The 57,254-nt window shown below is 72.6% G+C and carries 54 protein-coding genes and 1 pseudogene (2 of these 55 cut by a window edge); 10 read left to right on the top strand and 45 right to left on the bottom strand.

Annotated elements, in window-relative coordinates; translation table 11 throughout:
• Positions 1-648: the final stretch of an AMP-dependent synthetase/ligase gene (locus tag ACLQ3B_RS02630; protein WP_425776983.1), read on the top strand. The gene continues 1,179 nt to the left of window position 1, outside the view; only the last 648 of its 1,827 coding nucleotides appear in the window; its start codon lies off the left edge, out of view; the stop codon is at positions 646-648.
• A gap of 65 nt (positions 649-713) precedes the next feature.
• Here ACLQ3B_RS02630 and ACLQ3B_RS02625 read toward each other — a convergent pair whose 3' ends face one another.
• Positions 714-2,171, bottom strand: coding sequence for a PLP-dependent aminotransferase family protein (locus tag ACLQ3B_RS02625; protein WP_425776981.1), 1,458 nt, complete (start codon positions 2,169-2,171; stop codon positions 714-716).
• 59 nt (positions 2,172-2,230) lie between these two features.
• Here ACLQ3B_RS02625 and ACLQ3B_RS02620 point away from each other — a divergent pair, with 59 nt between their 5' ends.
• Together ACLQ3B_RS02620 and ACLQ3B_RS02615 are read left to right on the top strand one after the other, a co-directional pair.
• Positions 2,231-2,923, top strand: a complete 693-nt coding sequence (locus tag ACLQ3B_RS02620; RefSeq protein ID WP_425776979.1) for a YczE/YyaS/YitT family protein — start codon at positions 2,231-2,233, stop codon at positions 2,921-2,923.
• Positions 2,924-3,024: 101 nt separating this feature from the next.
• A complete protein-coding gene (locus ACLQ3B_RS02615) occupies positions 3,025-3,486 on the top strand; it encodes a hypothetical protein (protein WP_357712758.1) in 462 nt (153 codons plus the stop codon).
• 5 nt (positions 3,487-3,491) lie between these two features.
• Here the strand turns inward: ACLQ3B_RS02615 and hisF are convergent, their stop codons facing one another.
• From hisF to hisD, 12 genes are all read right to left on the bottom strand, one after another.
• Positions 3,492-4,259 carry an imidazole glycerol phosphate synthase subunit HisF gene (gene hisF, locus ACLQ3B_RS02610; RefSeq protein ID WP_112582731.1) on the bottom strand — a complete coding sequence of 256 codons (768 nt, stop codon included), beginning with the start codon at positions 4,257-4,259 and terminating at the stop codon, positions 3,492-3,494.
• A 73-nt stretch (positions 4,260-4,332) separates the two neighbouring features.
• Entirely contained in the window at positions 4,333-5,328 is a 996-nt protein-coding gene (locus ACLQ3B_RS02605; RefSeq protein ID WP_425776976.1) for an NADP-dependent oxidoreductase, read from the bottom strand.
• 49 nt (positions 5,329-5,377) lie between these two features.
• Entirely contained in the window at positions 5,378-5,809 is a 432-nt protein-coding gene (locus tag ACLQ3B_RS02600; RefSeq protein WP_231396621.1) for an organic hydroperoxide resistance protein, read from the bottom strand.
• Between the two features lie 5 nt (positions 5,810-5,814).
• Positions 5,815-6,261, bottom strand: a complete 447-nt coding sequence (locus ACLQ3B_RS02595) for a MarR family winged helix-turn-helix transcriptional regulator (protein ID WP_425776974.1) — start codon at positions 6,259-6,261, stop codon at positions 5,815-5,817.
• Positions 6,262-6,341: 80 nt separating this feature from the next.
• Entirely contained in the window at positions 6,342-6,731 is a 390-nt protein-coding gene (locus ACLQ3B_RS02590) for a RidA family protein (RefSeq protein ID WP_425776972.1), read from the bottom strand.
• The gene (gene priA / locus ACLQ3B_RS02585; protein WP_091407754.1) at positions 6,728-7,453 is read right to left on the bottom strand and encodes a bifunctional 1-(5-phosphoribosyl)-5-((5-phosphoribosylamino)methylideneamino)imidazole-4-carboxamide isomerase/phosphoribosylanthranilate isomerase PriA; all 726 of its coding nucleotides are present in this window, start codon (positions 7,451-7,453) and stop codon (positions 6,728-6,730) included. Before priA ends, ACLQ3B_RS02590 begins: the two co-directional genes overlap by 4 nt.
• A gap of 14 nt (positions 7,454-7,467) precedes the next feature.
• Entirely contained in the window at positions 7,468-7,791 is a 324-nt protein-coding gene (locus ACLQ3B_RS02580) for a hypothetical protein (protein ID WP_425776970.1), read from the bottom strand.
• A gap of 36 nt (positions 7,792-7,827) precedes the next feature.
• Positions 7,828-8,460 (bottom strand): imidazole glycerol phosphate synthase subunit HisH, encoded by a 633-nt coding sequence (gene hisH, locus ACLQ3B_RS02575; RefSeq protein WP_425776968.1) that lies wholly within the window; start codon positions 8,458-8,460, stop codon positions 7,828-7,830.
• A gap of 13 nt (positions 8,461-8,473) precedes the next feature.
• Positions 8,474-8,644, bottom strand: coding sequence for a hypothetical protein (locus tag ACLQ3B_RS02570; protein ID WP_196925398.1), 171 nt, complete (start codon positions 8,642-8,644; stop codon positions 8,474-8,476).
• A gap of 58 nt (positions 8,645-8,702) precedes the next feature.
• Positions 8,703-9,314 carry an imidazoleglycerol-phosphate dehydratase HisB gene (hisB, locus tag ACLQ3B_RS02565; RefSeq protein WP_030334475.1) on the bottom strand — a complete coding sequence of 204 codons (612 nt, stop codon included), beginning with the start codon at positions 9,312-9,314 and terminating at the stop codon, positions 8,703-8,705.
• Positions 9,311-10,402 (bottom strand): histidinol-phosphate transaminase, encoded by a 1,092-nt coding sequence (locus ACLQ3B_RS02560; RefSeq protein WP_425776966.1) that lies wholly within the window; start codon positions 10,400-10,402, stop codon positions 9,311-9,313. The genes hisB and ACLQ3B_RS02560 overlap by 4 nt, the downstream gene beginning before the upstream one ends.
• Positions 10,399-11,721 carry a histidinol dehydrogenase gene (hisD, locus tag ACLQ3B_RS02555; RefSeq protein ID WP_425776965.1) on the bottom strand — a complete coding sequence of 441 codons (1,323 nt, stop codon included), beginning with the start codon at positions 11,719-11,721 and terminating at the stop codon, positions 10,399-10,401. The genes ACLQ3B_RS02560 and hisD overlap by 4 nt, the downstream gene beginning before the upstream one ends.
• Before the next feature lie 106 nt (positions 11,722-11,827).
• Between hisD and ACLQ3B_RS02550 the strand changes: the two genes are divergently transcribed.
• Positions 11,828-12,532, top strand: a complete 705-nt coding sequence (locus tag ACLQ3B_RS02550) for an LON peptidase substrate-binding domain-containing protein (RefSeq protein WP_425776963.1) — start codon at positions 11,828-11,830, stop codon at positions 12,530-12,532.
• Here ACLQ3B_RS02550 and ACLQ3B_RS02545 read toward each other — a convergent pair.
• The 25 genes and pseudogenes from ACLQ3B_RS02545 to mraZ form a co-directional block, all read right to left on the bottom strand.
• Complete coding sequence (locus tag ACLQ3B_RS02545; RefSeq protein ID WP_425776961.1) at positions 12,447-13,277, bottom strand: DUF2567 domain-containing protein; 831 nt, start codon at positions 13,275-13,277, stop codon at positions 12,447-12,449. The genes ACLQ3B_RS02550 and ACLQ3B_RS02545 overlap by 86 nt on opposite strands.
• Before the next feature lie 56 nt (positions 13,278-13,333).
• The gene (locus ACLQ3B_RS02540; RefSeq protein ID WP_425776959.1) at positions 13,334-15,037 is read right to left on the bottom strand and encodes an AAA family ATPase; all 1,704 of its coding nucleotides are present in this window, start codon (positions 15,035-15,037) and stop codon (positions 13,334-13,336) included.
• Between the two features lie 95 nt (positions 15,038-15,132).
• On the bottom strand, positions 15,133-16,164 hold the full coding sequence (locus ACLQ3B_RS02535) for a hypothetical protein (protein ID WP_425776957.1): 1,032 nt from the start codon (positions 16,162-16,164) through the stop codon (positions 15,133-15,135).
• A 42-nt stretch (positions 16,165-16,206) separates the two neighbouring features.
• On the bottom strand, positions 16,207-17,151 hold the full coding sequence (locus tag ACLQ3B_RS02530; RefSeq protein ID WP_354971130.1) for an RluA family pseudouridine synthase: 945 nt from the start codon (positions 17,149-17,151) through the stop codon (positions 16,207-16,209).
• The gene (gene lspA, locus ACLQ3B_RS02525) at positions 17,148-17,762 is read right to left on the bottom strand and encodes a signal peptidase II (RefSeq protein ID WP_425776954.1); all 615 of its coding nucleotides are present in this window, start codon (positions 17,760-17,762) and stop codon (positions 17,148-17,150) included. Before lspA ends, ACLQ3B_RS02530 begins: the two co-directional genes overlap by 4 nt.
• A gap of 64 nt (positions 17,763-17,826) precedes the next feature.
• Complete coding sequence (locus ACLQ3B_RS02520) at positions 17,827-18,258, bottom strand: TraR/DksA family transcriptional regulator (RefSeq protein ID WP_425776952.1); 432 nt, start codon at positions 18,256-18,258, stop codon at positions 17,827-17,829.
• Positions 18,259-18,484: 226 nt separating this feature from the next.
• Positions 18,485-19,984, bottom strand: a complete 1,500-nt coding sequence (locus ACLQ3B_RS02515; protein ID WP_425776950.1) for a potassium/proton antiporter — start codon at positions 19,982-19,984, stop codon at positions 18,485-18,487.
• 22 nt (positions 19,985-20,006) lie between these two features.
• A complete protein-coding gene (locus tag ACLQ3B_RS02510) occupies positions 20,007-20,312 on the bottom strand; it encodes a DUF167 domain-containing protein (protein WP_425776948.1) in 306 nt (101 codons plus the stop codon).
• Positions 20,313-20,322: 10 nt separating this feature from the next.
• Entirely contained in the window at positions 20,323-21,048 is a 726-nt protein-coding gene (locus ACLQ3B_RS02505) for a hypothetical protein (protein WP_425776946.1), read from the bottom strand.
• Between the two features lie 80 nt (positions 21,049-21,128).
• Positions 21,129-21,938 (bottom strand): DivIVA domain-containing protein, encoded by an 810-nt coding sequence (locus tag ACLQ3B_RS02500; protein WP_036411965.1) that lies wholly within the window; start codon positions 21,936-21,938, stop codon positions 21,129-21,131.
• Between the two features lie 44 nt (positions 21,939-21,982).
• Positions 21,983-22,288: a YggT family protein gene (locus tag ACLQ3B_RS02495; protein WP_030334503.1), complete on the bottom strand. Its 306-nt coding sequence runs from the start codon at positions 22,286-22,288 to the stop codon at positions 21,983-21,985.
• A 29-nt stretch (positions 22,289-22,317) separates the two neighbouring features.
• Positions 22,318-23,010, bottom strand: a complete 693-nt coding sequence (locus ACLQ3B_RS02490) for a cell division protein SepF (protein ID WP_425776944.1) — start codon at positions 23,008-23,010, stop codon at positions 22,318-22,320.
• A 192-nt stretch (positions 23,011-23,202) separates the two neighbouring features.
• Positions 23,203-23,946, bottom strand: coding sequence for a YggS family pyridoxal phosphate-dependent enzyme (locus tag ACLQ3B_RS02485; RefSeq protein WP_425776942.1), 744 nt, complete (start codon positions 23,944-23,946; stop codon positions 23,203-23,205).
• Between the two features lie 9 nt (positions 23,947-23,955).
• Positions 23,956-25,071, bottom strand: coding sequence for a cell division protein FtsZ (gene ftsZ / locus ACLQ3B_RS02480; protein WP_425776940.1), 1,116 nt, complete (start codon positions 25,069-25,071; stop codon positions 23,956-23,958).
• Positions 25,072-25,315: 244 nt separating this feature from the next.
• Positions 25,316-26,134 (bottom strand): cell division protein FtsQ/DivIB, encoded by an 819-nt coding sequence (locus ACLQ3B_RS02475; RefSeq protein WP_425776938.1) that lies wholly within the window; start codon positions 26,132-26,134, stop codon positions 25,316-25,318.
• Positions 26,131-27,696: a UDP-N-acetylmuramate--L-alanine ligase gene (murC, locus tag ACLQ3B_RS02470; RefSeq protein WP_425776936.1), complete on the bottom strand. Its 1,566-nt coding sequence runs from the start codon at positions 27,694-27,696 to the stop codon at positions 26,131-26,133. The genes ACLQ3B_RS02475 and murC overlap by 4 nt, the downstream gene beginning before the upstream one ends.
• Positions 27,693-28,799 (bottom strand): undecaprenyldiphospho-muramoylpentapeptide beta-N-acetylglucosaminyltransferase, encoded by a 1,107-nt coding sequence (murG, locus tag ACLQ3B_RS02465; RefSeq protein WP_425776934.1) that lies wholly within the window; start codon positions 28,797-28,799, stop codon positions 27,693-27,695. Before murG ends, murC begins: the two co-directional genes overlap by 4 nt.
• Positions 28,799-30,229, bottom strand: a complete 1,431-nt coding sequence (locus ACLQ3B_RS02460) for an FtsW/RodA/SpoVE family cell cycle protein (protein ID WP_425778010.1) — start codon at positions 30,227-30,229, stop codon at positions 28,799-28,801. Before ACLQ3B_RS02460 ends, murG begins: the two co-directional genes overlap by 1 nt.
• Before the next feature lie 235 nt (positions 30,230-30,464).
• Complete coding sequence (gene mraY / locus ACLQ3B_RS02455; RefSeq protein ID WP_425776933.1) at positions 30,465-31,589, bottom strand: phospho-N-acetylmuramoyl-pentapeptide-transferase; 1,125 nt, start codon at positions 31,587-31,589, stop codon at positions 30,465-30,467.
• Complete coding sequence (locus tag ACLQ3B_RS02450; RefSeq protein WP_425776931.1) at positions 31,586-32,983, bottom strand: UDP-N-acetylmuramoyl-tripeptide--D-alanyl-D-alanine ligase; 1,398 nt, start codon at positions 32,981-32,983, stop codon at positions 31,586-31,588. The genes mraY and ACLQ3B_RS02450 overlap by 4 nt, the downstream gene beginning before the upstream one ends.
• A complete protein-coding gene (locus ACLQ3B_RS02445; protein ID WP_425776929.1) occupies positions 32,980-34,542 on the bottom strand; it encodes a UDP-N-acetylmuramoyl-L-alanyl-D-glutamate--2,6-diaminopimelate ligase in 1,563 nt (520 codons plus the stop codon). Before ACLQ3B_RS02445 ends, ACLQ3B_RS02450 begins: the two co-directional genes overlap by 4 nt.
• A 52-nt stretch (positions 34,543-34,594) precedes the next feature.
• Entirely contained in the window at positions 34,595-36,802 is a 2,208-nt protein-coding gene (locus ACLQ3B_RS02440) for a penicillin-binding transpeptidase domain-containing protein (RefSeq protein ID WP_425776927.1), read from the bottom strand.
• 3 nt (positions 36,803-36,805) lie between these two features.
• Positions 36,806-37,411: a hypothetical protein gene (locus ACLQ3B_RS02435; RefSeq protein ID WP_425776925.1), complete on the bottom strand. Its 606-nt coding sequence runs from the start codon at positions 37,409-37,411 to the stop codon at positions 36,806-36,808.
• Positions 37,401-38,512: pseudogene (gene rsmH, locus ACLQ3B_RS02430) on the bottom strand (16S rRNA (cytosine(1402)-N(4))-methyltransferase RsmH). The gene ACLQ3B_RS02435 and the pseudogene rsmH overlap by 11 nt, the downstream one beginning before the upstream one ends.
• A gap of 206 nt (positions 38,513-38,718) precedes the next feature.
• Positions 38,719-39,150, bottom strand: a complete 432-nt coding sequence (gene mraZ / locus ACLQ3B_RS02425) for a division/cell wall cluster transcriptional repressor MraZ (RefSeq protein WP_030488958.1) — start codon at positions 39,148-39,150, stop codon at positions 38,719-38,721.
• Positions 39,151-39,505: 355 nt separating this feature from the next.
• Here mraZ and ACLQ3B_RS02420 point away from each other — a divergent pair, with 355 nt between their 5' ends.
• From ACLQ3B_RS02420 to ACLQ3B_RS02410, 3 genes are read left to right on the top strand one after another with little or no spacing between them, the layout of a single operon-like run.
• The gene (locus tag ACLQ3B_RS02420) at positions 39,506-40,753 is read left to right on the top strand and encodes a MurT ligase domain-containing protein (protein ID WP_425778009.1); all 1,248 of its coding nucleotides are present in this window, start codon (positions 39,506-39,508) and stop codon (positions 40,751-40,753) included.
• A complete protein-coding gene (locus ACLQ3B_RS02415; RefSeq protein WP_196925380.1) occupies positions 40,743-41,462 on the top strand; it encodes a type 1 glutamine amidotransferase in 720 nt (239 codons plus the stop codon). The genes ACLQ3B_RS02420 and ACLQ3B_RS02415 overlap by 11 nt, the downstream gene beginning before the upstream one ends.
• On the top strand, positions 41,459-42,142 hold the full coding sequence (locus ACLQ3B_RS02410; RefSeq protein ID WP_425776923.1) for a TVP38/TMEM64 family protein: 684 nt from the start codon (positions 41,459-41,461) through the stop codon (positions 42,140-42,142). Before ACLQ3B_RS02415 ends, ACLQ3B_RS02410 begins: the two co-directional genes overlap by 4 nt.
• A 339-nt stretch (positions 42,143-42,481) precedes the next feature.
• Here ACLQ3B_RS02410 and leuS read toward each other — a convergent pair whose 3' ends face one another.
• A complete protein-coding gene (gene leuS / locus ACLQ3B_RS02405) occupies positions 42,482-45,322 on the bottom strand; it encodes a leucine--tRNA ligase (protein ID WP_425776921.1) in 2,841 nt (946 codons plus the stop codon).
• A 402-nt stretch (positions 45,323-45,724) separates the two neighbouring features.
• On the opposite strand from leuS, the gene ACLQ3B_RS02400 reads away from it, so the two are divergent.
• Genes ACLQ3B_RS02400 through ACLQ3B_RS02390 form a run of 3 tightly spaced genes read left to right on the top strand, consistent with a single transcriptional unit; the run spans position 45,725 to position 50,568 of the window.
• Positions 45,725-46,780, top strand: coding sequence for an AAA family ATPase (locus tag ACLQ3B_RS02400; protein WP_091407670.1), 1,056 nt, complete (start codon positions 45,725-45,727; stop codon positions 46,778-46,780).
• Position 46,781: 1 nt separating this feature from the next.
• Positions 46,782-48,080 carry a DUF58 domain-containing protein gene (locus ACLQ3B_RS02395; protein ID WP_425776919.1) on the top strand — a complete coding sequence of 433 codons (1,299 nt, stop codon included), beginning with the start codon at positions 46,782-46,784 and terminating at the stop codon, positions 48,078-48,080.
• A 16-nt stretch (positions 48,081-48,096) separates the two neighbouring features.
• Complete coding sequence (locus tag ACLQ3B_RS02390; protein WP_425776917.1) at positions 48,097-50,568, top strand: transglutaminase TgpA family protein; 2,472 nt, start codon at positions 48,097-48,099, stop codon at positions 50,566-50,568.
• A 318-nt stretch (positions 50,569-50,886) separates the two neighbouring features.
• On the opposite strand, the gene ACLQ3B_RS02385 is transcribed toward ACLQ3B_RS02390, so the two are convergent.
• The 6 genes from ACLQ3B_RS02385 to ACLQ3B_RS02360 form a co-directional block, all read right to left on the bottom strand.
• Positions 50,887-51,285: a DUF3040 domain-containing protein gene (locus tag ACLQ3B_RS02385; protein WP_030334542.1), complete on the bottom strand. Its 399-nt coding sequence runs from the start codon at positions 51,283-51,285 to the stop codon at positions 50,887-50,889.
• A gap of 116 nt (positions 51,286-51,401) precedes the next feature.
• On the bottom strand, positions 51,402-52,661 hold the full coding sequence (locus ACLQ3B_RS02380) for a DNA polymerase IV (RefSeq protein WP_425776915.1): 1,260 nt from the start codon (positions 52,659-52,661) through the stop codon (positions 51,402-51,404).
• A gap of 62 nt (positions 52,662-52,723) precedes the next feature.
• Positions 52,724-53,890 (bottom strand): alkaline phosphatase family protein, encoded by a 1,167-nt coding sequence (locus ACLQ3B_RS02375; protein ID WP_425776913.1) that lies wholly within the window; start codon positions 53,888-53,890, stop codon positions 52,724-52,726.
• Positions 53,887-54,654 carry a methyltransferase domain-containing protein gene (locus ACLQ3B_RS02370; protein WP_425776911.1) on the bottom strand — a complete coding sequence of 256 codons (768 nt, stop codon included), beginning with the start codon at positions 54,652-54,654 and terminating at the stop codon, positions 53,887-53,889. Before ACLQ3B_RS02370 ends, ACLQ3B_RS02375 begins: the two co-directional genes overlap by 4 nt.
• 75 nt (positions 54,655-54,729) lie before the next feature.
• Complete coding sequence (locus ACLQ3B_RS02365; protein ID WP_167492956.1) at positions 54,730-54,906, bottom strand: hypothetical protein; 177 nt, start codon at positions 54,904-54,906, stop codon at positions 54,730-54,732.
• 93 nt (positions 54,907-54,999) lie between these two features.
• Positions 55,000-57,254, bottom strand: partial view of an error-prone DNA polymerase gene (locus tag ACLQ3B_RS02360; RefSeq protein WP_425776909.1) — the 3' portion only. 1,129 nt of this gene lie beyond the right edge of the window; the window shows 2,255 of its 3,384 coding nt (coding positions 1,130-3,384); the start codon falls outside the window, past its right edge; its stop codon occupies positions 55,000-55,002.

The raw sequence follows: 57,254 nt of genomic DNA, 5'->3' as shown, positions 1-57,254 counted from the left end.
GGGCTGCGGATCGGCACGGTGGGCCGGGCGATGGGCGACCTGGAGTGCAAGATCGACACGGACGGGGAGATCCTGCTGCGTGGTCGGCCGGTGATGCGTGGCTACCACAACCTGCCGGAGGAGACCGCCGCCGCGTTCACCGAGGACGGCTTCTTCCGCACCGGTGACATCGGCACCCTCGACGAGCAGGGCTACCTACGCATCACCGACCGCAAGAAGGACCTGGTCAAGACCTCGGGCGGCAAGTACATCGCGCCGTCGCACATCGAGGGGATGTTCAAGGCCATCTGCCCGTACACCTCCCAGGCGGTCGTCGTCGGTCAGGCCCGCAACTTCTGCACGATGCTCGTCACCCTGGACCCGGACGCGATCCGGGGCTGGGTCGCCGGTGGCCCGCTCGAGGGGCGCGACTACACCGAGATTGTCGCCTCGGCCGAGGCCCAGACGATGGTCGAGGAGTACGTCGCCCAGCTCAACGCCAAGCTCAACCGCTGGGAGACGATCAAGAAGGTGGCCATCCTGCCGCGCGACCTGACGATCGAGGACGGCGAGATCACCCCGTCGTTGAAGATCAAGCGGCGTGGTGTGGAGAGCAACTTCGCCACCGAGATCGACAAGATGTACGCCGGCACCCTCGCCGAGCTCTGACGCGGCGCCGGTGGCCCCGTACCCGTTGGGGTGCGGGGCCACCGGCGTTCGTGGCACCGGGACCCTCAGGCGATGACGGCCGGCTCGCGCCACCGCTGGCGGCCGGCCCGGTCCAGGTCGTAGCGGATCGCCGCGATCCGCCCGACGGCCTCCACGAGGTCCGCCGCGGGCAGGGTGAACGGCAGCCGCAGGAAGCGCTCCAGGGTGCCGTCCAGGCCGAACCGGGGGCCGGGCGCCAGCCGTACGCCGACCTCCTCCGCGGCCCGGGCCAGCGCGCTCGAGATCGGGCCGTCCAACTCGGCCCAGAGCGTCACGCCACCCCGCGGCACGGTGACCCGCCACTCCGGCAGTCGGTGCGCCAGCGCGCCGAGCAGGGCGTCACGTTGGACGGCCAACTGGACGCGACGGTCGGCGACGATGGCCTCGGCGTCGGCGAGTAGGTGGACGGCGACCAGTTGGTCCAACACCGGGCTGGCCATGTCGACCCCGACCCGCACGGCGGCCAGCCGCTGCACCTGCGGCGCGGACGCGCGCACCCAGCCGATCCGCAGGCCACCCCAGTAGGGCTTGCTCATCCCGCCGATGCTGACCACCCGGCTGTGCCTGTCGTAGGTGGCGACCGGGGGTGGCAGCTCGGTGCCGTCCATCGCCAGGTCCACGAAGGACTCGTCGACGATCAGGTCGGTGCCGACCGCGTGTGCGGCGGCCACCACGCGCTCGCGCAGCGAGGCGGGCATCAGGTGCCCGGTCGGGTTCTGGAACTCCGGGATCAGGTAGGCCAGCTTGGGCCGGGTCTGCCGGAGGCTGCCCAGCAGCAGGTCGGGCTCCCAACCCCCGGCGTCGGCGGCCAGACCGTGGGTGGTGATCCGGGCCCGGCGGCCGGCCAGCGCGGCAAGCGCGTTGGGATAGGTCGGGGACTCGACCAGGACGCTGCCGCCGGGGGCGAGAGCGAGTCGCAACACCAGGTCCAGCGCGTGCTGGGTGCCGCTGGTGACCATGATCTGGTCGGCCGAGGTGGGCAGACCCCGGGCGGTGTACGCGTCGGCCACCGCCTCGCGCAGCTCGATGATGCCGGTCGGGTGGTAGCCGGCACCGCTCAGATAGCGGGGCAGGTCCTCGGCGGCGGCCCGGGCGGCCGACAGCAGTTGCGGCGGGGCGGCCAGCGCCGCGACGCCCAGGTCGAGCATCTCCCGGTCGTCCAGGGGGGTCCACAGGCCGGTGCTGGCCACCCGGTGGTTGCCGGGCAGCATCGTCCAGCTGCCGGCGCCCCGACGGCTGGCCAGGTGCCCTGTCTCGCGCAGTTGCCGGTAGGCGGCGGTGACAGTGGTCCGGCTGATCCGCAGCGCCTCGGCCAGCTCCCGTTCGGCCGGAAGGCGGACGCCCAGCGGCAGCCGGCCGTCGGCGAGCAGCCCGCGCACCGAGCCGGCCAGAGCTGCATAGTCCGGGCTGCGGCGGCGGCCCGGCAGGGCATGCCACTGCCCGAGCAGACGGGCCAATTGGACGCCGCGTACCTGCCCGGTCATAGCCACTCCTCGGATATTGGCTTCTTCCTTGCGGAGGATTGGCACCTAGGGTGGCATGCATGGCACTGCTTGGCAATCTGCGGCACCGGCCAGTTCGACGGTTGGTCCAGCTCTACCTCGGGCTCGCGCTCTACGGCGTCAGCATGGCCCTGATGATCCGCTCCCACCTGGGCCTCGACCCGTGGGACGTGTTCCACCAGGGGCTCGCCGAGCTGACCGGGCTCTCCTTCGGCACGGTCACCATCGGCGTCGGCGCTCTGGTCCTGCTGCTCTGGATCCCGCTGCGGCAGCGACCCGGCCTCGGCACGGTCAGCAACGTCGTGGTGATCGGCCTGGTCGTGGATGCCACACTGGCCCTGCTGCCCGCCGGTGGCCCGCTCAGCGTCCGGATCGCCATGCTGATCAGCGGGATCGTCGCCAACGGCGCCGCCACCGCTCTCTACCTCGGCGCCCGGTTGGGGCCCGGCCCCCGCGACGGCCTGATGACCGGGTACGTGGCCCGTCGACCCGGCCGGTCGATCCGGCTGGTGCGCACCGTCATCGAGGTCACCGTGCTGGCGCTGGGCTGGCTGCTCGGCGGCACGGTCGGCCCGGGCACCGTCGTGTACGCGCTGGCCATCGGCCCGTTGGCCCAGTTCTTCATCCCGCTGTTCGCCGTGCCGGAGGACAGCGCACCCGACAGCGCCGCGCCCCCACCGGACAGCGCCGCGCCCCCGCCCGCCGCCGCCACGCCGGCCGCCCCCGCCGGCTGAACCCTCACCGACCGTCCGCGAACCGGTACGTGGTGGTGGTGCTGGGTACCGGTTGGAGGGTGGGTGTTCCCTTCCGCGACGCGCGCCGTCATCATCTCTGCATGGGGGAGAACGGTTGGCGCTGGACGGACGCCTGGATCTTCGTGTCGCTCGTCATCGCGAGCGGCGCCGGACGGCACCGTCGGTCGGCGACAAGTCGACGGCCGGAGGGCGTGCGCCTGACCGACGTGCTCTCCACCGCCGACCACCTCAATCACGCGATCCCGCAGCGACACGAGGTGGAGGCCGCGGTCCAGCGGCTGGTCGGCGCCGGGCTGGTCAGCGTCGCCGACGGCTGGTTCCGGATCACCGCCGAGGGTGAACAGCTGTGGCGTACCCGCCCACGCGCGGGTGTGGCGACCATGGTGGACACCGTGCAGGGTGTGTTGACCCGCCGGCACGCGCCCGGCAGCGCCGACTGGATCCTGGACGAGGCCGACCACGCGGCTGCCGTCCAGGAGTACGCGGTCCGTTCGATCCCCACCCCGCGTCGGTCACCGGAGGGGCACTCCGGCGAGCGCTGAGCGGCTCAGCGCACCGGATGACCGCCGAGGCGCAGCGCGTCCTTGACCTCGGCGACGGTCAGCTCACCGAAGTGGAAGACGCTGGCGGCGAGCACCGCGTCCGCGCCGGCGCCGATCGCGGGCGGAAAGTGGGCCACCTCGCCGGCGCCCCCGCTGGCCACCACCGGCACGTCCACGACCGCGCGCACCGCGGCGATCAACTCCAGGTCGAAGCCCGCCTTGGTGCCGTCGGCGTCCATCGAGTTGAGCAGGATCTCCCCCGCGCCCAACTCGGCGCCACGGTGCGCCCACCAGACGGCGTCGATGCCTGTGCCACGCCGACCGCCGTGCGTGGTGACCTCGAAGCCACTGGGCGTGCCGCCGTTCGGCGACCGTCGCACGTCGAGGGAGAGCACGAGCACCTGCCGGCCGAACCGGTCGGCGATCTCGGCGATCAGCTCCGGACGGGCGATGGCGGCGGTGTTCACGCCGACCTTGTCCGCTCCGGCGCGCAGCAACGTGTCGACGTCGGCGACCTGCCGGACCCCGCCGCCGACGGTCAGCGGGATGAACACCGACTCGGCGGTGCGGCGCACCACGTCGAGCATGGTGCCCCGGTCGCTGGAGGACGCGGTCACGTCGAGGAAGGTCAGCTCGTCCGCGCCGGCCCGGTCGTACGCGGCGGCCAGCTCCACCGGGTCGCCGGCGTCACGAAGGTCGAGGAAGTTGACCCCCTTGACCACCCGCCCGGCGTCCACGTCCAGACAGGGGATCACCCGTACCGCCACCGTCATGCCGTGAGCCTATCCTCCGCACCCGCGACGGCGGCCGACCCGATCGGGTCGGCCGCCGTGCACGAGGTCTACGTCACACCCGGACGAGCATCTTGCCGAGGTTGTCGCCGCGCAGCAGGCCGAGGAACGCGGCCGGGGCGTTCTCGATGCCGTCCACGATCGTCTCGTCGTAGGACAGCGTGCCCGCACGCAGCCAGCCCGCGACGTCGCGCACGAACGCCGTCCGCACGTCGTTGTGATCGTTGACCAGGAAGCCGCGCAGGGTGAGCCGCTTGCCGATGACCAGCGCCAGGTTGCGCGGCGCGGCCGACGGTTCGGTGGCGTTGTACTGCGCGATCATGCCGCAGATGGCGACCCGGCCGTGCAGGTTCATGGCCGAGATCGCCGCCTCCAGGTGGTCGCCGCCGACGTTGTCGAAATAGACGTCGACGCCGTCCGGGGCGGCCGCCCGCAGCGACTCGCGGACCCCGTCGTGGTAGTCGAAGGCCGCGTCGAAGCCCAGCGCCCGCAGCCGCTCGACCTTGGCCGGGGAGCCGGCGCTGCCGACCACCCGGCCGGCGCCCTTGAGCTTGGCGATCTGGCCGACCAGGCTGCCCACCGCGCCGGCCGCGGCGGAGACGAAGACCGTCTCGCCGGGCTTCATCGCGGCCACCTCCAGCAGCCCGGCGTACGCGGTCAAGCCGGTCATGCCGAGCACGCTCAGGTATGCGCTGACCGGGGCGATACTCGGGTCGACCGGACGGGCGGCGGTGGCGTCGAGCAGCGCGTACTCCCGCCAGCCCAGCCCGTGCTGGACGGTGGCCCCGACGGCGATGTCGGCCACCTCGCTGGCCACCACCTCGCCGATCGCGGCGCCGTCGAGCGGCGCGTCGAGCGCGAACGGCGCCACGTACGACTTGACGTCGTTCATCCGTCCGCGCATGTACGGGTCGACGGACATGTACTGGTTGCGGACCAGGATCTGGCCCGGCCCAGGCGTCGGAACGTCGGTCTCGACGAGCCGGAAGTCGTCAGCGGTGGGCCAGCCGACGGGGCGGCTGGCCAGGTGGATCTCGCGGTTGCTGGTCACGGGTTGGTCGTCCTCTCGTCCGCGGATGGTGGCCTGGGGGAAGGCGATGTCACGCGGGCAGGGTCTCGCGGACGGTAAGCGTGACGTCGACGTTGCCACGGGTGGCGTTGGAGTACGGGCAGACCTGGTGGGCCTGCTCGACAAGCTGCTCGGCGACCTCGCGGGGCGCGGCGGGCAGGTCGACGACGAGCTGCGCGGTGAGCCCGAAGCCGCCGCTGCCGTTCGGGCCGATGCCCACCTCGGCGGTGACCACGGAACCGGTCACGTCGGCCTTGGCCCGCCGGGCCACCACCCGCAGGGCGCTGTGGAAGCAGGCGGCGTAGCCGGCGGCGAAGAGTTGCTCGGGGTTGGCCGCGCTGCCGGCGCCGCCCATCTCCTTCGGCACGGCCAGGTCGAGCGCGAGCGTGCCGTCGGAGGTCTCGACGTGACCGTCCCGGCCCTCGCCGGTGGCGGTCGCGGACGCGGTGTAGAGAACCTGCATGATGGTCACTGCTCCTTCTGTCGGTGGATGGTGTCGGTGACCCGGGTGAGGGTGTCGCGCAGCGCGACGAGCTCGGCGAAGCCCAGCCCGGTGGCCTGCGCGATCCGCAGCGGGACGTCGCAGAGCTGCTCGCGTAGCGCCCGACCCTGCTCGGTGAGGCCCACCTCGACCCGCCGCTCGTCGCGGGCCGACCGCCGCCGCACCACCAGGCCCGCCCCCTCCAGCCGCTTGAGCAGCGGGGAGAGCGTGCCGGAGTCCAGCCGCAGCTCGGCGCCCAGCTCGGACACCGTGGGGGCGTCGTCGGGGCGCTCCCAGAGCACCAGCAGCACCAGGTACTGCGGGTAGGTCAGCCCGACCTCGTCGAGGATCGGCCGGTAGACGTCGGTGAGTGCGCGCGACGCGGCGTAGAGCGCGAAGCACACCTGCCGGCGCAGCACCAGGTCATCGGTCACCGCTGAACCGTAGCCCACAATTAAGTTGTGCACAACTTATCGGGCCGGAGGTCGACCAGCGAGCCGACCGAGCGCGTACCTCAGCGATCGCCGAGGTACGCCTCCAACTCCACCTCGACCAGGTGCTCCGGGTCCAACAGACCGGCCACCACCACCAGGGTCGCCGCCGGCCGGACCGCGCCGAAGACCGCGTTGTGCGCCCGGCCCACCTCGTCGGCGTGCAGCCGGTCCGTCACGTACATCCTGGTCCGGACCACGTCACCCGGCTCCGCACCCACCTCGGCGAGCGCGGCCAGCCCGATCCGCAGCGCCTGCGCGGTCTGCGCGGCCGCGTCACCGACATGCACCACCCGGCCATCCACCGTCGCCGTGCAACCGGCCGTGAACACCAGGTCACCGGCCCGGACCACCCGGGAGTACCCGTAACGCTGCTCCCACGGGCCACCCGAGCCGAGCCGGGTCGTCGTCACGCCTCAGCCAGGGTCCGGAGCGCCTCAGCCACCGTGAAGGCGCCCGCATAGAGCGCCTTGCCGGCGATGACGCCCTCCACCCCGGCCGACTCCAGGGTGGCCAACGCCCGCAGGTCGTCCAGGGTGGACACCCCACCGGAGGCGATCACCGGCCGGTCGGTACGGGCACACACCTCGCGCAGCAGATCCAGGTTCGGCCCGCGCATCGTGCCGTCCTTGGTGATGTCGGTGACCACGTACCGGCTCGCGCCCGCCTTGTCCAGCCGCTCCAGCACCTCGTACAGGTCACCGCCGTCCCGGGTCCAACCCCGCGCCGACAGGGTGTGACCCCGCACGTCCAGCCCGATGGCCACCCGGTCGCCGTACTCCGCGACCACCCGGTCACACCAGACCGGGTCCTCCAGGGCGGCGGTCCCGATGTTCACCCGGGCCGCCCCGGTGCCCAGCGCCGCGCGCAGCGACTCGTCGTCACGGATGCCCCCGGAGAGCTCCACCTTCACGTCCAACTGGCGCACCACCTCGGCGAGCAGGTGCGCGTTGGTGCCCCGACCGAACGCCGCGTCCAGGTCGACCAGGTGGATCCACTCGGCGCCGTCCTGCTGCCAGGCCAGCGCCGCGTCCAGCGGGTCACCGTAGATGCTCTCGCTTCCGACGGCGCCCTGCACGAGCCGGACGGCCCGGCCGTCAGCGACATCCACGGCGGGTAACAGGGTGAGGCTCAAGGTCTTCTCCTCGATCAGGTACGACGGTCCAGGGCGATCACGACGATCGCCGGCAGTACGAGCAGCAAGAGCACGATCAGCGCGATACGCAACGCCAGGTTGTCGACGAACGTCCAGATCAGGATCAACGCCGCGCCGGTGAGCAGCACGATCGCGGCCCGCTCACCCCGACTGTGCCGGGCCAGCCGCCCGGAGCGACCCCGCCGCAGGCGCGGCGTCAACCCGCGCACCACCGCGCGACGGCGCTGCCGGCGAGCGACCCGGCGCTGCCGGACCGCCCGCTCCCGGGCCTGCTCCGCCTCCCGCTCCGCCCGCCGACGGGCGCGCTCCCGGCTCACCGCGACGCCCCCCGGTCGGACGCCGTGCGACGACGCTCAGCCACCGCTGGGCAACGTGGCGAGCCAGTTGCGCAGCAGCGCGGCACCGGTGTCGGCGGACTTCTCCGGGTGGAACTGGGCCGCCGACAACGCGCCACGCTCCACCGCCGCGACGAAGTCCGTGTCGTGGTGGGCGGTGGTCACCGTGGCACCGGCAGCGGCCAACGCCGCCGGGTCACCCATGGCGTACGAGTGGACGAAATAGAACCGGCTCCGCTGCGTCAACCCGGCGAACAGCACCGACTCCCGGGGCGCCTGGACCGTGTTCCAGCCCATGTGCGGCAACCGGGCGGCGGCCAGCCGAGTCACCCCGCCGGGCAGCAGCCCCAGCCCCTTGGTGACCACGCCATGCTCGTCGCCGTGCTCGAAGAGCACCTGCATGCCCACACAGATGCCGAGCACCGGCCGGCCAGCAGCCACCCGTTCGGCGATCACCGGGCCGGCGCCCAGCGCCTCGATCCCCGCCATGCAGGCCGCGTACGCGCCCACACCCGGGACCACCAGACCGTCGGCGGCAGCCGCCGCGGCCAGGTCGTCGGTCACCCGGACGTCCGCTCCGGCGGCGGCCAGCGCCCGTTCCGCCGAACGCAGGTTGCCCGAGCCGTAGTCGAGCACCACGACGTCACTCACGTCGACACCCCGATCACCCGTTCTCCGGCAGCAGTCGCAGAACCCCGGCGACCGTGGCGAGCACCGCGAGCGCCGCGGTGACCAGCACGGCGGCCTTCGGCGCGCCCTGCCGGTAGAGCGACCAGGTGCCACCCACCAGCACCCCGGCCAGGATCAGCAACAACGTCGGCAACGCGCCACCCATCAGAGCCGCCTTCCATTCGCGACTGCGGGGCTCCGCTGCGCTGCACTCCTCGCGCTCATCAGAGCGCGCCCTTCGTGCTCGGGATCGCCCCGGCCGACCGCGGATCGATCGAGGTGGCCTCGCGCAACGCGCGGGAGACCGCCTTGAACTGCGCCTCCACCACGTGGTGCGCGTCCGGGTGACCACCCGGCCGGGCCGCCCGCAGCACGTCGACGTGCAGCGTGACCCGGGCCGCCTGCCCGAAGGACTCCCAGATGTGCCGGGTCATGCTTGTCGCGTAGACCGGCCCGATGTAGGGGGCGAGCACCGGCTCGTCGTGCACCACGTACGGCCGACCGGAGAGGTCCACCGCCGCTCGGACCAGCACCTCGTCCATCGGCACGGTCGCCGAGCCGTACCGCCGGATGCCGGCCTTGTCGCCCAGCGCCTGGTCGAACGCCGCGCCCAGGGCGAGCGCGGTGTCCTCGATCGTGTGGTGCGCGTCGATCTCCAGGTCACCCACGGTGCGCACGGTCAGGTCGAAGCCGCCGTGCCGGGCGATCTGGTGCAGCATGTGGTCGTAGAAGCCGACCCCGGTGCTGATCTCGGCGGCGCCGGTGCCGTCGAGATCGATCTCGACGAGGACCTTGGTCTCCTTGGTGATCCGTTCCACCCGGGCGGTCCGACTCATTGCGAAGTCTCCATTGCAGAAAGAAAGGCGTCGGTCTCGGCGGCGGTGCCAGCGGTCACCCGCAGCCAGCCGGGCAGGCCGACGTCACGGACCAGCACCCCCTGCGCCAGCAGGGCGTTCCAGACGATTGTCTGGTCGCCGCCCACCTCGAAGAGCACGAAGTTGGCGTCGCTGTCGGCGACCCGCAACCCCCGCTCGCGCAGCGTCGCCACGATCCGGTCCCGCTGCGCCATGATCGCGCTCACCGTACCGAGAAGGGCATCGCGGTGGGCCACCGCCGCGCGTGCGGCGGCCTGGGTGAGTGCGGAGAGATGGTACGGCAAACGGACCAGCTGCACCGCCCGCACCACCGCCGGGTCGGCGGCCAGGTAACCCAGCCGGCCGCCGGCGAAGCCGAACGCCTTGCTCATCGTCCGGGTGACCACCAGCCGCGGGTGGCCGGGCAACACCGCGAGGGCGCTGACCGTCCCGGGGCGGGCGAACTCGGCGTACGCCTCGTCGACGACCACCATGCCGGGCGCGACGTCGAGCACCGCGGCGATCACCGCCGGGTCCAGTGCCGTGCCGGTGGGGTTGTTCGGCGAACAGAGGAAGACCACGTCCGGTCGGTGCTCGCGGACCTGGGCCACCGCCTCCTCGGCGGTCAGCCCAAAGTCCACGCCGCGCTCGGCGGGCACCCACCGGGTGCTGGTGCCGAGGGCCAGCAGCGGGTGCATCGAGTACGCCGGAACGAAGCCGAGCGCGCTGCGCCCCGGCCCGCCGAACGTCTGCAGAAGCTGCTGCTGGATCTCGTTGGAGCCGTTGGCCGCCCACACGTGCTCGACGGTGAGCCCGTGCCCGAGATAGTCGGCCAGGTCGGCGCGGAGCGCCACCGCGTCCCGATCCGGGTAGCGGTTCAGCTCACGCAGCTCGGCCGCGAGCGCCTTGCCGATCGCCTCGACCACCGGCTCCGGCACCGGGTGCGAATTCTCGTTGGTGTTGAGCCGCACCGGCACGTCCAGTTGCGGCGCCCCGTACGGCGACAGCCCCCGCAGGTCGGCACGGATCGGCAGATCATCCAGGCTGGTTCGCTCGCTGCGCTCGCTCACGCCGACCCTCCCGGGAAACGGGCCTGGACCGCCTGGCCGTGCGCGGGCAGGTCCTCCACGTTGGCCAGGGTGACCACGTGCGGGGCCACGTCGCGCAGCGCGGCCTCGGTGTACTCGATGAGGTGCACGCCGCGCAGGAACGACTGCACGGACAGACCGGAGGAGTGCCGGGAACAACCGCCGGTGGGCAGCACGTGGTTGGACCCGGCGCAGTAGTCGCCGAGCGACACCGGCGACCAGGCGCCCACGAAGATCGCCCCGGCGTTGCGGACCCGCAGCGCCCACTCCCGGGCGTCGACCGTCTGGATCTCCAGGTGCTCGGCCGCGTACGCGTCGACCACTCGCAGCCCCGCCTCAAGGTCGTCGACCAGGACCACGCCACTCTGCTCACCGGTCAGCGCCGTGGTGACCCGCTCGGTGTGCTTGGTCGCCGGCACCTGCCGGGCCAACTCCGCCTCGACCGCCTCGACCAACGCCACCGACGGGGTGACCAGCACGCTCGCGGCGAGCGGGTCGTGCTCGGCCTGACTGATCAGGTCGGCGGCCACGTGCGCCGGGTCTGCGGTGTCGTCGGCCAGGATGGCGATCTCGGTCGGCCCGGCCTCGGCGTCGATGCCGACCACGCCCCGCAGCAGCCGCTTGGCGGCGGTCACCCAGATGTTGCCGGGGCCGGTGATCAGGTCGACGGGGTCGCATCGCAGGTCACCCGTCGGGTCCACCGCCGCGCCGTACGCCAGCATCGCGACCGCCTGAGCCCCGCCCACGGCGTACACCTCGTCGACGCCGAGCAGCGCGCACGCGGCGAGCACCCGAGGATCGGGCAGGCCGCCGTTGTCCTTCTGCGGCGGGCTGACCACCACCAGCGAGCGCACCCCGGCCGCCTGGGCGGGCACCACGTTCATGACCACGGTGGACGGGTACATCGCCAGGCCACCGGGCACGTAGAGGCCGACCCGGTCGACCGGCAGCCACCGCTCGGTGACCGTGCCGCCGGGCACCACCTGGGTGGTGTGGTCGGTGCGCCGCTGGTCGGCGTGCACCCGACGGGCCCGGGCGATGGACTCCAGCAGCGCGGCCCGCACCGCCGGGTCGAGCACCCCCTCCGCCTCGGCGATCGCCTCGACCGGCACCCGCAGCACCTCCGGGGAGATGCCGTCGAACCGTTCACTGGCCTCCCGGATGGCCGGGTACCCATGCTCGCGGACCGCCTCCACCAGGGGCCGGATGCGCTCGACGGCGACGGACACGTCGAGCTGGGCACGGGGCAGCAGGCGGCGCGGGTCACCGAGACCGTCGCGCAGGTCGATCCGATTCAGCACCCTTGCGAGTCTAGGCGGCCGACCCGACGGCCACCCGAGCCGCCCGCCCGCCGGGACGGTGAGCCGGGCCACGCCCCGGGGGGCGGGATTGGTTAGGCTCGACCATGTGACCGCACGGCTGCCGGTGTTCCCGCTCGCAACGGTGCTCTTCCCCGGGTTGGTGCTGCCGCTGCACATCTTCGAGGAGCGCTACCGGGCGCTGGTCCGACATCTGGTCGGCCTGCCCGAGGGCGCATCGCGCGAGTTCGGCGTGGTGGCCATCCAGGCCGGCTGGGAGGTCGCGCCCGCCGGTCCCGGCGGTCGGGCGACGCCGAACGTCGGCGAGGTCACCCTGCACGAGGTGGGCTGCACCGCCGAGCTGCGCCAGGTGACCGAGCTGGCCGATGGTGGTTTCGACATCGTCACGGTCGGCCGCCGTCGTTTCCGGATCGCCGAGGTCGACGACAGCGCCGAGCCCTACCTGACCGCCGACGTCGAGTGGCTGCCCGACCCGGGCGCCCCGGACGAGGTGGCCGACCTGCTGGCCGCCCGGGTGATCGCGGTGTTCCGGCAGTACCTCGGCCTGATCCGCTCCGACCCGGAGGAGATCTCCGAGCAGCTGCCGGAGGACCCGACGGTGCTCTCGCACCTGGTGGCGGCGACCGCGGCGCTCACCGTGGACGACCGGCAGCGGCTGCTGGCGATCGACGACACCGCCTCCCGGCTCCGCGCCGAGCTGCGGTTGCTCAACCGCGAGGCGGCTCTGCTGCGTCAGGTGCGGGCGGTTCCGGTGCCACTGGCGGAGCTGGCGTCCCCGCCGACACCCAACTGAACTCCCCCGGCTCGGGCTCCGGGCGTAGCCCCGGCCACCGCGACCACCCGGCCAGCAGGGTGTACATGACCGCGGCCCCGAACGCCGGCAGCAGCAGGTTGCCGTGCGGCACCGGCAGCACGCCGAGCAGCCAGTCCACCCCACCGGCGCGCAGGTCGGCGGGTTTGCTGAAGGCCTGCCCGGCCGGGGCGGTCGCCAGCAACCGGTCGAAGGTGGCCAGGCCGACCCGCCGCCCCACCTGCCAGGCGACCGGCGCGGCGGCCAGCGTGCCGAGCACCGCGGCGAGCAGCCCGACCGGGCCGCGCCGCCGACGCAGCACCCACCACAGGGCGAGCGCCACGAGCAACCCGAAGGCGAGCCCGAGCAGGCTGAACCAGCCGTCGGCGGCGATCGGCTGCTCCGGTTGCGGCTCGGCGTAGATCGCCCCCTCGGCGGTCTTGAGCACCGGAGTGTCCGGCGCGAGCGCGGCCCAGAGCAGCCCGAGCGGAACACCCAGCGCGGCCAGCGCGAGCACGGCGCCCAGCACCGTCGCCACGGCACGCAGCGGACGGCGCGGCTCGTCGAACCGAAGCTCCAGCAAGCTCTGGTACGCCGCCGAGGCCGGCTGCTCACCCGGGCCGAACCCACCCGACGCCGCCTCGGCCGACGGGTCGGCCCCCGGCGGTCTCGCGTCCGGCGTACGGGGTGGCGCGGGTTGGTCGGGCTCGTCGACGGGCCGCTCTGGGTCGGGGTTGTCCGGGCTCACCCGATGATCCTCTCAGGCCCGGCGCGAGGCCGGGGCTCCGGTGGCGGCAGACCAGCTCACCGGGCGAACGGCTCCACCATCATCGCCGCGGCCCGCAGCCACGCCTGGCGGGTCTCCGGCTGGAGCTGGTGGTACTCGATCGACGACCCGGTCTCCAGAGCCGGGTCGTACGGCACGACGGCCACACCACGGGTACGGGTGGCGAAGTGCCGTTCCAGGTCGTCCTGGAGCGCCGAGCGACCCGGGGTCGGGCAGGAGATGAGGGTGATCGCGTTGTCCGCCAACTCGCCCATGCCCTCCTCGTGCAGCAGGTCGAGCATCCAGTCAGCGCTGAACGCCGCGTCCTCCCGGGGCACGGTGGTCACCACCAGCTGGTCGGCGGCCTGCATCACCGTGCGCCAGTTGGGGCTCTCCACGTTGTTGCCGGTGTCCACGCAGACCACGTCGTGGGTACGCCGCAGCAACTCCAGCACACGTCGGACGGTGAACTGGTCCAGTCGCTGGGCGAAGCGCGGGCTCTCCTCGCCGGCCAACACGTCGTACGAGCCGTCGGAGGCGTGCCGCAGGTAGTCGTCCAGCCGGTCCAGCAGGGTCGCGCCCTCCAGGATCTCGATCTGGGCCAGGTCGCTGATCAGGTGCCGGATCGTCCGAGCGTGTCGGGCGCTGCCGGCACGCAGACCGAGGGTGCCGCGCAGCTCGTTGTCGTCCCAGGCCAGCACGCCCTTGCCGCGGACGCTGCCGACAGTCGCCGCGGCGAGCACGGTGGCTGTCGTCTTGTGCACCCCGCCCTTGGGGTTGGCGAAGGCGAACACGCGAGGTGTGCCCAGGTCCCGTTGGAGCACCCCGTTGGCGCGCTCCTGCTCCTGGTCGACGGCCGGTGGGCGCCACTCGATCCGGGGCGGGTAGGCACGCTCGGCGACCGCCGAGCCGACCACCGGAGCGGGTGGCGGCGGAACCGGCGGGGCGACCGGTGGCGCGGGTGGCGGGATGACCGGTGGCGGGATGACCGGTGGCGGTGCGACCGGCAGGGGCGGTGACGGGGCCGCCGGGTAGCCGGTCTCCGGCTGGTAGCCGGTCTCCAGCAGGGCGTACCGCGACTCCACCGGCGGGTCGCCCGGCCGGTAGCCGTTGTCCAGCAAGGCGTAGCGCGACGGGACCGGGTCGGGGCCGCGGGGCGGCGGCTCCGGCTCGGCCCGGTAGCCCGGCTCGGCGCGGTAGCCCGGCTCGGCGCGGTAATCCGGCTCAGCCCGATAGCCCGGCTCAGCGCGGTAATCCGGCTCAGCCCGATAGCCCGGCTCAGCGCGGTAGCCCGGCTCGGCCCGGTAACCCGGCTCGGCCCGATAGCCCGGCTCGGCGCGGTAGTCCGGCTGCTCGGTCCGGTACGCCGGCTCCGATCGATAGTCCGGCTCGGCCCGGTAACCCGGCTCGGTCCGGTACGCCGGCTCGGCCCGATAGTCCGGCTCGGCCCGGTACCCGGGCTCAGCCCGGTAGGCGGGGTCGACCCGGTAGGTGGCCTCGGCCCGGTAACCGGGCTCCGCGCCGTACGACAGGTCGGCCGGATGCCCGATGGCGGGTGCCCGCCCGGCGTAGCCGTTGGGGGCCGCTCGCCGTGGCAGCTGGTCCGGTGGCGGCTCATCGCCGTGCCGCTCCGGCTCGGTCTGCTCCGCGCCGCGACCGCCCAGCCGGGCACGGTCCAACAACGCGCGCCACCGCGGCGCTGGTTCGGCCGGCCGGCCCCAGCCGGTCTCACTGCCCTCCACGGCCCGCCCTCCCAGCGCCATCGATCTCTGTCTGACAGGCTACGAACCCAACCCTATTCGGACCACACCTCAGAACGCACACCAGCCGGCGCAGATCACGACGGCGACGGCGACGACGACGGCTCGGCGACGGTGGCGTCCGGCGAGGTGGTGACGCTCGGCGGCGCCGACTCGGTGGGCACCGGCCTCGACGGTTCGGGTGACGGAATCGTCACGACTGGTGCGGGTTCCGACGATTCGCCCACGGCAGCCGAGGGCACCGGTGCGCTGATCGCCGGCGCCGGCCGCCCGGCCTCGGTCGGCGCGGGGCTCGGCCCGGTGTCGGCCGGCGGGCGCACCACGTCGCGCTGTTCGGGCAGGGGTGGCGTGAAAACCGTGCGGTCCAGCCGGTACACCTCCGGGGCGGGGTCGACCGCCCGCACATCCGGCCGGGCCGCGACGCCGCGCAGCGCCACCGGCGTCGCGCGGACCACCGCCGCGTAGACGCAGGCGCAGCCGGTGCGGTACGCGGCCGCCTCGGCGGCGGCCACCTCGGCGCCGCTGGCGTACTGCTCGCGCAGCTCCCGTTCGCCCACCCCGTCACCCTCGACCGCGGCGGCCCGGGCCCGGTAGTCGGCGGCCTCGGTCTCCTTGCGGGACGCCACCTGCTCCATTCCGGCGACCACGTCGTCGGGTACCCGCAACGCGGGGATCTTGACGATCTCGGTCTGCCGGCCGGGCAGCGGAACCCGCCCGAAGACGGTCGAGACCCCGACGTCGCCGAGCACCGTCGCCAGCCGCTGCGGCGGCAGGTACGCGTCGAGCGTGACAAGCGCGTACGTCCCGCCCTCGGCCGCCGGGGCGGACGCGGGCAGCGCGGCCAGGTCGGCCGCGGCCGACCGCAGGTAGCCGGGGACGGAGTCGCCGTCGGCAACGCCCACCCGGGTCACCTCGCCGACCGTCCGGTCGCCGACCGGAGTGTCGTCGACGGCCCAGACCGCGGTGCCCAGCACCGCCGCCGCGGACAGCACGGTGGCCCAGCTGAGCACCCCGGACCGCGCCGGCCGGTCACCCAGCCGGACCACGGCCCGGGTCAGCGGCGGCAACAGCCGCTGGTCCAGCTGCCGCAGCAGGTTGCCGGCGCGCACGGGCGGGATCCCCTCTGTGGAACGGTGTCGGGCGGTCGCCGCTCAGTCACGCAGGATCTGGAGCGCACGGTCCAGATCGTCAGGGTAGTCGCTGACGAACCGGACCTCGTCCCCCGTTCGGGGGTGCAAGAAGCTCAGTTCGCGGGCGTGCAGCCACTGTCGGGCCAGGCCGAGACGGGCCGAGAGGGTGGGGTCGGCGCCGTAGGTGAGGTCACCCACACAGGGGTGCCGCAGGGTGGAGAAGTGCACCCGGATCTGGTGGGTCCGGCCGGTCTCCAGTCGGACGTCGACCAGACTCGCCGCCGGGAACGCCTCCAGGGTGTCGTAGTGGGTGATGCTCGGCTTGCCGCCGGAGACCACCGCCCACCGGTAGTCGTGGGTGGGGTGCCTGTCGATCGGCGCGTCGACGGTGCCGCGCAGCGGGTCCAGGTGACCCTGCACCACCGCGTGGTAGCCCTTGTCGACCTCGCGGTACTTGAAGGCCCGCTTCAACGCCGTGTACGCCTGCTCGCTCTTGGCCACCACCATGATCCCGGTGGTGCCCACGTCCAGCCGGTGCACCACGCCCTGCCGCTCGGCGGCGCCACTTGTGGAGATGCGGTGCCCGATCGCGGCGAGCGCGCCGATCACCGTCGGCCCGGTCCACCCGGGGCTGGGGTGCGCCGCCACCCCCACCGGCTTGTCGACCACGACGATGTCGTCGTCGGCGTAGACCACCCGCAGGCCGGGCACCGCCTGCGGCACCACGGTCGGCGGTGCGACCGGGGCGGGCAGCGTGACCTCCAGCCAGGAGCCGGCCTTGACCTTGTGCGAGTTGGGCCGGGCGGAGCCGTCGACGAGCGCGTCTCCGGCGTCGACCAGGGCTGCGGCGGCGGTGCGGGAGAGCCCGAACAGGCGGGAGACCGCCTGGTCGAGGCGCATGCCGTCGAGGCCGTCCGGAACCGGAAGGGAACGGTGGTCGCCGCCAGCGGCGAACGCGGAGGTCATGCCCGCTCCCGCTGCTCGGCGCCCGGCTCGGCGTCCGTCGTGGCCGGGTCGCCGTCGCGCCCCGCCCGCCGGCCGTCACGCTGGCGGCCGGTCAGCTCCAACAGGACGGCCAGCAGCACGCCGCAGACCAGCGAACTGTCGGCCAGGTTGAACACCGGCCACACCTGACCGTACGGGTCGAAGAGGCTGATCATGTCGACCACGTGCCCGTGCAAGGGGGACGGCGCCCGGAAGATCCGGTCGACGAGGTTGCCCAACGCGCCACCCAGCACCAGGCCGAGGGAGACCGCCCAGGGCAGCGAGCGCAGACGCAGTGCCATCCAGACGATCCAGCCGACCACCCCGATGGTGATCAGCGGGAAGACCCAGGTGTGGTCCGCGCCGATGCTCCAGGCCGCACCGCTGTTGCGGGTCAGGCTGAGGTAGACGAACCCGCCGAGCAGCCGGACCGGCTCCCGGTCGGTCAGCGCGGCCAGCGCGAGGTGCTTGGTGACCAGGTCGGCCAGCAGGGCCACCAGGGCGACTCCGGCGAGAATCGCGACGGCCCGGGGCCGGCGTGTGCCGCCGCCCGGGTCGGTACGGCCGGGTTCGGCGGACGGTACTGCGGTCATGCGCTCCCCATCGACAGTCTTGGCGGTGATCGCTCACCGTCTCATCGCCGCCGGGGAACGGACCTCAGCGCCGCTCCTCCAGCTGCTTGCACGTCACACACTGGGTGGCCGACGGGAAGGCGGCGAGGCGCTCGACCGGGATCGGGTTGCCGCACCGCTCGCACCAGCCGTAACCACCCTCGTCGAGGCGCTCCAGAGCGCGCTCCACCTGCGTGATCCGTTCCAGAATGCTGTTGGCGAGAGAGATCTCCTGCTCCCGCTCGAGCGTCTTGGTGCCCGTGTCGGCCTGGTCGTCCCCGGCCGAGTCGGTCAGCCGATCGCGCTGCAGCTCGGTGATCTCACTCAGCGTCTGATCGTACTCGGCACGAAGCTCGTCCCGCCGCGCCGCCAGCGCCGCCCGGATCTTCTCGGTCTCTGCCGTGCTGCGGGTGGCCTTGACCACCGGCTTGGCAGCCGGCTTGCGCCCGGCGGTCCTGGTGTCGGATGGCTTCGCCATGGGTCGCTCCCTCGGCCGGGGAACCGCGCGGTCCGCGGCGCCTGGGTCAGGGGGCGCCAACCAGGGCGTCCCCTATGTACGAAAAGGGGCGCACGGCGACGATGGCCGCGCACTCCGGAGATTGGCAAGAATACGGAACGTACAGGCGTCCGACAACGTGGCGCACCGTCGTGCCGTCTAACAGCCCCTAGCCCTGCCGAACTGGGGCAAAGGGAACGCTAGCAGATCAACCGTCCACCTCATCCCCGTACTCACCAAACCATCGGGCCAGACGGCCCCGCCGACTGACCGCCCGCAACCGCCGTTCCGCAGCGTCCCGCACCCCTGCGGTCGCCACAATCAACAGACTGTCGCCGGTCTTCAGCCGGGTGTCCGGTGCGGGCACGAAGCCCACGCCGTCGCGCAGCACCAGGGTCACCGACGCGCCCAGCGGAAGCCGCAACTCGTCGACGTGCACGCCCGCCAGTCGCGAGCCCTGCGGCACCTCCACCTGGAGCAGGTCCGCCCGCATCCGCTCCAGCGGCGCGGTCTCCACGTGGATCTCGGCGGCCTCGGCCGGCGCGGTCACCCGCAACCAGCGGGCGAACGGCCCCAGCGTCCCGGTCTGCACCAGCGTGAAGATCACCACCAGCACGAAGACCACGTCGAAGAGCCGCTCCGCGCCGGGCACCCGCTCGGAGAGCGGAATGGTGGCCAGCACGATCGGCACCGCCCCGCGCAGCCCGGCCCAGGACAGGAACGCCTGTTCTCGAAGGCCCACCCGGAACGGCAACGCCGTGACGGCCACCGACAGCGGCCGGGCCAGAAGCACCAGAGCCAACCCGGCGACCACCGCGGGCAGCACCGCCGCGTCCAGCCGGCCCGGCGAGGCCAGCAACCCGAGCAGCACGAACAACCCGATCTGGGCGAGCCAGGCCAGCCCGTCGGCGAAGCCGAGAATCGCCTGCCGGTGCGACAGCCGTGCGTTGCCCAGCAGCACCCCGGCCACATAGACGGCGAGGAAGCCCGAGGCGTGCAGAACCGCCCCGGCGGCGTACGCCAGCACGGTGATGCCCACCGCCGCGATCGGGTAGAGCCCGGCCGAGGGCAGCGCCGCCCGGCGCAGCGCCCAGGTGCCGGCAACGCCCGCGGCCACGCCCACCGCCGCGCCGACGCCCAGTTCGTAGCAGACCAGCGCGACCTCGTACCACCACGGGTGCGACAAGCTCTGGTGCGACAGCAGCACCACCAGCAGCACCACCGGGGCGTCGTTCATCCCCGACTCGGCCTCCAGTGTCGCGACCAGCCGGGGCGGCAACCGCAGCCGGCGCAGGGTGGCGAAGACGGCTGCCGCGTCGGTGGACGAGAGCACCGCGCCGTAGAGCAGCGCCAACCGCCAGTCCAGCCCCAGCAGCAGGTGTACGGCGACGCCGACCACCACGATGCTGACGATCACGCCGACCGTGGAGAGCGCGGAGGCCAACCCGAGCACCGGGCGCAGCGTGGTCCACCGGGCGGTGAGGCCGCCCTCCGCGATGATCACGATCAGCGCGCAGAAGCCGAGGGTCCGCGTCAGCTCGACGTCGTCGAAGCGGATACCCAATCCGCCCTCGCCGATCGCCACGCCCAACGCCAGGTAGACCAGGAGGCTGGGCACACCGAGCCGGGTGGAGAGCCGCACCGCGCCGACCGCGACCAGCAGCACGGCCGCACCGAGCAGCAGCGCGATATCCAGCCCGGGCGTCACGGCTGCCTTGCCTGGGCTGTCCTCACTCGGCGGATCCGTCGCGCAGACGGCGCAGCACCGCGGGCAGCTCCGGGCCGGGCCGATCGACGAGGAAGAGCTTGTCCCGGCTGGCCGCGCCGGTCCGCAGTGACACCGCGGCCGGTCGGACGCCCAACGCGCCGGCCAACGCCCGGCGGGCCGCCTCGGTGGCGCGACCGTCGACGGCCGGCTCGTGGACCGCGATCACGAGGGCCGGCCCGTGCGGGCCGTCGAAGCGGCCGCCCACCCGGCCCCGGGAGGCGCCGGGCTTCACCCGTACCGCCACGGTGAGCGTGTCCTGCGCGGGCACCGGCACCGCGTCAGATCGGCCGGGCGTCGGCGAGGAGAGCGGTCGCCGGCGCGCAGTGCGCGCACGGAGTGAAGCCGAGTTCCACGGCCTCGGCGACCGGCAGCGTCTCGGGCTGCCAGCCAATCAGGTGGGGACAGCTGTCGAGGTGGTAACGGGGGCGACCGTCGACGACCTCGACGGCGTCGAGCAGTCGCGCCACCCGGGCCGCCTCGGCGGCCGTGATCTGCTGGACGGCCGGTTCGTCGACCGCCGAGACCGCGGGGTCGAACACGTCGTCGGTCGACGTCGCGATCGGCGACGCCGGGCTGACCGGCCGGGCCCGCGAAGGTGCCTCGTCGACGAGCGGTGCGGCCTCGTCGACCTGCGGCGCATGGTCGACCGGCGGCGCATGGTCGACCGGCGACACGGGTGGTTGCCGCCACCCGGTGCCGCCGGTACCAAACGTCGTGGGCATGTGCTGGACCGGCACCTCCGGCTCGGCCAGCGGCGGCCCGTACGCGACACCCGGAGTGGCCTGGCTGGCCGTGCGGGGCGCGTCGGGGTGTCGCCGGTCGGGCCGGCCGGGATCCGCCATGGCGCGGTTGGCGGCTGCCTGGCGGGCGCCCACCACCAACGCCACGGCGGCCAGCAGACTGGCCGCGATGGAGATGACCAACAGGAAGCTGGAGCCACCGGCCAGGCCGAGCACCAGCAGCACCACCGCGACGAGGATGAGCAGAAGGCTTGCGACTATCACGGCTCACCCCCGCCGCGTCGAACCGTCCAGGCAGGGCCGGCGACCGTCACCATTGGCGGACAGCGATCGCCGGCCGGTGCTCAGCGTCCGGCTTCGAGGGCGCCGGAGCGCCCGCCGCCGCCATAGGAACCAGCGAGACCGGCTGCGGCCAGCCCGTTGCCGCCAGCGACCCGGCCGGCTTCGGAGCGGGTCATCTCGGCTTCGAGGCCCTGGCCACGACCGTCGAGGTCACGCAGCTGGCTCTCCAGGTACGCCTTGAGCCGGGTGCGGTACTCGCGCTCGAACTGCTTGAGCTCCTCGATGTGCTTCTGCAACGCCGTGCGCTTGGCGTCCAGGCCGCCCATGGCCTCCTGGTGCCGCTGGCGGGCGTCCCGCTCAAGGGCGTCAGCCTTGGCGCGCGCCTCCCGGGTCACCTCCTCGGCCTTGCTGCGAGCCTCGGACAGCAGCTGGTCGGCCTCGCGGCGAGCGTCGGACACGTGGTCGTCGGCGGTGCGCTGAGCCATCATCAGCACGCGCAGGGCCTGCTGCTCACCGTCACCGGTGACGCCGCCGGCCGGGCCGCCGGTCGCGCGGACCTGCTCCAGCTCGGCCTGCATCGCGCGGGCAGCCTGCTCGGCCGCCGACTTGTCGCGCTGCACGCGGTCCAGTTGGGCCTTGACGTCGTTGAGCTCCGCCGCCAGTCGGGCGTCGCCGCCGGGGCCTGCGGGGGCACCGCCGCGGCCGCCGCGCTCCACCTGGGCGCGCAGCTCGTTGTTTTCCTCGATGAGACGGGCGAGCTCGCGCTCGACCTCGTCCAGGAAGGCGTCGACCTCCTCCTCGTCATACCCCCGCTTGCCGATCGGCGGCTTTTTGAAGGCGACGTTGTGGACGTCGGCCGGGGTCAGCGGCATCGAAACTCCTCGGGTCAGTTGCGGCCGCGAAAGCGCGTCGGTCATCAGGCAGATGCCCTGATCGACGGCCCTAACACGAACTCCATCAGCACGAACAGGATAACCAGGAGCACAAGGGAGGCCAGGTCGATGCTCACGGTACCAATTCGCAGCGGAGGGATCACACGCCTCAACGCGTTGAGAGGGGGATCAGTGACGCTCCACACGGATTCCAATCCTGCCGATGCTCCACGCCCCGGTTGCCAGCGACGGCCGTACTGCAGGACGGCGCTCAACACGAACCGGGACAGAAGAAGGAGCAGGAAGACATAAAGGATCAGGTACAGCACTTGCAGTAAGATCGACAACACGGTCAGCGACGTCCCTCGGTCGGGCGGGGTCAACTCAGACTGAAAAAGCCGCCCTCAGCGATCTTGGCTTTGTCCTCAGCCGTGACCTGGACGTTAGCCGGTGAGAGCAGGAACACCCGATTGGTCACGCGCTCGATCGTACCGCGCAGGCCGAACGCCAGTCCGGCGGCGAAGTCCACCAGACGGCGGGCATCGGCCTCATCCATCTCGGTGAGATTGATGATCACCGGGACCCCGTCACGGAAGTGCTCGCCGATGGTGCGCGCCTCCCGGTAGGTGGTGGGGTGCAGCGTGGTGATCTGGTAACGCTGCTCCTCCTCGGGCAGGGCACGCTCACGCGACGTGACCTGCGGCGCGAGGGCAAGGTTGTCCCGCGTGTGGTAGGTCAGCGCGCCGGAGGTCTCACCCGCCGACGACCTGGTGATCGACCGTACGCTGGACCGCTCGACCCGCTCCGGACGCTCACCGTCACCGCGCTCGGCCTCGCTCAACCGCCCGCTCGGCCGCTCGGAGAGTCGACCCCGCCCGCTGTCGCGCGGCCGGGGAGCCGGCGGCTCCTCGGTGTCGTCCTCGTCGTCGTCGGCGAACTCCTCGGCGTACCGGCTCTGCCGGTAACGCGAGTCGCGGTAGCCACCCTTGTCGTAGCCACCGTCGTCGTAGGCCCGCTCGTCGTCTTCTTCGACCAGACCGAGCCAGACCCCCGCCTTGCGCAGTGCACCCATCCCGCGCCCTTCCGTCCGCCGTGCGGCACGCGCCCCCGTGCCATGTCGCCCGTCGCGAGTGGACAACCATGCCCATCGGACCGGAACGGCAATCCCCCCGGCACGCGATTCGCGTCGCGCGCCACGACCCCCGACTAGGAGACGCCCGCCCCTGAAACAACACTGATGTAATTTGCTTGTCTCGCGGTCAGGCTACCGCAGCGTGGGACGCATTCCGAGCAACGCGCTACCGACGCGGACATGTGTCGCGCCATAACGGATCGCGATTTCGAAATCTCCGCTCATACCGGCGGAGAGCGCTGTCGCTCCCGGATGGACGGCCCGAAACGCGTCGGCAACCTCCGCGAGCCGGGCGAACGCCCGCTCCGGCTCCCACCCCAGCGGAGCGACCGCCATGAGACCGACCAGACGTAGCCCGGGCGCGGCGGCGACCGCCTCGGCCACCGGCTCCAACCCGGCGCCCGGATCCGCCGAATCGGGCAGCGCTCCGCCCCGGGCGGCGTCGCCGTCGATGCTCACCTGGATCAGGGCGTCGAGCGGCGTCTGCCGGTCGGCGGTCGCGGTGGCCAACGCCCGGGCCAGCCGGACACTGTCGACGGAGTGCACCACGTCGGCGTACCGGACCACCGAGCGGGCCTTGTTGCGCTGCAACTGGCCGATGAAGTGCCAGCGGGGACGCACCCCGGCGGCGGCCACCTCGGCGGCCTTGCCGGCTGCCTCCTGGTCGCGGTTCTCCCCCATGTCGGTCACCCCGAGCCCGGCCAGCGACACCACGTCGCTGGCCGGGTAGGTCTTCGTCACCGCGATCATCGTGACGTCGGCGCGGTCCCGGCCAGCCTGCGCGCAGGCGTCATCGATCCGGGACCGAACCTGTGCCAGACCGGCCGCGAGTTCGGCGTGCCGATCCGGTCGTACGGTGGCTGAGCTGTCGGTCATCGGCGGTGCTCAGGACCCGTTCTTGAGGAAGTCGGGAACGTCCACGTCGTCGAAGAGCACGCGACGCGGCGACTGGGCCGGAGCCGGGTTGGTGGCCGGCGCGGGCGGCGGGGTGCTCTGCGGTGCCGGCTGGTTGGTGTTGGACTTGCGGGTCGGCTCGGCCGCCTTGTACGCGGGCGTGCCGCCGTCGAAGCCGGCCGCGATGACCGTCACCCGCACCTCGTCACCGAGCGCGTCGTCGATGACCGCGCCGAAGATGATGTTGGCGTCCGGGTGGGCCGCGTCGGTGACCAGCTGGGCGGCATCGTTGATCTCGAACAGACCCAGGTCGGAGCCGCCGGCGATGGAGAGCAGCACGCCCCGCGCGCCGTCCATGCTCTGCTCCAGCAGCGGGCTGGAGATGGCCGCCTCGGCCGCCTCGACCGCGCGGTTCTCGCCGCGGGCGCTGCCGATGCCCATCAACGCGCTGCCGGCGCCGCTCATCACGCTCTTGACGTCGGCGAAGTCCAGGTTGATCAGACCCGGGGTGGTGATCAGGTCGGTGATGCCCTGCACACCCGAGAGCAGCACCTGGTCGGCCGTGCGGAACGCGTCCATCATGCTGATGTTGCGGTCGCCCAGGGCCAGCAGCCGGTCGTTCGGGATGACGATGAGCGTGTCGCACTGGTTGCGGAGCTCGTCGATCCCCGTCTCGGCCTGCACCTGGCGGCGCTTGCCCTCGAAGGAGAACGGCCGGGTCACCACACCGATGGTCAGTGCGCCGAGCTTGCGGGCGATGTTGGCCACCACGGGCGCGCCACCGGTGCCGGTGCCGCCGCCCTCGCCGCAGGTCACGAAGACCATGTCGGCGCCCTTGAGCACTTCCTCGATCTCGTCGCGGTGGTCCTCGGCGGCGTTCTTGCCGACGTCCGGGTTGGCCCCGGCCCCCAGGCCGCGGGTCAGCTCCCGGCCGACGTCGAGCTTGACGTCGGCGTCGCTCATCAGCAGCGCCTGGGCATCGGTGTTGATCGCGATGAACTCGACGCCCTTGAGCCCAACCTCGATCATCCGGTTGACGGCGTTGACGCCGCCACCCCCGATGCCGACGACCTTGATGACCGCCAGGTAGTTGTGCGGAGGTGTCATCTCCGGTCCTTTCCTTCGAGATTGGCTTCGGCCGACCGGGTACGGCGTGGCCAGACCAGCGGCCGACGACAGCTGTCACCAGCGAGGGTCAGGGGTGAACCCTAACCCTCTACTAGAGGCTTACAGTTATGTCAACCACTGAAGCTCTTCGGGGCAACGTAAGCGCCACCGCCCGATGAGCCAAGGACCCGGACGGCGTGTCGCCGAGCGGAGCGTGTCGGGTCACGTCCCGCGCGCTCACCGGTCAACGAAAGGTCACCACGTCCGGCGCGCTCACGTCGATCCGATCGGTGTCCTCGTCGAGCAGCGCGGTGGCCACCCGGGCCTTGTCCGTGCCCCGGGTCGCGTCGCCCCAGACGACCGTCCGGTCCCCCCGCAACCGCAGGCTGATCCGGGCCAGCCCCTCCACGTTCACGTCCACCAGCTCCGTGCGCAGTTGCGGCGTCAGCGCGACGAGCACCTCCAGCGCGGCCCGGGTGCCCGGATCGTCGGCCGCCGGACGGGCCACCGTCACCTGCGGCAGCGCGGCGGGGCGTCGCTCCACCGTCCGGAACGCCACCCCACTCCTGTCGATCAGGGCGAACGCCTCGCCCTGCGGCACCACCGCCACCGCCGTCCGCTCGGTCACCCGCACCACGAGCGCGCCAGGCCAGTCGCGGGAGACCGTGGCCCGCTCGACCGCCGGCAGCGCGCCGACCCGCCGGGCGGCGGCGGCCAGGTCCACCCGGGCCAGCGGCACCCCGTCCGGAACGCCGACCGCGTCGTGCACCTGCACCGGAGTGACCAGGTCGGCACCCTCCACGCGCACCTCGCGTACACCGAACAGCCCGGTGCCGAGCACCGTCCAGGCGACCAGCCCGGCCAGGGCGAGCACCCCGGCGGCCACTGCCCACGGCAGCGCCGCACGCATGCGACGCTGCCGGGCACGGGCCATGAATCGGCGGGTCGAGGGCGGTACCGCGTCGCTGCCCGCCCGGACCAGCTGCCACCGGCGGGCCGGGCCCCGGCGCGGGGCGCCACCGTCGGCGGCGCTGGTCCGCCCTCGGGCCGGGCCGGGACTCATCCGGCCGCGGACGCCGAGCCGCCGGGCACGGCGGTGCCGCCGAGAGCCGCGCCGTCGCCACCGGACGTGGCCCCACCCGGCACCGGATCACCGATCGCCGGGGTGGTGGCCACCGGGTCGACTGTCGCGGTCGGCGCCGAGCCGCCCGTACGCTCACCCAGGGCGACCAGCAGCTCGTCGCCCATCAGCGAGATCGGCGGGGCGCCCATGGTGACCACCACGTCCCCGGAGCGGGCCCGACGGGCCACCTCGACCGGGGCCTGCTCCCACGACTCCACGAAGACCTTGCGGTCGGCGGGCAGATCCACCGCAGCGATCAGCGCCGCCGAGCCCTCGCCGGGCTGACGCAACTCACCCGGCCCGAACACCTCCAACAGCACCACCTCGTCGGCGATGGCAAGCGCCTCGGCGATCTCCGCCTGGTTGTCACGGGTGCGGTAGAGCCGGTAGGGCTGAAAAACGACGATCAGCCGGCCGTCGCCGGCGACCTCGCGCAACGTCTGGTTCGCCAACGTCATCGAGGTCGGGTGGTAGGCGTACTCGTCGTAGACCAGCACGCCGTCCGCGACACCCTTGCGCTCGAAGCGCCGTCGCACCCCGGGGAAGACCGCCAGCGCGGCCTCCGCCGCCTCCAGCGGCAGCTCCAGCAGGTACGCGGCCAGCACCGCGGCGGCGCTGTTCAGCCCCATGTGCCGCCCCGGCACCGGCAGCCGGAACTCGCCGAGCGACCGGCCGTCGATCGCGGCCAGGTAGCGCACCCCACGCGCGGAGGAGACCATCTCGGTCAACCGCAGGTCGGCGTCGGCCGCCTCGCCGTAGGTGTACACCCGTCGGCCCTCGGACCGCAGGCTCTCGGCCAGCCGCCGACCGCCCGGGTCGTCGGCGCAGGTGATGATGAACCCGTCCGGGTCGGTGAGGCGGCCGAACTCCACGAACGCCGCCTCCAGCGTCGCGTAGTCGCCGTAGGTGTTCAGGTGGTCCGCCTCGACGTTCGTGATGATCGAGACGTACGGGCGGTAGATGAGGAACGAGCGGTCGCTCTCGTCCGCCTCGACCACGAAGTGCTCGCCGGTGCCGTGGTGGGCGCCCGAGCCGACCTCGGAGATCTCCCCGCCGATCACGAACGACGGGTCCACACCGGCCTGCTGGAGCACCATGGTCACCATCGAGGTGGTGGTGGTCTTGCCGTGCGTGCCGGCGACCGCCACCGCCCGACGGCCGGTCATGGCCGCGGCGAGCGCCTCCGAGCGGTGCAACACGCGCAGGCCGCGGCGACGCGCCTCGACCAGCTCCAGGTGGTCCTGTGGGATGGCCGACGAGTAGACGACGGTGTCCACACCGTCGAGGTTGGTCACCTCGTGGGTGAGGTGGATGGTGCCGCCGAGCGCCCGCAGGCCCGCCAGCGAGGGCCACTCCCGCAGGTCGCTGCCGGAGACCCGGATGCCGCGGGTGAGCAGCAGGCGGGCCACGCCGAGCATGCCCACCCCGCCCACTCCGATCAGGTGGACGGCGCCCAGGTCCTCGGCGGTGAGCGTGCCGGCCGGGGTGAACTGCGCGGTCATCGGGCCACCGCCGCCAGCACGAAGGAGCGCAGGGCCTCGTCGCCGTCGCGCCGGCCGTACGACCCGGCGGCGGCGCCCATCGTGTAGAGCCGCTGCGGGTCCCGGATGAGGGGGATGACGGTCCGCTCCAGCCAGTCCGGGGTGAGTTCCCCGTCGTCGACGAGCAGCCCACCGCCGGCCTCCACCACGGGCAGCGCGTTGCGCCGCTGCTCCTGGTTGCTGTGCGGGTACGGCACGTAGATCGTGGGCAGCCCGATCGCGGCCACCTCGGCGACCGTCATCGCCCCGCCCCGGGCGAGCATCAGGTCGGCGGCCGCGTAGCCCAGCTCCATCTCGGACAGGTACGGCAGTGTCACGTACGGCACCGGCAGGTCGGTGGGGATCGGCACCGGCTCGTTGCGGGCGCCCATCACGTGCAGCACCTGCACGCCGTTGCGGGCCAACTCCTTGGCCGCGCCGGAGACCGCCAGGTTGATCGAGCGGGCGCCGGACGAGCCGCCGGACACGAAGAGCACCGGCAGGTCCGGGCGGAGCCCGAAGTGGGCGCGGGCGGCGTTACGCAGCGCGTACCGGTCCAGACCCGCGATGCTGCGGCGCAGCGGCACACCGACGACTGTGGCGTCCCGCAGCGACTCGGCCTGGCTCGGCTGGTTCGGGAAGCCGACGGCCACATTCTTGGTGAACTTCATGCCCAGCTTGTTGGCCACGCCCGGCGGCACGTTCACCTCGTGGATCACCATGGGCAGCTCACGACGCCACGCGGCCAGGTAGGCCGGCACCGAGACGTACCCACCGAAGCCGACGACCACGTCGGCGCGCACCTCGTCGATCACCTTGCCCGCGGCGCGCGCCGCGGTCCACATCCGGCCCGGGGTACGGACCAGGTTCATGTTGACCGAGCGGGGCAGCTGGTACGCCGGGATCTGCCGCAGGTCGTAGCCCTGCGGCGGGATCAGGTCGTTCTCCATGCCCCGGGGTGTGCCGAGGCAGGTGATCCGGACGCCCGGGTCGTGTCGGCGCAGGCAGTCGGCGAAGGCGAGCAGCGGGTAGACGTGCCCCCCGGTGCCACCTCCCGCGAGCACCACCGAACGCAGCGGACCCATCAGCGTCTCCTCTCGCTCGCCGTACCCTTGCGGCTGCGGTCCTGTCGGACCCCGCGCGGCGCGGCCTGATCGTCATGGCGCCGCTCGCGGGACCGGGGCACGGACCCTCGGCCAGCGGGCGGCGTCGCCGGTCGGCGACGCCGGCCGGGAAGCGGCGGCAACGGGGCCCAGAGTAGTCGGACCCACCGGGCCGGCGGACGGGCATGCAGTGCTCTGGCCGCATCGGGTTCGGCACGTGCGAAGGACGCCAGCATGCCGATGCCGGCCAACGTCACCACCAGGGCACTTCCGCCGTCGGAGATGAACGGCAGCGGCAGACCGGTGATCGGCAGCAGCCCGACCACCCCGCCGATGTTGATCACGGCCTGGCTGACCAGCCAGGTGGTCACGGCCGTGGCGGCGAGCCGGCGGAACGGGTCGTCGACCCGCCGGGCGATCCGGAACCCGGTGTACGCGATGACAGCGAACAGGCTGAGCACCACGACGCACCCGATCACGCCCAACTCCTCGGCGATGATCGCGAAGATGAAGTCGTTGTGCGCCTCGGGCAGCCAGTCCCACTTCAGGCTGCCCTTGCCAAGCCCGACACCGAACCAGCCACCGTGCTCGATGGCCAGCCGGCCCTGGTAGAACTGGAGACAGTCGCCGAGCTTGCAGGTCTCCGGGTCCGGCGGGTTGAAGAACATGGCCAGCCGGGCGAAGCGGTAGTTGTCCGCGCCGCGCTCGCCGGAGCCGGCGCCCAGCGAGGCCACCGCGACGAGCAGGCCGATCCCGACCAGACCGGCCGCGGCCAGGGCGCCGAACACCCGCATCCGCACGCCGGCGGCCCAGAGCAGGCCCACGACCAGGGCCAGCAGACAGAGCATCGTGCCGGTGTCGTTGTAGCCGACCAGGACGAAGAGCAGGCCGACCACCGGGAAGAGGGGTGTGGCCAGCTCGCGCCACCAGCCCAGCGCGGCGCCCTTGCGGGCGACCAGGTGGGCACCCCAGAGCACCATCGCGAACTTGGCCAACTCGGAGGGCTGTAGCTGGATCCCGCCGACGAACAGCCAGTTCAGTCGCGCCTCGATCGGGCCGATCCGCCCCGAGTCCTGGTCGGTCAGCCGGGCGTAGGCGAGCAGCAGGTTGAGCAGGAGCAGCAACCCGATCGAGGTGAACAGCAACGGCCGGCCCAGCGACCGGTAGGTGCTGGCCGGCAGGCGCTGGCAGACCCAGAACGCGCCGATGCCAATCATCGCGAAGATGGCCTGCTTGGTCACCGACGCCGAGGCGTTGCCGTCCTCGGCGTAGTCCTTCACGCTGGTCGCCGAGAAGACCATGGTCAGCCCGATCAGCAACAGCAGGCCGGCGCAGGACAGCAGCAGATAGTAGGAGGTCAGCGGCCGGTCCAGCAGGCCGCGCAACGCGGCGAGCCCGCCGGCCGCGTCGATACCGCGCAGCGGCGCGGGCGCCGCCGGTTCCGCACGCGGCGACGCGCCCGGTTCCGGCCCCCGCGCGTCGTCGGTTGGTACCGCCTCCGCGGTACGCCCCGCCGCGCCCGGCGACCGCCGCGCTCGCCCGCCAGCCCTGCCCTCAGTGCCGATGTCCTCCCCCACCCCGACATCATCACCGCTAAACACGCCCGACACCCCCAGAACGCCCCCTCGGGCGTGTCGGCCCCGCGGATCAGGTCATGTTGGCGAGGAACTCGCTGTAGAACAGGCCCAGGGCGATGGCCACGCCGATGCCGGCGATGATCCAGAAGCGCACCACGATGTTGACCTCGCTCCAGCCGGCCAACTCGAAGTGGTGCTGGAGCGGGGACATTCGGAACACCCGTTTACCTGTGGTCTTGAAGGAGATGATCTGGATCACCACGGACATCGTGATGATCACGAAGAGCCCACCGATGATCGGCAGCAGCAGGATGGTACGGGTGGACATCGCCATGCCGGCGATCAGACCGCCCAGCCCCAGCGCCCCGGTGTCGCCCATGAAGATCCGCGCCGGGGACGTGTTCCACCACAGGAAGCCCACACAGGCCCCGGCCGCCGCCCCGGCGATCAGCGCGATCTCCAACGGGTCGCGGACCTCGTAGCAGTACGGCTGGGTGTAGTTCGGGTCGGCGCACCAGTGCCGGTACTGCCAGAACGCGATGAGCGCGTACGCGGCGAGCACCATCACCGACGCCCCGGTGGCCAGACCGTCCAGGCCGTCGGTGAGGTTGACGCCGTTCGTCGCGGCCATCACCACGAAGATGAAGATGATCACCGCGCCGACCTTGCTGACCTCCAGGAAGTCGATGTCCCGGATGAAGCTCAGCGTGGTGCTGCCCACCGTCTCGGTGTTGGTCGCCAGGCCCGAACCGTTTGTCATCGTGCTCGGGAACCACAGCGCGATCACCCCGAAGACCGCGCCGACCAGGATCTGGCCGAGCAACTTGCCGCGCTTGTTCAGCCCGGCGCTGTTGCGCTTGCGCACCTTGAGGAAGTCGTCGAGGAAACCCACAGCGCCGGAGAAGACCATCAGCCCCAGCAGCACCAGCGCGGTGATGGTCGGCTCCACCTGGGCGATCTGCTGGTCCGGCAGGGTGGTCAGGGCCAGGTGCCCGGCCACGTACGCGATCACCGTGGCCAGGATGAAGACCACGCCACCCATCGTGGGCGTGCCCTTCTTGCCCTGGTGCATGGCCGGGCCGTCGGACCGGATCGGCTGACCGGCCTTGAGCCGGGTGAACACCTTGATCGCGATGGGGGTGCAGAAGAGCGAGACGATGAAGGCCACCCCGATGGCGACGATGACCGCCCTCATCGGGTCGGCTCCCCACCGGCGTCGGCGCGCAGGGCGTCGGCCACCTCCCAGGTCCGGTACCGGGAACCCTTGACCAGGACGACGTCACCCGGTCGTAGCTCGTTCCGCAGCACCTCGACGGCCGCCGCCTGATCGGTGAGCAGCACCGACTCTCCTCCCCAGTTCGCTACAGCTGTCGCGCCTTCGTGGATCGGCGCCGCCGGCTCGCCCACCACGAGCAGCCGGTCGACGCCCAGCTCGGCCGCGAGTCGGCCGACCTCGGCGTGGCCGTCGTACTCGAACGGGCCCAGCTCGGCCATGTAACCAAGCACCGCGACGGTACGCCGCCCCTGACCCATGCTCGCCAGCGCCCGCACCGCGACCGCCATCGAGGCCGGGTTGGCGTTGTACGAGTCGTCGATCACGGTCACCCCGTCGGGACTGTCGAAGACGTCCATCCGTCGGGTCGAGACCAGCCCCAGGTCGCCGAGCGCCCCGGCCAGCTCGGCCAGCGGCATACCCAGCTCCCGGGCGACCGCGGCCGCGGCGAGCGTGTTCCCGACCTGGTGGCGGCCGGCCAGCCGGAGCCGCACCGGCGCGCGCCCCTCCGGGGTGACCAGGGTGTACGACGGGTGCCCTCGCTCGTCGAGCGTGACGTCCTCGGCGCGCACGTCGGCGTCGGGCGCCTCGCCGTAGCGGACCACCCGGGCCCGCGTGCGGCTCGCCATCGCGTCCACCCGCGGGTCGTCGGCGTTCAGCACCGCCAGCCCGTCCGGCGGCAGCGCCTCGACCAGTTCGCCCTTGGCCTGCGCGATGGCCTCCTGCGAGCCGAACTCACCGATGTGCGAGGTGCCGACGTTGAGCACCACGGAGATTCGGGGCGGCACCAGCTCGCACAGGTAACGCACGTGCCCGATCCCGCGCGCGCCCTTCTCCATCACCAGGTAGCGGGTGTCCGGATCTGCCTGCAGGGCGGTGTACGGGTGCCCCAGCTCGTTGTTGAACGAGCCGGGTGGCGCCACCGTGGCCCCGAGTCGGGCGGTGAGCTGACCGATCAGATCCTTCGTGGTGGTCTTGCCGGACGAGCCGGTCACGCCGATCACGGTCAGCCCGGGCAGCCGGTCCACCGCGGCGCGGGCCAGTCGGCCCATCGCGGTCAGGGCGTCGTCGACAAGCACCATCGGCACCCCGGGCACCTCGCGGCTGCCGAGCACCGCCACCGCGCCGGCCTGGATCGCCGTCGCCGCGTAGTCGTGCCCGTCGACCTTCTCCCCCGGGAAGGCCACGAACAGCGAGCCGGGCCCGACCTTACGCGAGTCGAACTCCACCGAACCGGTGACGGTGGCGGTCGGGTCGGCGGCCACCAGCCGCCCGTCGACCGCCGCGGCCACCTCGGCCAGGCTCAGCGTGATCACCGCTGACCCGCCAGGTCCCCGAAGCGGGCCCGCAGCGCCTCGGCCAACTCGATGCTGTCGTCGAACGGAAGCACCTCGCCCGCCACCTCCTGGCCGCGCTCGTGCCCCTTGCCGAGCAGCGCGATCACGTCGCCCGGCTCGGCCAGCCGAACCGCCTCGTCGATCGCGGCGCGGCGGCCCGCCACCTCGATGATCCGCGCGGCCGTGCCGGCCCGGTACGCCCCGGCGAGCACCTCGGCGCGGATCTCCCCCGGATCCTCGGTACGCGGATTGTCGTCGGTCACCAGCACCACGTCGGCTCCCTCCGCCGCGGCGGCGCCCATCACCGGCCGCTTGCCCCGGTCCCGGTCTCCGCCGGCGCCGATCACACAGATCAGTCGGCCGGCGCTCAACTCGCGCAGCGCGGCCAGGGCGGCGACGATCGCGTCCGACTTGTGCGCGTAGTCGACCACCCCGCGCACCGGCGCGACCACGTCGACAAGCTCCAGCCGGCCCGGCACGCCACCGCAGGCGGCCACACCGGCCGCCGCGGTCACCGGGTCCACCCCGGCGCCGACAAGTGCGGCGATGGCCAGCAGCGCGTTGGCCACGTTGTGCCGGCCGGGCAACGCGACACCTGCGGACAGGGCCGCGCCGTTCGGGCCGTGCGCGGTGAAGCGCTGCGCGTACCCCTCGCCGCCCACACCGTCGGCCCACCAGGTCGCGCCCTGGTCGCCGGCCGCCGAGTAGGTGACGGTGGTCGGCTTGAGCAGCGGCTTCAACGCCGGGTCGTCGTGGTTGAGCACCTCGACCGCGCAGCGCCCGTCGAAGAGCTGGGCCTTCGCGGCGAAGTAGTCGTCGCTGTCGGTGTGGAAGTCCAGGTGGTCGGAGCCGAAGTTGGTGTAACCCCCGACGGCGAACCGCACCCCGCCCACCCGGCCCATGGCCAGCGCGTGGCTGGAGACCTCCATGACCACTGCGGTGACCCCACGCTCGCGGGCGGTGGCCAGCATGGCGTGCAGGTCGGTCGCCTCGGGGGTGGTGCGCACACTGTCGATCACCAGATCACCGAGCCGGGTCTCCACAGTCCCGACCAACCCGGTGGTGTGCCCAGCCGCCCGCAACCCCGACTCGATCAGGTACGCGGTGGACGTCTTGCCGGCGGTGCCGGTCACCCCGATCACGGTGAGGTCGGCGGTCGGGTCGCCGTAGACGGCCGAGGCCAGCTCGCCGAGCACGGCGCGCGGGTCGGGCACCACCAGGGCGGGCAGGCCGCTCGCCGCCGCCAGTTCCGCACCCGCCGGGTCGGTCAGCAGGGCCACGGCACCCGCCTCGGCGGCGCCGGCGGCGAACTCCGCGCCGTGCCGACGGGCGCCGGGCAGCGCCGCGTACAGGTCGCCGGCGCGCACCTCCTGGCTGGCATGGGTGACCCCACCGACGACCACCTCGGCGGCCTCCGCCGGAAGGTCGACGGCGAGCCGGACGGCGAGATCACCGAGCCGAACTCCGGTCACGGTACGTGGACGTGGATTGCCGGGCACGGCGTCAGACCCTACCCGGTCGTCCGGTTCCGGCCGCACAGCCGCCCCGGTGGTTCGTCGGCACTCACCGATGATGTCCCGCCATCGCTGCTCAGCGCGGATAGACCACGAACTTGGGCGCGGATCCGCCGGTGGACGGTGGCACCCGGTAGTGACGCAGAGTGAACTGCATCATGTCGCGGAACGCCGGATTGGCGATCGCCGCGCCCCCGCCATTGGGCGCGTAGACGAAGACGGCGATCACGTAGCGGGGGTTCTCGGCGGGAGCCATCCCGATGAAGGAGGACACCTCACCGGGCTGCTTCTTGCCGTTCACCAGCCGCCACCCGGTGCCGGTCTTGCCGGCGACCCGGTAGCTGGGGACTGCGGCGGTGACGCCGGTGGCATGGTCGACTGTGGTGACCGCCTCCAGCATGGTGCGTAGGGCCGCGGCGTTCTGCGGGCTGAGCACCGACCGGGTCATCGGGGCCGGCGCGGGGGTGCGCTTGCCGTCCGGGCCGATCACCTCCTTGACCAGGTGCGGCTGCACGTACGTGCCGTTGTTGGCGATGGCGGCGTACGCGGCGGCCATCTGTAGCGGGGTGGCGTCGACGCTGTGCCCGATCGGCACCGACCCGCGCGACGACCCGCTCCACTCGTCGGCCGGCAGCAGTCGCCCGCTGGCCTCCCCGGGCATCCCCTCGCCGGTCGGCTTGCCCAGCCCGAACCGCTTCTGGTAGTCGATCAACCGGTCCCGGCCGAGCTTCTCGGCGATGGTGATGGTGCCGACGTTCGAGGAGTAGGCGAGCATCCCCGGGATGCTCATCCGCTTGCCGTCGGCCGGGTGCGTGTCGGAGAACCAGGTGTCGCCCATCTTGATGCTGTTGGCGATGGGCAGCGTGGTGTCCGGTGTGATCACCCCCTCCTGCAACGCCGCGCCGTAGGTGATGGCCTTGTGCACCGAGCCGGGGTCGACCACGAAGCTGGTCGCGGCGTCCTCCCGGGCGACCGGGTCGCTCGGCGTCGGTCTGGCCGCGTCGTAGGTGGGGTTGCTGGCCTGGGCCAGCACCGCACCGGAGGGGATCTCCATGACCACGGCCGCGCCGGTACCGCCCGGCACCTGGGCCATGCCCGCGCTGAGGATCTGCTGCGTCCGAAACTGCAGGTCGCGGACGATGGTGAGGGCCAGCGAACTGCCCGGCTTGGCGGGAGTGGTCCGGCTGTAGCCACCCGGGATCGGCGCGTCGAGGTCGCGGCGGCCGGCCTCGTACACCCGCTTGCCGTCCTGACCCGCGAGCACGTCGTCGTAGCGGGCCTCCAGCCCTTCCAGCCCGTCCATGTCCTGGCTGGTAAAGCCGATCAGGTTGGCCGCCAGGTCACCGCCGGGCACCTCGCGACGCTCGTCGCGGTGCACGCCGATGCCGGGCAGTTCCAGCGCCTGCACCCGCTCGGCGGTCGGGATCTCCACCCCCCGTGCCAGGTAGGCAAAACTGGACTGGATGCCGTTCTCCAGCTTGCGCGGCTTCATCAGCTCGACAAGCTTCGACGCCTGGATGCCGAGCAGCGGGGAGAGCGCCTTGGCAACGCCGGGCGGGTCCTCCACCTTGGTCGGGTCGGCGTACACGTACCGCGCCTCCACGCTGCGGGCCAGCGGCGCGCCGGTGCTGTCGTAGATCGCGCCGCGCGGCGCCGGCAGCTCGACAGTGCGGAGCCGGTCGACGGTGCCGCCCCCGGCGTACGCCGGAGCGTCGACCGTCTGGAGGAAGATCAGCCGGATCCCGATGGTGGCGAACAGGGTCAGGGCGAGCAGGGTGCCCAGCCGCAGCCGCAGCCGCGAGTCGGCCAGCTTCGGCGGACGTCGCGGCTTGCGGGACGGCCGCCGGGCCGCCGGGCGGTCGGCGCGACGCGGTCCGCCCGGCGTGGCCCGGCGACGCGGCGGCGGCTCGTCCCCACCCGGGCCACGGGGGGTACGCGGCGTGACGGTGCGCACCACCCCACCGCGTCCGACGGCCGGCGCGTCACGCCGGCCGGCCCGGGCGGCGGCCCGGCCACCGTCGAGCACCTGCAACGCCGGCCGGAACGGATCGCCGGACCGGGTGCTGCGCGGCGTACGCCGCTGCTCGGCGCCCTGACCGCGCGCCGGCGTGCCGCGCTCCTCGCGGACCGTCCGACCCCTCGGGGTGTACGCCCGGGCGCCGGAGATGCCCCCGATGCCCGGCTCGCCGGTGCGCGGCTCGCCGTCGGCGGGCCCGGCATCACGTGCAGAACCGCGCCGGGTCCCCGTAGGGTCCCGGCGCGGCTCGTCCGACCTTGGTGGCACCGGTCAGCCTCCCGCACCCTGGCTGGTCACCGACGGCTGGCCGTCCGCCGGCCGCGGCACACCGATGGTCTTGCCGTCCGGCAGCCGGATGTAGCCCGGCTCGCCCGCGTCGACCAGGCCCAGCCGCTTCGCCTGGGCGGTCAGGTTGCCCGGCGCCTCGGCGTCGGCGATCTGCTTGTCCAGTTGCTGCTTCTCCAGGTCCAGTCGAGCCTGCTGCTGCTGCAACCGCTCCAGCCGGAACGCGTTCTCATTGATCTTGGTGTTGACCGCCAGGATGCCCAGCACCCCACCGACCACCAGCACCACGATCAGCGCCGCGAACGGCGCACGCGGCACCGAGATCGGCGGCGGCGGCGCCACCCGCAGCCTGGGCGGACGAGCGCTGGTGGCGCTGGCGGCCTTCTCCACCGGCCGCAGCGCGGCGGTGCCCTGGGTCGGGAACTCGCGCGCCCCCCGGGCGCGAGTCTCCCCCTGCCGGTTCACTCGATCGATGCGTGGCGTACCGTTTCCGAGGCGCGGAGCCCGCTCCGCCGCGATCCGGCCCCCCGACCGCGGTGCGCGCTGCCCGCCGCCGGTGACGTCCCGGCGGTCGCGCTTGTCAATGCTCATGTCCCTCCCCCTCAACATCCGTCCCTCTAGCCGTCCCCGGTGCCCCTGACCCCCCACGGATCAGGCCGAACCGGTGCCCGGTTGGTGCATTCCCTTCACCCGTCGGCGAGACCGTTCGCGGTCGGTCCGCCCCTGCTCTGTCGCGTTCGGGTCGAGTCGCTCCGCGGCCCGCAGCCGCACCGAGGCGGCCCGCGGGTTCGCGGCGACCTCCGCCTCCCCCGGCAGTTCGGCGCCCCGGCTGAGCAGCCGGAACGTCGGACCGGACCCGGGAAGCTCGACCGGGAGGTCAATCGGGCCCTTACTGCGGACCCGGTCCGTGAGGGCCGCCTTGGTGAGCCTGTCCTCCAGCGAGTGGTAGGACAGGACCACCATGCGACCGCCCACGGTCAGTGCGTCGAGTGCGGATGGCAACGCTGTCTCCAGCGCTGCCAGCTCTCTGTTTACCTCGATCCGTAAAGCCTGAAACGTTCTCTTTGCCGGGTGCCCACCCGTTCGTCGGGCTGGCGCCGGGATGGAGTCCCGAACCAGCTCCGCCAGCAGCGCGGACGAGGTGATCCGGGCCCGCTCCCGCTGCCGGATGATCGCCGAGGCGATCCGACCGGCGAACTTCTCCTCGCCGTAGACCCGCAACACCCGGGCCAGGTCCGGATGCGCGTACGTGTTGACCACCTCTTCGGCGGTCACCCCCCGGGTCTGGTCCATCCGCATGTCCAGCGGCGCGTCCTGGGCGTACGCGAACCCGCGGTCGGGCGCGTCCAACTGCAACGACGAGACACCCAGGTCGAACAGGATGCCGTCGATGGCCGGATAGCCCAGCCGGTCCAGCACGTCCGGCAACTCGTCGTAGACGGCGTGCTCCAGGTGCACCCGATCGGCGAACCGGGCCAGTCGGACCCGCGCGTGGGCGAGCGCCTCGGTGTCCCGGTCGAGCCCGATCAGGACCGTCTCCGGATGCGCCTCGAGCATCGCCTCCGCGTGCCCGGCCAGACCGAGCGTCGCGTCGACGTAGACCGTCCGGCCGCCTCGACCCAGCGCGGGGGCCAGCAGCTCGAGACACCGCTCGAGCAGCACCGGCACGTGCGTGCCGCGCAACTCCCCCATGTTGACCCCCACTGGTTGAAACGTCCGTTCTTCTCGTGCGCCTGTCGTCGGACGGCGCTGCCGTCGTACCGCCAGATCCCCATCCGCTCCCGCCTGACACCGGACCGTCGCCCAATGACTGGATCGTGCGCCTGGCACCGGGGAAGTGATGCCAGGAACTCGAAAGCGGCTGGAGATCTCGCAGTACGTCGGGCGCCGTTACCGCCCTACAGACCGCCGGGCAGCACCCCCTCCTCGATGTCGGCGAAGTCGTCTTCGCTCTCGGCGAGGTAGGTCTCCCAGGCGACCTTGTCCCAGATCTCCACCCGCGTGCTCGCGCCGATAACGACCAACTCGCGGTCCAACGCGGCGTAGGCCCGCAGGTGGGCCGGAATGGTCACCCGACCCTGCTTGTCCGGAACCTCGTCGTGCGCGCTGGCGAAGAAGACCCGGCTGTAGGCCCGGGCCGCCTTGTGCGTCATCGGCTGTGCGCGCAACTGCTCCGCGATCCGCTGGAACTCAGGGGTCGGGAAGACGTAGAGGCAGCGCTCCTGCCCTTTGGTGACCACGACACCCCCCGCCAGCTCATCCCGGAACTTGGCCGGAAGGATCAACCGGCCCTTTTCGTCCAGGCGCGGAGTGTGGGTGCCGAGAAACATCGGCCCAACCCCCTCGCCCCTGAGCGGCGTTCGCGGCGCCGCTGACCCCCCGGGCCGGTGAGCCCTCCCGGCCTCACCATTGGTCCCCACTCTACTCCACTTCCCTCCACCCGCAACCAAATTGGCCCGCGTGGCGCGGCTGACCCGGAGACAAAACCGCACGTCACAAGGGGTGGAGCGGAGTGGAGGGCTCCGGCCGCCCCTCGGCGTGGTCCGCTTTCCGACATAGATCGACTCCGTCCGGGTGACACCGACCCGGCCGCCCGCGCAGCCACCACGGCCGAACGGTTCACCGTCGGCGGCGATCTGGTGGGGCCGGCGGTCCGGTAACCTCGCTCGCGTGACGGACGCGAAAATGCCCCTACGGGCCAAGGTGGCCAGCTCCGTGTCACGGACCGCCGCGGCGCTCTCCCGGGCCGCCGGCCGTGGCGACGGTTCGGTGATCGGCGGGTGGATCGGCCTGAAGATCGACCCGGACCTGCTGGCCCACCTGTCGGCCGGGCGCGCGATCGCGCTCGTCTCCGGCACCAACGGCAAGACCACCACCACCCGGTTGACCTCCGCCGCGGTCGGCGTTCTCGGCCGGGTCGCGACCAACTCGTTCGGCGCCAACATGCCCAGCGGGCACACCTCGGCCCTGGCCAAGGCCGGCAGCACCCCGTACGCGGTGCTGGAGGTCGACGAGCACTACCTCGCGCAGGTGCTGGAGGCGACCGAGCCACACGTGGTCGCGCTGCTGAACCTCTCCCGCGACCAGCTCGACCGCGCCAAGGAGGTCGCCATGATGGCGCAGCTCTGGCGCGCGGCGCTGGTCCGGCACACCGACGTACGGGTGGTGGCCAACGCCGACGACCCGCTGGTGGTGTGGGCCGCCACCCCACCGGGCGACCCCGCCCGGGGCATCAACCCGCCGCACGTGACGTGGTTCAGTGCCGGCCAGCGCTGGCACGACGACTCCTGGGTCTGCCCGGAGTGCGGCTCCACGATCCAGCGCTCCGGCGAGCAGTGGTGGTGCACCGGCTGCCCACTACGCCGACCGGAGCCGCACTGGGTCGTCGAGGACGAGGGCGTGCTCGACCCCACCGGCGCCTGGCACAAGGTCTCCCTCCAGCTGCCCGGCAAGGTCAACCTCGGCAACGCGGCGACCGCGCTGGCGGTGGCCGCCGAGTTCGGCGTCCGCCCGGTCGACGCGGTGTCCCGCCTCGGCATCGTCACCTCGGTGGCCGGCCGCTACGCGCAGGTCGACAAGGACGGGCGCAACATCCGGCTCCTGCTGGCCAAGAACCCGGCCAGTTGGCTGGAGGCGTTCGACATGGCCGACGACGCGCCGACGCTGCTCTCCATCAACGCGCGCGACCCCGACGGTCTGGACACCTCCTGGCTGTACGACGTCGACTTCGCCCCGCTCCGCGGCCGGCAGGTGTTGATCACCGGCGACCGGGCGTACGACCTTGCGGTCCGGCTGGACGTCAACGACGTCCCGTTCCGGCACGTCCGCACGTTCGACGACGCGCTCCGGTCGGTCCCACCCGGGCGGCTGGAGGTCATCGCGAACTACACCGCGTTCCAGGACATCCGAGCGGAGTTGGACCGTGTCATCTGAGAGTCTGCGCATCGTCTGGATCTACCCCGACCTGCTCTCCACCTACGGAGACCGGGGCAACGCCCTGATCCTCGCCCGCCGGGCCCGTCAACGCGGGATGCCGGTCGAGGTGCTGGAGGTCCGCTCCGACCAGCGGCTGCCCGCGACCGCCGACATCTACCTGGTCGGCGGCGGCGAGGACGGCCCGCAGGCGCTCGGCGCCCAGCGGCTGCTCGCCGACGGCGGCCTGCACCGCGCGGTCGCCCAGGGCTCGGTCGTGTTCGGCGTCTGCGCCGGCTACCAACTGCTCGGCACCTCGTTCTTCGCCAAGGGCGTGCAGTGCCGCGGTCTGGAGCTGCTCGACCTGCAGTCCGACCGGGGCGAGAGCCGGGCGGTGGGCGAGCTGGCCGGTGAGATCGACCCCCGGCTGGGCCTGCCCCCGCTGACCGGCTTCGAGAACCACGGCGGCCGCACCCACCTCGGTCCGGAGGTCTCCCCGCTGGCCCGGGTCACCGCCGGGGTGGGTAACGACGGCGCCACCGAGGGCGCGTGGCGCGGCAAGCTGTTGGGCACCTACTCGCACGGGCCGGCGCTGGCTCGCAACCCGGCCCTGGCCGACCTGCTGCTGCGCTGGGCCACCGGGGCACACCAGCTCCCGCCGTTGGACGACACCTGGTCGGACCGGCTCCGCAACGAGCGCCGCTCCGCGGTGGCCGCCGCCCGGGCATGATCCGTGCCGTCCGGCGGCTGCTCCGGCAGCCGTCGGCCGCGCGGTTCGCCCTGCTCGTGCTGTTGATCGGCGGGTGCGGGTTACTGCTGCTCCTGGTGCCCCGACCGGATCCGGCGCAGCTGCCGCTGGTCGCCGACCGGCTGGGTGACCTCGCCCCGGTGGCGGCGATCCTCGGGGGCGCCCTGCTGCTTGTCGCGCTGGTGCCCCGGACCTTCATCACGCTCGCCGCGGGTGCGATCTTCGGCCCCCTGGAGGGCGCCGCGTACGCCCTGGGCGCCGCACTGGTGGCCGCGGCGATCGGGTTCACGGTCGGCCGGTTGCTCGGCCGGGAGTTCGTGGCCGAACGGGTCCGCGGTCGTCTGGCCCGCCTCGACGGCTGGTTCGCCCGGCAGAGCGTGCTCGGTGTGGTCACCGTCCGGCTGCTGCCGATCGCCGGCTTCGGGTTGGTCAGCTACGGCTACGGCACGACCGCCGCACGGGTGCTGCCGTTCCTGGCCGGCAGCGTGCTCGCGTCCGCGCCGACCGCCTTCGGCTACGCGGCGATCGGCGCGGCGGTCAGCTCCCCCGGCCACGTCAACTGGTACGCCGCCGCCCCGGCCAGCCTGGGCCTGATCGCCAGCCTGGTCCTCGTCCACAAGTGGTGGCGAGCCGAACGCCGCCGCCGCACCATGCCCGTCTAATCGCACCCTTACCGTCTGGCAACCGGACTGGGCGGCACCGGTCCGCGTGTTCCGGGTGACCCCTTCGCCGGCCACGGCCGCCGCTACCTCGTTGTCACCGGGCACCAGGCCCTCGACCCTGCCGCCACTGCCGGCCTACTCGTGACCACCGGAGCGCAACCGTCCGGCGGCTGGTCGAGCCGGTTGTGCGGTGACCGGCGGGGATGCGCCGGAGAGCGTGATGACTCAGAGTCATCAATATGCCTCTGAGTCATCACGCTCAACGCAGTGCCCGCCTCCGTGGACGTCACGGTGCTATCGCTCGCGCCGGACCGCCCGCTGCCCTGATCGCCAGGGAGGTCAGGCGACTACCGAGACCATCCGGCCCTTGACCACGATGACCTTGCGAGGTTCCTTGCCATTCAGGGTGGCGGCCACCGCGTCCAGGGCCGCCGCTCGGACGGCCTCCTCGGAGGCGTCGGCAGGGACCTCGATGCGGCCACGGACCTTGCCGTTGACCTGCACCGGGTAGGTCACCGTGTCGGCCACCAACAGCGCCGGGTCGGCGGTCGGGAAGTCCGCGTACGTCAGCGAGGTGTCGTGGCCCAGCTTGCGCCACAGCTCCTCGGCCAGGTGCGGGGCGAACGGCGCCACCATCAGCACCAGCGGCTCGGCCACCTCGCGGGGCGTGGCCGACAGACGGGTCAGGCCGTTGGTCAGCTCGATCAGCTTGGCGATCGCGGTGTTGAACCGGATGCCGTCCATGTCGCCACGGACCCCGTCGATCACCTTGTGCAGCAGCCGGCGGGTCGCCTCGTCGGCCGGGTCCTCGGTGATCCGCAGATCGCCGGTCTGCTCGTCGACGACAGCCCGCCACACCCGCTGCAGGAACCGGTACGAGCCGACCACCGCCCGGGTCTCCCAGGGGCGGGACACCTCCAGCGGGCCCATCGACATCTCGTACACCCGGAAGGTGTCCGCGCCGTAGGCGGCGCACATGTCGTCGGGGGTCACCACGTTCTTCAGCGACTTGCCCATCTTGCCGTACTCGCGGTTGACCGCCAGATCGCCCAGGTAGTAGGCGCCGTCGCGCTCGAAGACCTCCTCGGCCTGCACGTAGCTGCCGCGCGAGTCGGTGTACGCGTACGCCTGGATCATGCCCTGGTTGAACAGCTTGCGGAACGGCTCGAACGACGACACGTGCCCCAGGTCGAACAGCACCTTGTGCCAGAACCGCGCGTACAGCAGGTGCAGCACGGCGTGCTCGGCGCCGCCGACGTACAGGTCGGTGCCCCCGCAGTCACCGTCGGCGCGCGGGCCCATCCAGTACCGCTCGTTCTCCGCGCCGACGAACCGCTCGCTGTTGGTCGGGTCCAGGTAGCGCAGCTCGTACCAGCAGGAGCCGGCCCACTGCGGCATCACGTTGGTTTCCCGGGTGTAGCGCTTCGGCCCGTCACCCAGGTCCAGTTCGACCTCGACCCAGTCACGCCGCCGCGACAGCGGGGTCTCCGGGTTGCTGTTGGCGTCGTCGGGCTCGAACGTCTTCGGGGAGAAGTCGTCGACCTCCGGCAGCTCGACCGGCAGCATCTCCTCCGGCAGGGCGATGGCCGCGCCGGTCTCGTCGTAGACGATCGGGAACGGCTCACCCCAGTAGCGCTGCCGGGAGAACAGCCAGTCGCGCAGCCGGTAGGTCACCGCGCCCGTGCCGTGCCCGTTCGCCTCCAGCCAGGCGATGATCGCCGCCTTGGCGTCGGCGACCCCCAAACCGTTCAGGTCCAGGCCGCGCTCGGGCGCGGCGCTGTTGATCGCCGGACCGTCCCCGGTGTACGCCTTGCCGTCGAAGCCCTCCGCCGGCTGCACGGTACGCACGATGGGCAGCTCGAAGACCTCGGCGAACGCCCAGTCCCGCTCGTCCTGCGCCGGCACCGCCATGATCGCCCCGGTGCCGTAGCCGGCCAGCACGTAGTCCGCGATGAAGATCGGGATCTGCCCACCGGTGACCGGGTTGGTGGCGTACGCGCCGATGAAGACGCCTGTCTTCTCCTTGGTGTCGGACTGCCGCTCGACGTCGGTCTTGGCCCCTGCCGCCTTGCGGTACGCCTCGACGGCCTCCCGAGGGCTGGCGTGCCCGCCGGTCCAGGCGTCCCTCGTGCCGTCCGGCCAGGTGGCCGGCGCCAGCGTGTCGACCAGCTCGTGCTCCGGCGCCAGCACCATGTAGGTGGCGCCGAAGACGGTGTCCGGGCGGGTCGTGAACACCCGCACCGGCGCCGCGTTGGTCGGGAAGTCGACGTGGGCGCCGGTGGAGCGGCCGATCCAGTTGCGCTGCATCAGCTTGATCGGCTCGGGCCAGTCCAGGCTGTCCAGGTCGTCCAGCAGCCGGTCACCGTAAGCGGTGATCCGCATCTTCCACTGCTTCAGGTTGCGCTTGAAGACCGGGAAGTTGCCCCGGTCGGAGCGGCCGTCGGCGGTGACCTCCTCGTTGGCCAGGACGGTGCCCAGCCCCGGGCACCAGTTGACCGGGGCCTCCGAGACGTACGCCAGTCGGTGGTCGTCGACGACCTGGCGGCGCTCGGCGACGCTCAGCTCGGCCCAGGCGCGGCCGTCCGGGGTGGACCGGTTACCACCCTCGAACTCGGCGATCAGCTCGGCGATCGGCCGGGCCCGGCCGGCGTCGCGGTCGTACCAGGAGTTGAAGATCTGCAGGAAGATCCACTGCGTCCAGCGGTAGAAGTCGGTGTCGATGGTGGCCACCGAGCGGCGCTCGTCGTGGGCCAGGCCCAGGCGCCGCAGCTGCGTCTTGTACCGCTCGATGTTCGCGACAGTCGTGGTCCGGGGGTGGGTGCCGGTCTGCACCGCGTACTGCTCGGCGGGCAGGCCGAACGCGTCGAAGCCCATCGCGTGCAGCACGTTGCGGCCGGCCATCCGCTGGTAGCGGGCGTAGCAGTCGGTGCCGATGTAACCCAGCGGGTGGCCGACGTGCAGGCCCGCCCCGGAGGGGTACGGGAACATGTCCAGCACGTACAGCTTCTCCGCGCCGGCGCGCGGGTGGGTCGGGTCGGCCAACGGGCCGGTCGGGTTCGGTGCGTGGAAGGTGCCCTCGCGCGCCCAGGTGTCCTGCCAACGAATCTCGATCTCGTCGGCCAGGGCCGCGGTGTACCGGAACGGGGGAATGTCGCCCGCCGGTGCGGCTGCCTCACTCATCGTCTCTCCTCGCTTCGCTTCGCTTCGTCTCGGCACCACCGGGCCGGGCCGGCGGCGGGCACAAAAAAGCCCCTCGCGCAGGAGGGGCCGCCGTGCTGTCGCTGCGTTCAGCGCATCAGCACGGCCCGGTAAGAAGCAGGAAGACTCCGGCCATGCCCCGCAGTGTACCTTGCCCACGGTGCGCCCTGCCGGCCCCTGGGCGGGCTGCACCCGGTCCCCCGAGATGGCGAATATCGGTGCGTAACCGACGGACTACCTGCGGGGGTCGGCGATAACGACAAACATGGTTAGCCTGAGAGACCAGTGAGATTCCTGCGGCAAACGAGGCTCGACGTCGCGAACCCAACGGCGGGTCCAGGTGCTCTCTAGAGAGCTGCCGTGACGGCGACGAGGAGGAGGCCCGTGACACAACAGACCTGGGACGAGGTGGGCGGCCTGTTGCCGCACGACGAGTTCCGCGCCGCCAGCGAGGCCATCGTGGCCAACATCGAGCAGGTCATCGAGGGTAAGACCGCCACCGTGCGGCTCGCCCTGGCCGTCCTGCTCGCCGAGGGTCACCTCCTGATCGAAGACGTCCCGGGTGTCGGCAAGACCAAGCTGGCCAAGGCCCTCGCGCGGTCCATCGACTGCACCGTGCGGCGCATCCAGTTCACCCCCGACCTGCTGCCCAGCGACGTCACCGGCGTCAGCGTCTACAACCAGGAGACGCACGACTTCGAGTTCCGTCCGGGTGCCGTGTTCGCCAACCTGGTGGTCGGCGACGAGATCAACCGGGCCTCGCCGAAGACCCAGTCGGCGTTGCTGGAGTGCATGGAGGAGCGGCAGGTCACCGTCGACGGGGTGACGTACCAGCTCCAGACCCCGTTCATGGTGATCGCCACCCAGAACCCGATCGAGATGGAGGGGACCTACCCCCTGCCGGAGGCGCAGCGCGACCGGTTCACCGCCCGCATCGCGATGGGTTACCCGGACTCCAACGCCGAGTTGGCCATGCTCGACGGGCACGGCGCCACCGACCCGCTGCACGAGCTGCGCGCGGTCTCCGACGCGGCCATCGTCCGGCAGCTGATCGCCACCGTCCGGCAGGTGCACGTCGCGGACGCGGTCAAGCAGTACGCGATCGACCTGGTCACCGCCACCCGCGAGGCCCCCGACCTGCGGCTCGGCGCGTCCCCCCGGGCGACCCTGCAACTGCTGCGCACCGCCCGGGCGGTCGCCGCCCTGGAGGGCCGCGACTACGTCCTCCCGGACGACCTGCAGGCCCTGGCGGTGCCGGTGCTCGCCCACCGGATCATCCCGACCGCCGACGCGCAGCTCGCCCGACGCACCACCGACGCGATCGTCTCCGAGCTGGTGCACCGCCTGCCGCTGCCACACGACCGGCAGCGCAACCCGTACGACACCCGGCCCCCCGCCACCGGCAACGGTCGCGCACCCTACGAGCCGCGGAGGCCATGACGTGCGTGCCGGGCTACGCGGGCTGACCACCCGCGGGCGGTCCTTCCTCGCCGCCGCGGCCGCGGCGGCGATCTCGGCCGGCATCCTCGGCGAGAAGGACCTGCTCCGGGTGGCTGTCCTGTTGGCCATCCTGCCGTTGCTGGCCGCCGCCTACGTCGGGCGCAGCCGCTACAAGCTGGCCTGCAACCGTTCCCTGGACCCGCACCGGGTTCCGGTCGGGGCCAACTCCCGGGTGGTGCTGCGCCTACAGAACCTCTCCCGGCTGCCGACCGGCACCCTGCTCCTGGAGGACCGGCTGCCCTACGCGCTGGGCAGCCGGCCCCGGGTGGTGTTGGAGCGCCTCGGCGCCCACCAGGCCAGCTCCGTGGCGTACACCGTGCGGGCCGACGTGCGGGGCCGCTACGACGTGGGCCCGCTGGTCGTGCGGATGACCGACCCGTTCGGTCTCTGCGAACTCACCCGGTCCTTCCCCAGCACCGACCACCTGACGGTCATCCCGCAGGTCACCCCGCTACCGTCGGTCCGGCTTCCCGGGGAGTACGCGGGCAGCGGCGACAGTCGGGCCCGCTCGGTGGCGGTGCACGGCGAGGACGACGCGGCGACCCGGGAGTACCGGCGCGGCGACGACCTGCGCCGGGTGCACTGGAAGTCCACGGCCCGCACCGGCGAACTGATGGTGCGCCGCGAGGAGCAACCGTGGGAGAGCCGGGCCACAGTCGTCCTGGACACCCGGGCGTACGGACACCGCGGCGAGGGGCCGACGGCCAGTTTCGAGTGGTCGGTCTCGGCCGCCGCGAGCATCGCCGTCCACCTTCGGCAGGCCGGTTACAAGTTGCGCCTGGTCACCGGGTCGGGGGCGGATGTGGACGCCTCGGAGGCCGGCGGGGACGGGGCGCTGCTCGACCACCTGGCGGAGGTACGACTGGATCAGCGTGCCGAGGTCACCGACCTCGTGCAGCGGGTCCGCCAACGTGCCGACGGCGGTCTGATCATCGGCCTGTTCGGCACGGTGAGCGTGGCCGAGGCGGAGCTGCTGGCCGGGTTGCGGGGCAACGGCGCCACCTGCGTCGGTTTCCTCCTGAACAGCTCCACCTGGCTCAGCCTGCCGGAGAAGGCCCGGGCCGAGGCGGAGCACGCCCACGCCGCCGCCGTCCTCGCCATGCTGCAGAGCGGTTGGCGGGTGGTCGGCGTCGACCACGGCGGCCAGCTACCGGCGCTGTGGCCGCAGGTCGCCCGGGGCGCCCAGGGGTTCGCCCTGCGGGCCGCGCTGGCCGAGACGGTCGCCGGTGGTGTGCGATGAACGGAAGGCTCCCCTCATGATCAGCAGTCGGAACATCGGCGTGGTGGCGGCCGCGGCCACGCTGCTGGCCGCCGCGCCACTGTCGGCCATCTTCCAGAGCTGGACGTGGTTGATCGAGTCCATCATCGCGGTCGCCGTGGTGGCCGGGGTCGCCACGTTGACCCGCCTCGCCCGGGTGCCGCTGTGGGGTCAGGTGCTGGGCATGCTGGCCGGCCTGATGCTCGCCCTGACCTGGTTGTTCCCCAGCGGCGAGGAGCTGCTCGCGATCCTGCCCACCCCCGGCACGTTGGCGTACTTCGGCGATCTGCTCGCCGGCTCCATGCAGGACATGCGCTCGTACGGGGTCGAGGTCCCGGACACCGACCCGCTGCTGTTCATCGCCGTGCTCGGCGTCGGCGCGGTCGCCGTGCTGGTGGACGTCCTGGCCGTGGGGCTGCGCCGGCCCGCGCTGGCGGGGCTGCCGATGCTCGCCATCTACTCGGTGCCGGTCGCCGTCTACGTGGACAGCGTCCCCGCGGCGCCGTTCGTGGTGGGCGCCGCCGGTTACCTGTGGCTGCTGGTCACCGACAACGTCGACCGGGTACGCCGCTTCGGGCGCCGCTTCACCGGTGACGGCCGCGACGTCGACGTGTGGGAGGCCTCGCCGCTGGCGTCCGCCGGCCGCCGGCTCGCGGCGGTCGGGGTGGCCCTGGCCGTGGTGCTGCCGCTGGCGGCGCCCGGTATGACCGGTGGGCTGCTCGACTCGCTCAGCCGGGGGCCGGGCAACGGCAGCGGCAACGGGGCCGGCTCAGGCGGCACGTCGGGTCGGATCGACCTGTTCGCCTCGCTCGCCGGCCAGCTCAACCAGTCCCAGGTGGCCGACCTGGTCAAGGTGAAGACGTCCGAGCAGAATCCGTTCTACCTGCGTTACGCGGTCGCCGACGAGCTGAGCCCCAGTGGTTTCCAGGCGCGCAACCCCAGCGGCCGGTCGGTCAACCGGGACCTCCCGGACCCGGCCGACCGTGCCGGCCAGGGCGTGCAGCAGACCACCTACCGGGCGACCGTCGAGGTCACCAAGAACCTGAGCATGTCGCTGATGCCGGTGTACGCCGAGCCGACCCGCACCGACGACCTCGGCGACAACTGGCTCTACGACACCAACCAGCAGGTCGTCTTCTCCAACCGGGAGAACTCCCGGGGTCGGAAGTACTCCTTCGACTACGTCCGCTCGACCTTCACACCCACCTCGTTGCGCAACGCGCAATCACTGCCGACCGAACACCCGGTGCGCCGGCAGATGACCGCCACGCCCGGGCCGGTGCCCGAGGTGGAGGATTTGGTCAAGGGGCTGATCCAGGGCAAGCGCACGGACTACGACCGGGTGCTGGCGATCTACCAGCACTTCTCGGCGGACAACGGGTTCAGCTACCGGTTGAGCACCCAGAGCGGCAGCAGCGGTCAGGACATCGTCAACTTTCTGACCAACAAGGTCGGCTACTGCCAGCAGTACGCCGCCGCGATGGCCTGGTTGGTCCGCGCGGCCGGCATCCCGGCCCGGGTGGCGTTCGGGTTCACCAACGGCAGCAAGCGCGATGGTGACACCTTCACACTTACCAACCTCAACCTGCACGCCTGGACCGAGGTCTACTTCGACGGGGCCGGTTGGGTGCCGTTCGACGCCACCCCGGCGTACGGGGTGCCCGGCTCCACCCGTTCGGCCTGGGCACCGGACACTGACGCGCCGGAGCCGTCCACCCCGGAGCCGGGCGTCCCGAACACCCCGTCGGACCCGGGAGCCTCGGCCGGGCCGCAGGGCCAGGACAACGCCGACCGGGACACCGACGACGGGCTCTCTCTCGGTGGGACGACGCCGAACGAGCAGCCACCGGTCTGGCCCTGGTGGGCGGCGGGCCTGGTGGCCCTGCTGGCGCTGCTCGCGGTGCCCGCTCTGCGCCGGATGGCCCTGCGCCGTCGACGGGGTGGCCGCGCGGTGAGCGGGGCGATGACCTCCGCCAGGGGCGATGGCGACAGCGAGCCGGGGGCGCGCCCGGTGGTGGTCGGCGTGGACGCCAGCCGGGCCCGGGCCGACGCACACGCCGCCTGGGCGGAGCTGCTCGACACTCTTGTGGACTTCCGGGTCCCGGTCGATCCGACCGAGACGCCCAGGGCGACAGCGGACCGGCTTGTCCGGGACGCCCTCGACGACGACGACGCGATCGGGTCGGCGCGACTGCTCGGCCGGGCGGAGGAACGGGCCCGCTACGCGCGGGATCCGCTGACCGGTGAGCGGTTGCTGCCGGCGCTACGCGCCGTCCGTGGGGCACTCGCCACGCGGGCGGATCGACGGACCCGCCTGTTCGCCGCCGTGCTGCCGCCCTCGGTGCTGCTGCGGTGGCGTACCTCCCTGGCGGACAGGTCGGGCCTCATGGTGGCGCTCACCGGACGGGCCCGGTACCGGCTGCTGCGGTGGAACCCTCGACGGCTGCTGGCCGACCGGGCCGCTCGCTGACCGAACCCACCCCGCACCGCGGCGATCGAGCCGATCATGCCGCTCGCCGGGTCGACGCCGTCCTGCGCGGATTCGACCCGGCGACGCGGCAGCTCAACGGCTGTCGGCCCACCCAAGGCCGTGCTCGATCCAAGAAAGAGGCCCTTCGCCTCGGGCACGATGCCACTACTTCCAGGATCGAGCACGATCATGCGGGAGGCGCGCAGCGGAGAAGGCGCGCAGCGGAGAAGGGCGCGCGGATACGACAGAGGTCGCCGGGGGCTGGTGCCCGGCGACCGCTCGTCGCGGCGTACGGCCCGCCTCAGCGGCGGGACCGGCTCAGCGGTGCCCCTCCGGGCGCTGCCGCCACCTGTCCTCCATGCGGTCCAGGATTGACGACCGGCGACCGGATCGGCCACCGCGGGGACGACGACGACTCGTCGTGCCGCCCACCACGTGTAGGTCGGGTGACTGCGCCCGCCGGTGCGACTGCACCGCGAACGCGGCCGACGCCAGCATGACGACGAAGCCCGCCACCGCCAGTGGTGGAGTCTTGATCACCGCGCCATAGACCAGTAGAGCCAAGCCAGCGATGATGACGCCGGCGGCGACGAGCAGGCGACGCCGCGCATGGAAGCGCGGATCGCTGGCGCGCACGGCCGAGGCGAATTTGGGGTCCTCGGCAAGCGACCGCTCGATCTGCTCGAACAGCCGCTGCTCGTGCTCCGAGAGCGGCACGGCACTCCTCCCCGGTCACGTTGGTCGGGCCCACTCGGGCCGACAGACCGTGGCAGCCATCCGGCTGCTTACCCGCAAGTCTACGAGGGGGGTCGCGCGTCGGAAAGCGGGACGACCTATGGGCGGGGTGGATTTTCGTTTCGACGGGCGTCACGGTCGCCCATCAGACTGGCCGGACCTATGACGGACCGCCCGAAACGGGCAGCGGCGGCGTCCGCGGCAGCTTCCGCCTCGCGCCAGCCGCGCTCGGGCGCGCCGAGGGTGAGTTGCCGCGGAGCGCCCTGGGCCGAGGCGAGCCCCTCCACCCGGACACCGACGAGTCGGATCCGCTCGCCCGGGTCCAACGCGGTGTAGAGCGCCCAGACCGTGTCGAACATCTCGCGGGCGGTGTCGGTGGGAACGTCGAGGGTGCGAGAGCGGCTGACGGTGCGGAAGTCGGCCAGCCGGACCTTGAGAGAGATGGTGCGCCCGACCTGATCGGAGCCGCGTAACCGGACGCCGACCTTGGTGCTGAGCGCGAGCAACGCACGGCGGATCTCCAGCGGGTCGGCCACGTCGACGTCGAAGGTCATCTCGGCGCCGATCGACTTGTCGACGTGCTCGGGGCTGACCCCGCGTGGGTCGCGGCCACAGGCCAACTCGTGCAGGTGCGATGCCGAGGCGGCACCGACGGCTCGGCGGAGCATGCCCACCGGCGCCTCGGCGAGGTCGCCGACGGTGGTCAGGCCGAGGCGGCGCAACGCCTCGGCGGCGCGCTCCCCCACCCCCCACAGGGCGTCCACCGGCAGCGGGTGCAGGAAGTCCAGCACCAGCCCCGGGGGCACGACCAGCAGGCCGTCCGGCTTGGCCCGGGTGGAGCCCAGCTTGGCCACGAACTTCGTCGGCGCCACCCCCACCGAGCAGGTAAGCGCCTGCTCGTCGGCGACCCGCCGACGGATCAGGCGGGCGATGGTGGCCGGGGAGCCGAAGAGCCGACGGGCGCCTGTCACGTCGAGGAACGCCTCGTCCAGGGAGAGCGGCTCGACCAGTGGCGTGACGTCCCGGAAGATCTGCATGACGGCCCGGGAGGCGGCCGTGTAGGCGGGGAAATCCGGTGGCAGGTAGACCGCGTGGGGGCAGCGGGACCGGGCCTGACTGGTCGGCATCGCGCTGCGTACGCCGTACCGGCGGGCCTCGTAGCTGGCCGAGCTGACCACCCCGCGCGGCCCGACGCCGCCGACCACCACCGGCCGGCCGCGCAGCTCGGGGCGGCGGCGCACCTCGACGGCGGCGAAGAAGGCGTCCATGTCGACGTGCAGGATCGGGCTGGCGGAGTCGTCGGCGTCCGGCCCGAAGCGCGGATCGTCGCCTCGGGGCAACGACTGACTGCGGCCCATCCCGGCAGGTTAACCCGGGGGTACGACACCACCAACGGCCAGCGGGCCGAAGGGTCCCCGGCTCAGCCCCGGACCACCAGCAGCGGCACGGTCAGCTCGACGGCGGTGTCCGACCCGTGGTAGGCCACCAACTTCGACGCCATCGGCCGCTCGGTGCGACTGGCCATGACCGCGTACGTGTCGTTGCAGGTCACCACCACGTCGCCGATCCGGCCCAGATGCTCCTCGGGCACCGGCCCGAACCAGCCGGTGGCCACCATCTCGGCGCGGGTGCGTACCCGGGCCGTGGCGCCCAGCACCTCCGACCAGGTGGCCCGCACGTCCTCGACCGCGCCCGGCTCGACGTGCAGGTAGCGCACCCGGGCCTCGCCGGCCACCAGCCGCACCCCGGCCCGCAGTCGCTGATCGGTGTCCAGGTCGAAGCGGTGCGCGGCAGGGATGTCGAGCTGCCCGTGGTCGGCGGTCACCAGCAGCGCCGCGTCCGACGGCAGCCCGTCGACCAGCCGGGCGACCAGGCTGTCCACCTCGGTGGCGGCGACCCGCCAGGGCACCGAGTCGACGCCGCTGACGTGGCCGTGCCGGTCCAGGTCGGCGTGGTAGCCGGAGACCAGGGTGGGCCCGGCGCCGGCGGCCAGCGCGGCGAGCATGGCGGTGGCCACCGCGTCACCGCCGGCGGCGCCCCGGAAGTCACCACCCCGGTTGGCGGCCAGGGTCAACCCGCTGCCGCCGAACTCCGGCCGACTCACCACTGTCGTCGTCACGCCGGCGGCGCGGGCCCGCTCCAACTGGGTGGGCACCGGCTGCCAGCGCAGCGGCGACGGATCGGCGGCCCAGTCGGTGTGGGTGAGCACCCGATCGGTGCCGGGCACCCGCACGGTGAAGCCGAGCACCCCGTGCGCGCCCGACGCGACACCGGTGCCCAGCGACACCAGGCTGGTCGGGGTGGTGGACGGGAAACCGGCGATGAGCGGCCGGGCCACGGTCGCGGCGAGCCCGGCGAGGGTCGGCGCGTACGGCGCGGCGGTCGGCAGCTGGTACCACCCGAGCCCGTCGACCAGCAGCACGGCGATCCGGCGTACCCCGGCCAACGTGGGCCCGAGCCCGAGCCTGTCGGTCGAACCGGGCACACCCAGCACGGCCAGCGCGCTGGGCAGCACGTCGGCGAGACGGCCGCCGCCGTGGTCCGGCCCGAGGACCGCCAGCGGCGCCACAGGCGGCGAGTCGCTCATGCCGGCCGGCGGGCGAACAGGTGCAGTTGGGCGGCCAGGTCCCGGTACGGCGGTTGGCCGGCCAGCGCACGTTCCAACTCGACCAGGGCGGCGGGCTGCCCGTCGGCGACCGCGGCCGGCAGCAGGTCGGCCAGCACGCGTACCCCGTGGATCTCCTCGACCACCAGCCCGGCGGCGCCGAGCAGCGCGGCGGCGCCGGGGGCGTCGTAGCGTCGGCGCAGCATGTCGCGCGGCCCCGCGGTGCCGGCCGGATCGGCGGCCAGGGTGGTCGCGACGTCCAGGTGCCCGTTCATCGCGCGGCCCAGCACGGCGGCGGCCCGGCCGGCCACCAGCACACTGGCCGCGCCGCCGGGGCGCAGCGCGGTGGCCAGCGCGGCCACCACCGGCGTCGGGTCGTCGACCACCTCCAGCACGGCGTGGCAGAGCACCAGGTCGACGCCGGCCGGCTCGACCAGCCCGGCGAGGGCGTCACCGTCGCCCTGCACGGCGGAGATCCGGTCGGCCACCCCGGCCTCGGCGGCGCGGCGGGTGAGCGCGGCGAGCGCGTCGGGGCTGGCGTCGACGACTGTGACCCGATGCCCGGCGCGGGCCAGCGGAACGGCGAAACCGCCGGTGCCGCCGCCCACGTCCAGCACGGTGAGCTCGGCGTCGCCGCGCCGGTCCAGTTCGGCGCGAAGCACCGACCAGATCACGGCGGTACGGGGTGTCAGCGGCGGCTCGGCGAACCTGCCTCGGGTCTGCTCCACCCGGCCGAGCCTAGTCACCCGGCCCAATGGTGGCGCGGGCGTGTGGCGGGCGCGCCCACCACACGCCCGGTCGGTGCGTGGTGCGGCGGTCGGTCAGGCCTCGGTGCCCTCGGCCTCGTCCTCCGCCCGGGACCGGCGCTCGTTGGCCACCGGACCGTTTGTCACCTCGTACTCGCGGGGGTCGGCGAGGTGCGACGGCACCCAGCCGGTGCCCAGTCGGGTCCGCCGGGCGTTGGCGATTCCACCGGTGTACGCGTGATTTCCCGTCACTGTCGTTCCCCCTCACGGATCACGGGCCGCTCTGCCCGCTCGGAACGAGTCTCCCGCCCGACGGCTCGGGAAACCGTAATGTGGATCACTGAATCAGCGGAAGTCACGGGAGGCCGGACGCACCGGCGGCTCGATGGCGTCCAGTCGGTCGGCGACCAGGTTGGTCACCCCCTCGTGCCGCTGCAACCGCCCCCGGACCACAAGCGCGGCGCTGGTCCGCGCCACCCGCCGGTAGCGCTGCCACAGCCCCGGCGAACAGGTGACGTTGAGCATCCCCGTCTCGTCCTCCAGGTTGAGGAAGGTGACCCCGCCCGCGGTCGCCGGGCGTTGCCGGTGGGTGACGATGCCACCGACCCGGATCCGTTGCCCCGGCTCCACCCGGCCGAGCCGTGCGATCGGCACCGCGCCGAGCACGTCGAGCTGACCCCGGATGAACCGGGCGGGATGGCTCTCCGGCGACAACCCGGTGGCCCACACGTCGGCGACCAGCCGGTCCACCGCCTCCATCCCGGGCAGCGTGGGCGCCGCCGCGCCGGTCACCGTGCCGGGCAGCCGACCCGGCCGGTCCTGCGCCGCCGCACCGGCGGCCCACAGCGCCTGCCTCCGGGTCAGCCCGAAACAGGCGAAGGCGTCCGCGGTGGCCAACGCCTCCAGCTGCGCGGCGGTGAGACCAAGTCGCCGGGCCAGGTCCGGCATGTCCCGGTACGGCCCACCGGCGACCCGTTCGGCCTCGATCCGTTCGGCCACGTCGGGGCCGAGGGTCCGTACGCTGGACAGGCCGAGCCGGACGGCGGGGCCGCCCAACCCCCAGGCGTGCGGTGGCTCCCCCGGCCCGCTGCCCCACCGGGTCCCCGGGGTGGACTCCAGCACCGCCTTCGCACCGCTGGCGTTGATGTCCGGACGACGGACCTCCACCCCGTGCCGGCGGGCGTCGTCGACCAGGGTCTGCGGCGAGTAGAAACCCATCGGCTGGGCGTTGAGCAGCGCGGCCAGGAACGGCGCCGGGTGGTAGCGCTTGAGCCAGGAGCTGGCGTAGACCAGGTAGGCGAAGCTCATCGCGTGGCTCTCCGGGAAGCCGTAGCTGGCGAACGCGGTGAGTTTGCGGTAGACGTCGTCGGCCAGCTCCCCGGTGATGCCCCGCTCGGCCATCCCGACGTAGAGCCGGTCGGCGATCCGGTTCATCCGCTCGACCGACCGTTTGGCGCCCATCGCCCGGCGCAGCTGGTCGGCCTCGGACGCGTCGAAGCCGGCCAGGTCGATGGCGAGCTGCATCAGCTGCTCCTGGAACAGCGGCACACCCAGGGTCTTCTCCAGGGCGTTGCGCATCAGCGGGTGCGCGAAGGTCACCGGCTCCTGGCCGTTCTTGCGCCGGATGAACGGATGCACCGAACCGCCCTGGATCGGGCCGGGACGGATCAACGCCACCTCGACCACCAGGTCGTAGAACTCGCGGGGCTTGAGCCGGGGCAGGGTGGCCATCTGGGCCCGACTCTCCACCTGGAACACCCCGACCGAGTCGGCCCGGCAGAGCATGTCGTAGACCTCCGGGTCGTCCAGGGTCATGTCACCCAGGTCGAGCCGGGACCCGATCATGTCGTAGCCGTAGTGCAGGGCGGAGAGCATGCCCAGGCCGAGCAGATCGAACTTGACCAGGCCCACCGCGGCGCAGTCGTCCTTGTCCCACTGCAGGACGCTGCGCCCGGGCATCCGCCCCCACTCCACCGGGCAGACCTCGATCACCGGCCGGTCGCAGATCACCATGCCACCGGAGTGGATGCCCAGGTGCCGCGGGAACGTCTGCAACTCGTTGGCGTACTCCACCACCTGCTCGGGGATGTTCTCGACATCGACCGTGGCGACCGAGCCCCACCTGTCGATCTGCTTGCTCCAGGCGTCCTGCTGCCCCGGCGAGTAGCCGAAGGCCTTGGCCACGTCCCGCACGGCCGACCGGGGCCGGTAGGAGATGACGTTGGCGACCTGGGCGGCGTGCTCCCGGCCGTAGCGGGTGTAGACGTGCTGGATCACCTCCTCCCGGCGGTCGGACTCGATGTCCACGTCGATGTCGGGTGGGCCGTCCCGTTCCGGGGCGAGGAACCGCTCGAAGAGCAGCCGGTGCCGGACGGCGTCCACATTGGTGATCCGCAACGCGTAGCAGACCGCCGAGTTGGCCGCCGAGCCCCGACCCTGGCAGTAGATGTCCTGGTCGCGGCAGAACCTGACGATGTCGTAGACCACCAGGAAGTAGCCGGGGAAACCCAACTCCTCGATCATGTTCAGTTCGTGGTCGAGTTGCGCGTACGCCGTCGGGTGCGCCTGCGGCGGCCCGTAGCGCTCGTGCGCCCCGTCAG

Source organism: Micromonospora sp. DT53 (genome assembly GCF_049841535.1).
Taxonomy (GTDB): domain Bacteria; phylum Actinomycetota; class Actinomycetes; order Mycobacteriales; family Micromonosporaceae; genus Micromonospora.
Note: the sequence above shows the minus strand (reverse complement) of the source record. Positions and strands in the feature narration are given on the sequence as shown.

Excerpts from the sequence above, each read along its gene's own strand:
- hisB (WP_030334475.1), bottom strand. The coding sequence starts at position 9,314 with ATGAGTCGGACCGCCCGGGTGGAACGGATCACCAAGGAGACCAAGGTC.
- ACLQ3B_RS02620 (WP_425776979.1), top strand. The coding sequence starts at position 2,231 with ATGGCACTGCTTGGCAATCTGCGGCACCGGCCAGTTCGACGGTTGGTC.
- leuS (WP_425776921.1), bottom strand. The coding sequence starts at position 45,322 with ATGAGTGAGGCAGCCGCACCGGCGGGCGACATTCCCCCGTTCCGGTAC.
- ACLQ3B_RS02420 (WP_425778009.1), top strand. The coding sequence starts at position 39,506 with ATGCCCCTACGGGCCAAGGTGGCCAGCTCCGTGTCACGGACCGCCGCG.
- ACLQ3B_RS02530 (WP_354971130.1), bottom strand. The coding sequence starts at position 17,151 with ATGACCTCCGCGTTCGCCGCTGGCGGCGACCACCGTTCCCTTCCGGTT.
- murG (WP_425776934.1), bottom strand. The coding sequence starts at position 28,799 with ATGGGTCCGCTGCGTTCGGTGGTGCTCGCGGGAGGTGGCACCGGGGGG.
- mraY (WP_425776933.1), bottom strand. The coding sequence starts at position 31,589 with ATGAGGGCGGTCATCGTCGCCATCGGGGTGGCCTTCATCGTCTCGCTC.
- murC (WP_425776936.1), bottom strand. The coding sequence starts at position 27,696 with ATGACCGCGCAGTTCACCCCGGCCGGCACGCTCACCGCCGAGGACCTG.
- ACLQ3B_RS02375 (WP_425776913.1), bottom strand. The coding sequence starts at position 53,890 with ATGAGCGACTCGCCGCCTGTGGCGCCGCTGGCGGTCCTCGGGCCGGAC.
- ACLQ3B_RS02520 (WP_425776952.1), bottom strand. The coding sequence starts at position 18,258 with ATGGCGAAGCCATCCGACACCAGGACCGCCGGGCGCAAGCCGGCTGCC.
- ACLQ3B_RS02475 (WP_425776938.1), bottom strand. The coding sequence starts at position 26,134 with ATGAGTCCCGGCCCGGCCCGAGGGCGGACCAGCGCCGCCGACGGTGGC.
- ftsZ (WP_425776940.1), bottom strand. The coding sequence starts at position 25,071 with ATGACACCTCCGCACAACTACCTGGCGGTCATCAAGGTCGTCGGCATC.
- ACLQ3B_RS02625 (WP_425776981.1), bottom strand. The coding sequence starts at position 2,171 with ATGACCGGGCAGGTACGCGGCGTCCAATTGGCCCGTCTGCTCGGGCAG.
- ACLQ3B_RS02435 (WP_425776925.1), bottom strand. The coding sequence starts at position 37,411 with ATGAGCATTGACAAGCGCGACCGCCGGGACGTCACCGGCGGCGGGCAG.
- ACLQ3B_RS02500 (WP_036411965.1), bottom strand. The coding sequence starts at position 21,938 with ATGCCGCTGACCCCGGCCGACGTCCACAACGTCGCCTTCAAAAAGCCG.
- ACLQ3B_RS02485 (WP_425776942.1), bottom strand. The coding sequence starts at position 23,946 with ATGACCGACAGCTCAGCCACCGTACGACCGGATCGGCACGCCGAACTC.
- ACLQ3B_RS02600 (WP_231396621.1), bottom strand. The coding sequence starts at position 5,809 with ATGCAGGTTCTCTACACCGCGTCCGCGACCGCCACCGGCGAGGGCCGG.
- ACLQ3B_RS02570 (WP_196925398.1), bottom strand. The coding sequence starts at position 8,644 with ATGGGTGGCGCGTTGCCGACGTTGTTGCTGATCCTGGCCGGGGTGCTG.
- ACLQ3B_RS02490 (WP_425776944.1), bottom strand. The coding sequence starts at position 23,010 with ATGGGTGCACTGCGCAAGGCGGGGGTCTGGCTCGGTCTGGTCGAAGAA.
- lspA (WP_425776954.1), bottom strand. The coding sequence starts at position 17,762 with ATGACCGCAGTACCGTCCGCCGAACCCGGCCGTACCGACCCGGGCGGC.
- mraZ (WP_030488958.1), bottom strand. The coding sequence starts at position 39,150 with ATGTTTCTCGGCACCCACACTCCGCGCCTGGACGAAAAGGGCCGGTTG.
- ACLQ3B_RS02615 (WP_357712758.1), top strand. The coding sequence starts at position 3,025 with ATGGGGGAGAACGGTTGGCGCTGGACGGACGCCTGGATCTTCGTGTCG.
- ACLQ3B_RS02390 (WP_425776917.1), top strand. The coding sequence starts at position 48,097 with ATGATCAGCAGTCGGAACATCGGCGTGGTGGCGGCCGCGGCCACGCTG.
- ACLQ3B_RS02410 (WP_425776923.1), top strand. The coding sequence starts at position 41,459 with ATGATCCGTGCCGTCCGGCGGCTGCTCCGGCAGCCGTCGGCCGCGCGG.
- hisF (WP_112582731.1), bottom strand. The coding sequence starts at position 4,259 with ATGACGGTGGCGGTACGGGTGATCCCCTGTCTGGACGTGGACGCCGGG.
- ACLQ3B_RS02380 (WP_425776915.1), bottom strand. The coding sequence starts at position 52,661 with ATGGGCCGCAGTCAGTCGTTGCCCCGAGGCGACGATCCGCGCTTCGGG.